Below are 56285 nucleotides of genomic sequence, written 5' to 3' on the forward strand. Positions count from 1 at the left end.
CCTCGAGACGCCGTGTGCCTGCAGCCGGCCCATCCCCAGGCTCATCCCTTCGATCAGCGGCAGTGCGGTGCCGCAGAAGGCGCATTCCGCAGTGACGCGGCCAACCATCCAGTGCGACTTGTCGCAGCCCGGGCAATGGTTCGCATGGTCCTGGCGATAGGCGATGCGATAGCCCATCAGCGGCTGCTGCCGGCCGAAGTCGTACATGCTTCGTCTCCCTTCGATACAGGGACATAACGACAGCGGCTGCTCGCATGTTCCGACGAGCCGTGGGTTTGCGGCGACGAGTTGCCCCAGGGCAACAGGTCGATGTGGGTCAGCGCCGCGCGGCGAGCAGGCTCCAGCGCGTGAGGTCATAGGGGATCGGCGTCGCCGCGGCGGCATTGCCCGCGAGGCAGGCGGCGTCGGCGCGGCCGGCGGCGCGATAGAGCCCCCACCCGTCGAACAGCGACGGATCATAGACCGACCAGCAGACGCCGTCGCAGCCGCTCGAGGATTCCAGCATCAGCCAGGCGTCGTTGGCGCCGTCGGGCCGCATCGCCGCGGCGAAGAGCATGACATGGCCGACGAGTTGCGCGCGCGGAAGCCCGACGTTGAGCCCGATCGCGTCGCCGGCGCGGAGGTATTCCGGACCGGGCAGCCGCGCCGAGCAGGCGAGCGGGCTCGACAGCGCCTGGAGCCCGGCGGTGTTGAGCCGCTGGCCGTTGGTGCCGCCCCAGGCGATTTGGACGAGCCCCGAGCAATCGACGCCGAGATCGCCTTCGAGCCCGTCGCGCAGGTTACCCGGCCAACCGCGTGCGCCGCGGCTTACCTCGGCCAGGGCATGGCTCAGCTGGCCCGATGTTGCGCCGAGCAGCCGGTCGATGTCCTGGGGAACGCGCGCCTGGGCGTAGGGCATGCCGCGCCGTTCGAAGATGCCGCGGGTGAGGCGGATGCCGCGGATCGGCACGAAGCGGTCGCCGCTCTCGCCGACGCGGCAGCCCTCGGCGCGGCGGCAGTCGGCGGGCATGCGACTGGTGTCGACGCGCAGGCGATAGTTCGCGAGCCTGGCGACATTGGCGAAGATCGTCGCGGTGCGCAGGCTCGTGGCGCGGGCAGGGACGGTACGGAGCGCGGCGTGCGGCGAGGCTGGCGGCGGCAGCGCCTCGAGCCCGCACAGCCGCGGGTCGAGCGCGCCATTGGCATAGCCGCAGGAGAGCAGGCGGAAAGGGCCCGCGCTGCCGGGTTGCTTGCCCATCACCAGCAACTCGCCCGAGGGCAGCGCGGCGAGCGGCTTGAGCCCGAACTTGCCGCGCAGTTCGCTCGCCCGGAGCGTGATCGCGCGCGAAGGGTGGTCGGCGTCGTGGTGATAGACGAGGATGCGCGAGCGGATGCGGACCACTCCGTCGTCGGAGGGGATCGCTTCGGAAGCCTGGACGATGCGCGAACTGCCCGCTGGCTCGATCTCGCGAGCCGAGAAGAGACGGTTGACCCTGCTGTACACGGTGAGCAACCGGGGCGGGGCGAGCGCGCCGCGGCCGTTGGCGAGGCGAATCGCCCGAGCGGAGAGGCGCGAGGCCCGTTCGGGCATACCGGCGCCGACCTTGCCCGCGCGGCTGACCGTGCCGCACGGAACTTCGCTCGCCGGATCCCAGTCGCGCGTGTCGATCCGGCGCGCGGCGGCGTCGAGGCGGGCGGGCTTGCCGAGCAGGCGGCGCGGAACGTTGAGGACGCGCGTGCGGAAATCTGCGGCTCGCGCACCTTGGCCGAGCGCGCCGGGATCCGGCATGGATTCGATCGCCACGCTTCCTCGGAACGCGTGGATGCGCCACGGCCGGAAATCGACCGGGATCGCGCAGACGCCAAGCGCGGTCAGCCGCCCGGCGAGCGGCTCGCCCGGCCGGACGGCGCGCGCGACGCGGTAGAAGCGGATCGCCGCGAACAGCGGATCGACCACGCCTACGACGTCGCTTTTCTGGTCGCCGGTCAACCAGAAGAGGTGGCTCGGCCCCGCGCCGTCGGCGGAGACGCGGATGTCGGCGGTGCCCTGCGGCTGCGCCGGCCCCGGCACTGCAAACAGCGCGATCCCCGCCGCCGCGCAGACGGTCAGGCGAGCGTGGCGTGCCGTTCGGCCCGGTGCCGCGGAAGCGAGGGTCATCGCCCGCGACGGTACCTCACTCGGCGCGGTGCGTCACGAACTCGATCAGATGGCCGTCGGGATCGCGGAGATAGCCGGCGTAATAGTTCGGGTGGATATGCGGTGCGAGGGCGGGGGCCCGGTCGAGCGTCAGGCCCGCTTCGCCGGCGCGGCGGTAGACGCGGTCGACGGTCGCGCGATTGGACGCGGCGAAGGCGAAGTGGATCGCGCGCGTGGGCTCGCCCTCGCCGACGAAGAAGTCGAGCGACTTGCCGTCGCCGAAGCCCTTCGAAGCGCCATCGGTCTTGAGCGCATAGCCGAGCGGCTCGAGCACGATGGCGTAGAAGGCGAGGGCGGCATCCAGCTGGCGGGTCTTGAGTTCGAGATGGTCGATCATGGACGGCTCCGACGTGGTGCCCGAAGAGCTACCGGCCAAGGGCGCGGCTTTCCGGCGAAGTTCCGCCGGATTCGCGGGAAAACCGCGCAGGGGCCTGCTATCCTGCCGGAAATGGCCGATATCGCGCTCGACTCCCACGACAGGCGGCTGCTGGCCGCGCTCCAGGCCGATGCCGATGCGACGGCAGACCAGCTCGCCGAGCGGGTCGGGCTCTCGGCCTCGGCGGTGCTGCGGCGGATCAAGCGGCTCAAGGCGGCGAAGGTGATCACCGCGACGGTCGCTGTGGTGGCGCCCGCGAAGCTCGGCAAGCCGACCTTCTTCATCGTCGCGCTGGAGGTCGAGCGCGACCGCCCCGAACTGCTCGCCCGGCTGCGCAGCTGGATGAGCGACGAGCCGCGCATCCAGGAATATTTCTACGTCACCGGCACCACCGACTTCATCCTGGTGGTCGTGGCGAAGGACGTCGAGGACTATGACGCGCTGATGTCCAGCCTCGTCACCGACAATCCCAATGTGCGCAAGTTCACCACCAATGTGGTGCTCAGCAGCGGCAAGCGTTCGCTCGCGCTGCCGCTTTAGGTTGGTTTCAGCAAAGCTGAAACGGCGCGGTACCGGCCCGCCGAATAGCCCTGGAGGCCCGAGCCGGAATCGAACCGGCGTATACGGATTTGCAGTCCGCTGCGTCACCACTCCGCCATCGGGCCCCGGAGCGAGGCGCGGGGAATGCGCGAGGGCCCTCTTCCTGTCAACATTGCAGCGCAAAAAATGCCGGGCCCAGCCGCTTGGCGATCCCGCACCGGCACGATACAAGGCGCCCATTCAAGAACTGTATTGCATGAACAATACAGTTGTGCATAAGGCGGAGACATGATGGCGCTTTCGGTCAACCCCGCGCAGGGCGGAGCCACGAACTCCGACGTGATGCGCCATGCGATGGTCGCGAGCCAGCTCAGGACCAACGCGGTGAACGACGCGCGCGTGGTCGAGGCGATGGCGCGGCTGCCGCGCGAGGCCTTCGTTCCCGTCGAGCAGCGTGGGCTCGCCTATCGAGACACGCTGTTGCCGCTGGCCGGCGGGCGCCGCCACAATTCGCCGCTCGCCACCGGGCGGCTGCTCACCCAGGCGCAGCTGCGTGCCGACGACCATGTACTGCTGATCGGCGCGGCGGGCGGCTATGCCGCGGCGGTGCTCTCCGGCCTGGTCGCCAGCGTCGTCGCGCTCGAGGAGGAGCCCACGCTCGTCGCGCTCGCCCGCAACGCGCTCGCAGGCCATTCGAATGTGACCGTGGTCGAAGGGCCGCTCGACGCCGGCTGGGCCGCATCGGGCCCCTACGACCTGCTGCTCGTCGACGGCGCGGTGGAGCAGCTCCCCGAGGCAGTCGTCGCGCAGCTCAAGCCCGGCGCGCGCGTCACGTCGGGGCTGGTCGAGAACGGCGTGACCCGGCTCGCCGCGGGGCGCCGCACCAGCGGCTTCGCGCTCGTGCCCTTCGCCGACATCGAATGTGCCATGCTTCCCGGCTTCGCCCGTCCCGCGACGTTTCAATTCTGAAGAAGATGATGAGCCCCATGCGACTCCTGCCGATGTTTCTGGGCGCGAGCCTGATCGCAATCGCGACCCAGGGAGCGGCACAGACCGCGCCCGCGACCACCGCGCAGGATGCGCCCGCGCCGGACACGACGCTGCGCCAGGCGATGGTCCAGGCGTACAACACCAATCCCGACCTCGCCGGCGAGCGCGCCAATCTGCGCGCGACCGACGAGAATGTGCCGATCGCACGCTCGCAGGGGCTCCCTTCGGCGAACTCGACCGCCGGGTTCAACCAGAACGTCTATGACACCGACCAGGGCATCGGCCCGACCCGCCAGGGCACGGTCGGTGCCAATGTCTCGGTGCCGATCTACACCGGCGGCGCGGTGCGCAATTCGGTGCGCGCGGCAGAGCGCCGGGTCGAGGGCGGCCGAGCGACGCTGCGCGCGACCGAGGCGGACGTGTTCACCCAGGTCGTCTCCGCCTATGTCGACGTGATCCGCGACGAGGCGATCGTCCGGCTCAACCAGCAGAACGTCCACGCGCTCGAGGTCAATCTCCAGGCGACGCGCGACCGGTTCGAGGTCGGCGACCTGACCCGCACCGACGTGGCGCAGTCCGAGGCACGGCTCGCGCTCGCACGCAGCCAGCTGAGCGGCGCCGAAGCGCAGCTGATCGGCAGCCGCGAGAACTACATCCGCGTGATCGGCTCCCCCCCGGGCGTGCTCGCCCAGCCGCCGGCGCTGCCCAACATGCCGGCGGACGTCGGCACCGCGACCGACATCGCGATCGAGAGCAACGCCAACCTCGAAGCCGCGACCAAGGCGCGCGAAGCCTCGCGCTACGATGTCAGCGCCGCCGAGGCGGGCCGCCTGCCGCGCGTGAGCGTCGGGGTGGGCTCGAACTATTACAACAACCTCAGCTCGGTCTCGTCGGCAGGCACGCTGGCGGGAATCGGCAACGACGGCGTCTCGACGACCGCGGGCGTGAACTTCACGATGCCGCTGTTCCAGGGCGGCCGCACCGGCGCGCAGGTGCGCCAGGCGCAGGCGCGCGAATCGGCGGCGATCGAAGGCGTGACGCTCACCGAGCGCGGCGTGATCGCGCAGACGCGTTCGGCGTTCGCGTCCTGCCAAGCCTCGCTCAAGGTGATCGAATCGACCAAGGTCGCGGTGGAAGCGAACAGGCTGAGCCTCGAGGGCGTCCGCGCCGAGAACAGCGTCGGCACGCGCACGATCCTCGACATCCTGAATGCCGAGCAGGAATTCCTGAACGCGCAGGTCCAGTATGTCAGCGCCGAGCGCGACAGCTATGTCGCCTGCTTCTCGCTGCTCGCGGCGATGGGCAAGGCCGATGCCGCGCACCTGGGTCTCGACGGCGGGCCGCTCTACGATCCGACGGTCAATTACGACCGCGTGCGCAAGAGCATGAACGATTGGGCGAAGGATCCGGAACCGACCGCGGTCGGTACGCGTACCAACCAGACGCCGCCCCAGACCCCGCTGGTGAAGGGCAGCCTGGATCCGTTGCTGAATCGAGACGAGGTTGACAGCGGGCAACCAAATCCCTGATTGAGACGCCCGGGCGGAGACACGGAAAGGTGTTTGTCGATGGGGGACGTCAGTAGCGAACCTTCGATGGAGGAGATTCTCTCGTCCATCAAACGCATCATCGCCGAAGAGGGCGATGCTGCCGCGAGCGCGCGCACGCGACGTGTGCCGCCGAAGGCTCCGCCGACGCCCGTGCCCGCCGAGGAGATCCTCGAATTGAGCGAGCCCGTTCCCGAACCGGCGCCGCAGCCGATCGCCAAGGCCGAGCCTGCACCTGTGCAGCCCGCGCCGCAGCCGCTGCCGGCGAGCCTGGAATCGATCGTCTCGGCGAGCGCCGTCGAAGCGACGCGCGGGCCGCTCGAGGCGCTGTCGCGGATGGTGGTGCGCCCCGAGGCACCGTCGCCGGTGTCCGAGACGCTTGAGGGGATGGTCCGCGAGATGCTCCGCCCGATGCTGCGCGAATGGCTCGACGCCAATCTGCCGCAGATGGTCGAGGAAATGGTCGCGCGCGAGATCGCGCGGATCGCCGGGCGGCCTTAGGCCGAACCTACTCCCAAATACTCACCGTCATCCCGGCGAAAGCCGGGACCCAGGAGTCGCGGGCGATGACCTATGTGGCCCTGGGTCCCGGCTTCGCCGGGATGACGACTGAGAAGTTCGTCGGCGAACGCGGGAGGGGACTGGAATCCCGCCCCACCTCGCCCTAAGCCATGCCCCATGAAGCATATCCTGCTCGCGGGCGTTGCGCTCGCCCTCTCCGCCGCCGCGGTGCCTGCCTCGGCTCGTGACCTCACCATCGAAGACGTGATCCGCCTCTCGCGCGTCTCCGCGCCGGCGGTGTCGCCCGACGGCCATTGGCTCGTCTGGCAGCAGCGCGAGACCGATGTCGACGCCAACCGCGGCCGCTACGACCTCTGGCGGCTCGACCTCACGGTGAAGGGCGCCAAGCCCGAGAAGCTGGTTGCCGACGCCGACGTCAATGAGACCAGCCCGCTGTTCTCGAGCGTCGACAGCGCGACGGTCTATTTCCAGTCGGACAAGGGCGGCGATGATGCCGTCTGGTCAGTGCCCGTCGCGGGCGGCGCGGCAACGAAGCTCACCGACTTCGCCGGCGGCATGGGCGGGTTCAAGATCTCGCCCGCGGGCGACAAGCTGCTCGTCTGGGCCGACCGCAAGCCCGGCGCGCCGAGCCTCGAGCCGGCGATGGTCAAGAAGGACGCGATGGCCGGATCGGGCCGCGTCTATGAGCAGCTGTTCGTCCGCCACTGGGACACCTGGGCCGACGGCACGCGCTCGCAGCTGTTCGTGATCCCGGTGAGCGGCGGCGCGGCCAAGGGCAATGGCGTCGCGATCGAGGGTGGCCTTGTCGGTGATTCGCCCTCGAAGCCCTTCGGCGGCGGCGAGGAAGTATCCTGGTCGGCCGATGGCAAGACCGTGTTCTTCGCGCTGCGCGAGGCCGGGCGGATCGAAGCCAAGTCTACCAACCTCGACATCTTCGCGGCGCCTGCCGACGGCTCGGCCAAGCCGGTCAACCTCACCGACGCCAACGACGGCATGGACAATCTCCCCACGCCCTCGCCCGATGGCAAGTGGCTCGCCTATTTCGCGATGAAGCGGCCGACCTACGAAGCCGATCGCCAAGTGATGATGCTCCGCAACCTCGCCACGGGCGAGACGCGCGCAGTGACGGAAGGCTGGGATCGCTCGGTCGGCTCGATCGCCTGGTCGCCCGATTCGAAGACGATCTACGTCACTGCCGAGGACACGCAGGACGTGCCGATCTGGTCGGTCGATCCCGGGACCGGCAAGGTGATCCGCCTGACCGAGCTCGGCGCCGCCTCGGCCGTTGTGCCGACCAAGGGCGGGCTGGTCTATTCGATGAACAGCCTCACCGCGCCCGACGATTTCTACTGGCTCGGCACGGGCAAGAAGCGCAACGACTGGCGGCAGCTGACGTCGGTCAATGCCGACAAGCTCGCCGGCATCGCGATGCCGCAGATCATCCGCTTCAGCTTCACCGGCGCGAACGGCGACACGGTGTGGGGCTATACCGCCAAGCCGGCCTCGCTCGCGGAAGGGGCGAAGGCGCCGGTAGCGTTCATCGTCCATGGCGGCCCGCAGGGCAGCATGAACGACAGCTGGTCGTACCGCTGGAATCCCGCGGTGTTCGCCGGGGCGGGCTATGCGGTGGTCGCGGTCGATTTCCATGGCTCGACCGGTTACGGCCAGGGCTTCACCGACGCGATCCGCAACAATTGGGGCGGCTGGCCGCTCGAGGATCTGCAGAAGGGCTTCGCCGCGGCGACCGAGAAATTCCCCTGGCTCGACGGCGACAACGCCTGCGCGCTCGGCGCCTCCTACGGCGGCTATATGATGAACTGGATCGAGGGCAACTGGCCCGATCGGTTCAAGTGCATCGTCCAGCACGACGGCGTGTTCGACGCGCGCGCGATGGCGTACGAAACCGAGGAGCTGTGGTTCGACGAGTGGGAGCACGGCGGCAAGGCCTATTATGAGGACCCCGCCGCGTTCGAGAAGTGGAACCCGGTCAATCACGTCGCCGCCTGGAAGACCCCGCAGCTGGTGATCACCAGCGAGCGTGACTTCCGCATCCCCTACAGCCAGGGTCTCGCGGCGTTCACGGCGCTCCAGCGCAAGGACATCCCCTCCAAGCTCCTCGTCTTCCCCGACGAGAACCACTGGGTCCTCAAGCCGAAGAACTCGCGCCAATGGTATGGCGAAGTGCTCGGCTGGCTGAACCGCTGGACCGCGAAGTAACGATCGTTCGAAAGTGGAATGAATAGGCCTGGCAAGCGGGCAGGGCGCCGATAGGATCATTCCCCGACATCTTCTGTGGGGGAGGAATTCGATGCGGCACCTGTTCGCCTTGCTGGCCTTGCTGACGGTCGCAGCCGCGCCGGTTCAGACCGCTGCGGCGCTCGACAACACGACGGTGGCGCCGGTGGTCCAGCCGGCGGCGTCCGCGACCAACCTGCCCGCCGTGATCCCGCCGCAACAGCAGCAGGGCGGGGCAGTCGCCGCGAACCAGCAGTCCGGAGCGGTCACGACTTCCGGCGACAACAACCAGCCGCAGGTGATCCTCGATTCGGGCGCGGTGCTGCTCAAGCTCTTCGTCCTCTCGGCGATCCTCGAATCGGCGCTCGCGCTGTTCTTCAACTGGCGCCCGGTCGCGCGGCTGTTCAACCGCAAGGGACTGAAGCCGGTCCTGTCCTTCGCGCTGGCGCTCGCGGTGACGACGGGATTCAAGTCGCACCTCTTCGCCACGCTGTTCGCTTCCTATGGCTATGACACCACCGGCGCGACGGCGCTGCTGATGTGCCAGCTGCTCGAGGCCGCGGTGCTCGCGGGCGGGAGCAGCGGCGTGAACCGGCTGCTGCGCAACCTCGGCATCCGTCCGATCGACCCGGTGGCCGAGCAGAACCCCCAGCCGCGCCCGCAGGAGGCCTGGCTGTCGGTCAGCCACCGCCGCGTCAACGCCGAGGGCACCGCGCAGGTCGAGTTCGCCCAGGGCGTCGATCCGCTCGCGGCGCAATGGGAGATCGCCGGCCAGGTCACCGGCACGCGGCCGATCGGCGCGTTGGCGCGCTGGCTGATCCAGGACCCGTCGCGCTTCCCGCCGAGCGGGGGGCATAGCGTCACCCCGGGCGTGAGCTACATGGTCCGGCTCACCGGCATGGATGGCGGCGGCAAGCCGATCGCTTCGCAGGTCTGGGGCCCCAACGCGCTTGCCGACCGCGCGATCGTGGACATCGAACTCTCGCTCTAGCTTGGCTTTTCGCGCGGGCGGACTAAGGCGGGCGGCATGACCGAGCTGCCCAAGACCTTCGACCCCGCCGAGATCGAATCCCGCTGGTACCAGCATTGGGAGGCGAACGGCCTGTTCGCGCCCGAACGCCCCGGCGCCGAACCCTGGACGCTGGTGAACCCGCCGCCCAACGTCACCGGCAGCCTCCATATCGGCCATGCGCTCGACAACACGCTGCAGGACATCCTCGTTCGCCACGCGCGGCTGAAGGGCAAGGATGCGCGCTGGGTGGTCGGCACCGATCATGCCGGCATCGCCACGCAGATGGTGGTCGAGCGCCAGCTCAACCAGCAGCAGCGGAAGCGCACCGACTTCACCCGCGACGGGTTCGTCGCCAAGGTCTGGGAATGGAAGGCCGAGAGCGGCGGGCAGATCACCCGCCAGCTGCGCCGGCTCGGCTGCTCGATGGACTGGGCGAACGAGCGCTTCACCATGGACCCCGGCTTTTCCAAGGCCGTGCTCAAGGTGTTCGTCGACCTCTACCGCCAGGGGCTGCTCTACCGCGACAAGCGGCTGGTGAACTGGGACCCGGGCCTGGGCACCGCGATCTCGGACCTCGAGGTCGAGACGACCGATGTGAAGGGCAGCTTCTGGCAGCTCCGCTATCCGCTCGAGGACGGCAGCGGCTTCATCCACGTTGCGACGACCCGGCCCGAGACGATGCTCGCCGATATGGCGGTGGCGGTTCACCCGGGCGACGAGCGCTATGCCGCGCTGGTGGGCAAGAAGGTGCGGCTGCCGATCACCGGGCGATTGATCCCGATCGTGACCGACGAGCATGCCGACCCGGCGCTCGGCTCGGGCGCGGTGAAGATCACGCCGGGGCATGACTTCAACGACTTCGAGGTGGGCAAGCGCGCCGGCTTCAAGCCCGGCGAGATGCTCAACATGCTCGACGCCAAGGCGGCCGTCGCGCAGACCGCCGACGGGCTGATCCCCGCCGAGCTGATCGGGCTCGACCGGTTCGAGGCGCGCAAGGCCGTGGTCGCGCTGCTCAGGGAACAGGACTTCCTGGTGCCCTTCGTCGACAAGGAGGGCAATGAGCACGAGGCCGAGCCGCGCACGATCGCGACGCCCTTCGGCGATCGCTCGGGCGTGGTGATCGAGCCCTGGCTGACCGACCAATGGTATGTCGACGCCGCGACGCTGGCCAAGCCGGCGATAGAAGCGGTGCGCTCGGGCGCGACCAAGGTCGTGCCGAAGAGCTGGGAGAAGACCTATTTCAACTGGATGGAGAACATCCAGCCCTGGTGCGTGAGCCGCCAGCTCTGGTGGGGGCACCGGATCCCGGCTTGGTTCGCCGAGGACGGCAGCGTCTTCGTTGCCGAGAGCGAGGCCGAGGCGCAGGCGCAGGCGGGCGAGGGCGTTGCGCTCACGCAGGACCCCGACGTCCTCGACACCTGGTTCTCCTCCGCGCTCTGGCCGTTCGCGACGATGGGCTGGCCCGAGGAGACGAGCCCGACGCTCCACGGCCGCTATCCCAACGACGTGCTGATCTCGGGGTTCGACATCCTGTTCTTCTGGGATGCGCGGATGATGATGCAGGGCCTGCACTTCATGAAGCAAGTGCCGTTCAAGACGCTGTATCTCCACGGCCTCGTGCGCGCCGCGGACGGGCAGAAGATGTCCAAGTCCAAGGGCAACACCGTCGATCCGCTCGGGCTGATCGACCAGTATGGCGCCGACGCGCTGCGCTTCTTCATGGCGGCGATGGAGAGCCAGGGCCGCGACATCAAGATGGATGGGCAGCGGATCGTCGGCTACCGCAACTTCGCGACCAAGCTGTGGAACGCCGCGCGCTTCTGCCAGTCGAACGGGATCGGCGCCTCGGCGACGCTCGAGCCGCCCGGAGCGGCGCTGGCGGTCAACCGCTGGATCGTCGCCGAGACGGTCGCGACGGTGCAGGCGGTCGACCTGGCGCTCGCCGAGCTGCGCTTCGACGAAGCCGCGAACGCGATCTACCAGTTCACCTGGAGCCGCTTCTGCGACTGGTATCTCGAGCTGATCAAGCCTGTCATCCAGGGCGAGGGCGGCGAAGGCGCCGACGAGACGCGCGCGGTGGCGGGCTGGGTGCTCGACCAGATCCTGGTGATCCTCCATCCGTTCATGCCCTTCATCACCGAGGAGCTCTGGTCGAAGATGGGCGCGCGCGAGCACGAGTTGATCGTCGCGAAGTGGCCGATGGCCGACGCCCGCGCGCTCGATCCCGAGGCGGCGAAGGAGATCGACTGGCTGATCCGGCTGGTGAGCGAGATCCGGGCGGCGCGGACCGAACTCAACGTGCCGCCGGGCGCGCGCCTGCCGATCCATGTCCGCGAGGCTTCGGCCGCGACGGGCGAGCGGCTGGCTCGTCAGGACGCGGCGCTGGCCCGTCTCGCACGAGTTGACCGCGCCGAAGGCGATGCGCCGGCGGGCGGTGCGCTCCAGATCGTCGTCGATGAAGCGACCTTCGTGGTGCCGCTGGGTGACGTCATCGACCTCGAGTCCGAACGCGCCCGCCTCGCCAAGGCGATCGCCGCGGCCGAGAAGGAGCGCGACGGGCTCGCCGGTCGCCTCGCCAACCCGAGCTTCGTCGAGCGCGCCAAGCCCGAGGCGGTCGATAAGGCCCGCGCCGACCATGAAGAAAAGGCCGCGGAGGCCGAGCGGCTGTCGGCGGCGCTCGCCCGGCTGGGGTGAGCTCGACACCGCCCGAGCGCGTCCGTGTCCGCGGACTGCTCAAGCGCGGCGGAACCGGGCTGGTGCAGTCGCGGCGCGACGACGGGCGCTGGGACGTGCCCGAGATCGTCCAGCACCTCCGTCCATGGCGGCGTTCGGGCGGGCCGATCGAGGCCACTGAGCTCTATGTCTTCAAGCCGACGCGGCTGCCGCACGGCTTCTGGTCCTGGCTGTTCGGTCTCGCGCCCGCGGTCGAGCTGATCGTCGAGATCGATCCCGCGCGGCCCGATCGCGGCCGGATCGTCCGCTACCTCGGGCCACGGCGCGACCCGGCGCTGGCGGAGGCGCGAGGCGAGTGGCTCGCGGGCCGCAAGCTCGAGGACGCGCGCTTCGGCCGCTTCGCCTTCGACGAGCGAGTCAACCAGTTCGAGGCCGGGACCGAATGGCTCGGCAAGCCGGTCACGCTGTCGCTCGAGGCCGTCGACGGGCAGGCGCCGGCGCTCGCCGAGGCGCGTGCGCTGTTCGACGCGGCGGAAGCCTGGGACAAGCGCATCCGTCAGGCGATGCTCGACTCGCTCCTCGCGCTCCGGAACGAGACCTGGCGCGACGAGGACGAGCCGGAGCTCGACGCCCAGGCGTTCCTCGATCGCGTCACGCTCGAGGCGATCACGATCGGCAGCGAGCGCTTCGTCGAATTCCACCACGACGACGGCGATCTGTTCGCAGGGCATACGATCATCGTCACCTACGACGGCGAGACCGACACGATCGACGCGCAGATCGCCGGCTGAGCGCATCGCTTGCGCCGCCCGCGCGTTCCAGCCAATAGCACCAGCCATCGAGGGGGATCGACATGGCATCACAGGCAATCAAGCGCGACCTCACCACCGGGCCGATCGGCCCGGCGCTGTTCCAGTTCGCGATCCCGACGCTGATCTCGTCGATCGTCCAGTCGCTCCAGGGGTCGGTCAACTCGATCTGGGTCGGCCGCTTCCTCGGCGAGAACGCGCTTGCAGCGACTTCGAGCGCGAACCTGGTCCTGTTTCTCACCATGTCGTTCGTCTTCGGCTTCGGCATGGCGGCGACGATCCTGATCGGCCAGGCCTCGGGCCGGAAGGACCTCGACCAGGTGCGCCGCGTGTTCGGCACGATCGTCGGCAGCTTCTTCGTGATCGTGGCGATCGTCTCGGCGCTGGGCTGGATCTTCACCCCGCAGCTGCTCGGCCTGCTCCACATGCCGCCCGAGGCGGTAGCGCCGGCGCTCGCCTATCTGCGCGTGATCTTCCTCGTTCTCCCGCCGGCACTGACGCTCGCGATCATCACCATGACCCTGCGCGGCACGGGCGACGCCATGACGCCGCTGTGGTTCATGCTCGGGGTGGTGGTGATCGACTGCGGGCTCAACCCGCTGCTGATCCTCGGCGTCGGGCCCTTCCCGCGGATGGGCATCGCCGGCTCGGCGACCGCGACGCTGGTCGCGAACCTGCTCGCGTTGGTGGTCATGGTCGTCGCCATCTACTGGCGCGACATGCCGATCCGGCTGCGCGGCGCGGAGCTCGGCTATCTCCGGCCCGATCCCGCGCTGCTGAAGCGCATCGTCGCGATGGGCTTTCCGATGGGGCTTCAGATGATCGTGCTGAGCCTCGCCGGCATCGCAATGGTCAGGCTGGTCAACCGTGAGGGTGTCGACACCGCCGCGGCTTACGGCGTGGCGCTCCAGCTGTGGACCTATGTCCAGATGCCCGCGGTGGCGGTGAGCGCGGCGGTGAGCGCGATGGCGGCGCAGAACATCGGCGCGGGCAAATGGGACCGGATCGGCGCGATTACCCGCTCGGGCATCCTGTTCAACCTCGCGATGACCGGCGGGCTCGTCGTGTTGCTCGCGATCGCCGATCGGCCCGCGCTCGCGCTGTTCCTCGGCGGGGACAGCCCCGCCCTGCCGATCGCGCAGCACATCCAGCTGATCGTCACCTGGAGTTTCCTCCTCGCCGGCGGCACGATGGTGCTGTTCGGCACGATGCGCGCGAACGGGGTGGTGTGGGTGCCGCTGTGCGTCTTCGCGTTCACCATGCTGCCGCTGCGGCTCGGCATCGCGACCTTCGGCCGCGGCGTACTGGGGCACGACGCGCTGTGGATCTCCTTCCCGATCAGCTCGGTGACCAGCCTCGCGCTCGCCATAGCCTTCTATCGCTGGGGCAATTGGCGCAAGCCGCGCGCGCCGATGATGCAGCGGCCGAGCCCCGAGGCAGCGGCGGAGGAAGCACTTGCCGCGGCCGAACCCGAAGGGCGGATGACGCCGGGCGGCTGAGCGCTTGCGCGGACGGGGGGAAGGGACCAATAGCGCCGCATGAGCCATTACCCCGCCCTCCGCCTCCGCCGCACGCGCACTTCGGGCTGGAGCCGCCGGCTGCATGCCGAGACGGTGCTCACCCCCGCCGACCTGATCTGGCCGCTGTTCGTGACCGAGGGTGGCGAGGAGGAGCCGATCGGATCGCTCCCGGGCGTATCGCGCTGGCCGGTCGCGGCGATCGCGGCGAAGGCCAGGGAAGCAGCGGCGCTGGGCATCCCCTGCATCGCGCTGTTCCCGAATACGCCGCGCGAGCTGCGCACCCAGGACGGGCGCGAGGCGCTCAACCCCGACAACCTCATGTGTCGCGCGATCAAGGCGATCCGAGATTCGGGCGCGGACGTGGGCATCCTCACCGACGTCGCGCTCGATCCCTATACCGCGCACGGCCATGACGGGTTGGTCGACGGCGAAGGCTATGTCCTCAACGACGAGACCGCCGAGGTGCTGGTCAACCAGGCGCTGGTCCAGGCCGAGGCGGGGGCGGATATCGTCGCGCCCTCGGACATGATGGATGGCCGCGTCGGGCTGATCCGCGCCGCGCTGGAGGTGGCGGGGCATGTCAACGTCCAGATCATGGCCTATGCCGCCAAGTACGCGAGCGGCTTCTACGGGCCGTTCCGCGATGCGGTCGGCTCGCGCGGGCTATTGAAGGGCGACAAGAAGACCTATCAGATGGACCCGGCCAATGCCGAGGAAGCGCTGCGCGAAGTCGCGCTCGACCTCGACGAGGGCGCCGACAGCGTCATGGTCAAGCCGGGGCTGCCCTATCTCGACATCATCGTCCGCGTGAAGGATCGCTTCGAGGTCCCTGTCTTCGCCTATCAGGTCTCGGGCGAGTATGCGATGATCGAGGCCGCGGCGGCGGCAGGCGCGGGCGAGCGCGACGTGCTGGTGCTCGAGACGCTGCTGGCGTTCAAGCGCGCGGGCTGCTCGGGCGTGCTGACCTATCATGCTCCGCATGCGGCGAAGCTGCTGGGAGCATGATCCGCACGCCCCGATTGATCCTGCGGCTGCCCGAGGCCGCCGACCGGCCCGCGCTGTACGCGATGTGGGCCGATCCCGAGGTGATGGCCGACCTCGGCCCGGTGAAGGACGCCGCGGCCAGCGACGCGGTGCTCGCCAAGCACGACAGCTATCGCCGCGAGGGGCTGGGTTTCTGGACGGTCGAACGCGCCGGGGACGGAGCGGTGGTCGGCTTCTGCGGCCTGAAGCGCGGCGACATGCACAACCCGATCGCCGGCGAAGTCGAGGCGGGGTGGATCATCGCGCGGCCCTATTGGCGGCAGGGCTATGCCCATGAGGCGATGGCCGCGGCGCTCGACTGGGGCTGGGCGAACACCTCGGAGCGGCGGATCGTCGCGATCACCGCGGCGGCGAACCTCAAGAGCCAGGCGCTGATGGAGAAGCTTGGCATGTCCCGCGTGCCCGGCGGCGATTACGAGCACCCGCTCTTTCCCGTGGGCGACCGGCTGAAATCCACTGTCACCTATGCGATCGCGAGGCCGGCATGATCGAGAGTGAACGCTTGATCCTCCGCGGCTGGCGCGAGGACGATCTCGAGCCCTTCGCGGTGATGTGCGCCGATCCGCAGGTGATGGCGACGCTCGGCCCGCTGATGAGCCGCGAGGAGACGCGGGCGCTGATCGCGCGGGTCGAGACGCTGCGCGCCGAGCACGGCTTCACCTTCTGGGCGATGGAGCGCAGGGCCGACGGCGCGTTCCTCGGCTGGTGCGGCGTGAAGCCGGGGGCGGCGAACACGCCGATCGAGGGGCAGATCGAGATCGGCTGGCGGATCGCCGCGGACCATTGGGGGCAAGGCTATGCCCGCGAAGCGGCGGCGGCGACGCTGGCCTGGGTCTGGGCCAATCTCGATGCGCCGCTGGTTGCCGCGATCACCACGCCCGGGAATGTCCGCAGCTGGGGACTGATGGAGCGGCTGGGGATGGTGCGTGCGCCCGAGGATGATTTCGATCACCCCAACCTGCCCGACGACAGCCCGCTCAAGGCGCACGTCACGTATCGGATCAGGCGACCCGGTTAATCGAAGCGCAAGCGGCCGGCGTTATGGCGTCGGATTCCGGGGAGAGAGAGCGCCGATGGAGGCTGTGACGGCAGAGGGCGGAACCGCAGCGGCGGCGGAAAGCGGCGCGCGGGCGCATTGGCTGTTCGTCGCGGCGATCCTCACCGGATCCTTCCTGCTGTTCCTCGTCCAGCCGATGGTCGCGCGGATGGCGCTGCCGCGGCTCGGCGGCGCGCCTGCCGTCTGGAACTCGGCGATGCTCGTCTACCAGGCGCTGCTGCTCGGCGGTTACGCCTATGCGCATTGGCTGGGGCGGGTAAGGCCGCGGACGCAGGCGTGGATCCACCTCGGCGTGCTCGCCGTGGCAGCGCTGTGGCTGCCGATCGGGCTGAGCGCGATGCAGCTTCCCGCCGATGCCCAGCCGGCGATCTGGGTGCCCTGGCTGCTCGGCGCATCGATCGGCCCCCTGTTCTTCGCGATCGCCGCGCAGGCGCCGCTGCTCCAGCGCTGGTACAGCCTGGTGACCCACGGCCGCGACCCCTACGCGCTCTACGCCGCCTCGAACATCGGCAGCTTCGGCGGGCTGCTGGCCTATCCGCTGCTCGTCGAGCCGGGCCTCGCGCTCAAGGCGCAGAGCTGGCTGTGGACCAGCGGTTACATCCTTGTCGTCGCGCTGGTCGCCGGTTGCGGGCTGCTGCTCCCGCGCAAGGCCGAGGGGGTGCCGCACGTCGCGCACCACAGCGTCGCGCCCGAGTGGCGACGCGTGCTCCACTGGGTGGTGCTCGCCTTCGTCCCTTCGGGGCTGATGCTCGCGACGACGACCTTCCTCACCACCGACATCGTCGCAGTGCCGATGCTCTGGGTGCTGCCGCTGGGCCTCTACCTGCTGAGTTTCAGCGTCGCGTTCAGCGGCAACCGGCTGCTCGTCGAGCTGCTCCCGCGCGTCGTCCCGCTGTTCGTGCTGATCTTCGGCGCGACCCTCATCGCCGGCGACCAGCGCTACGCCTATCTCAACGCCTTCATCGGGCTGCTGCTGCTGTTCCTCGTCGCGGTCGCGCTCCATGCCCGCATGTATGCGCTGCGGCCCGCGCCCGACCGGCTGACAGGCTTCTACCTCGCCATGTCGGTGGGCGGGGCGCTGGGCGGCGTCTTCTCGGGGCTGGTCGCGCCGATCGTGTTCGACTGGACCTATGAATATCCCCTGCTGATCCTCGCCGCCGGCGCGCTGCTGCCCGAAGCCTTCCTCTTCGGCTTCACCGCCGATTACTGGAGCGCGAGCGACCCGCAGTGGCGCCGCATCCGCCTGCTCGCGGTGATCCTGGGGATCGTGCTCTTCACCTACCTCGGCCTCGCCAACCCCGGCGGGCTGCTGGGGTGGAAGCCCGAGAACGTCGCCTTCATCGTCGTCGCGCTGCTCGGCGTGCTCGCTGTCGGCAAGCGGCTGCCGTTCGTGCTCGCGCTTGCCGGCGGGATCATCCTGTTCGGCGGCTACCGCTCGATCCAGGCCTCGGTCGACGGCTCGCGGACGCGCAGCTATTTCGGCGTCTACACGATCACCGACCTGCCGCACGAGCGTCGCCTCGCCCATGGCACCACGCTCCACGGCATCCAGCTCAAGGGGCTGCACGCGCTCCAGCCGACCACCTATTACGTCCCGCGCTCGGGGGTCGGCCGGGCGATGAACGCGCTCGAAGCGCTGTACGGCAAGCAGGCGCGGGTCGGCGTGGTCGGGCTCGGGACGGGGACGCTCGCCTGCTATGCGGTACCCGGCCAGCATTGGCGCTTCTTCGAGATCGACCCCGCCATCGTCCGGATCGCGCGCGATCCGGGCAAGTTCAGCTTCCTCTCCGAATGCCAGCCGCACCCAGACATCGTGATCGGCGACGCGCGCGTGCGGCTCGGCGAACAGCCGTCGGCGAGCTTCGACCTGCTCGCGCTCGATGCCTTCTCCTCGGACGCGGTACCGATGCACCTGATGACCGCCGAGGCCTTCGCCACCTATGCGCGCGTGCTGGCGCCCAACGGCCTGCTCATGGTCCACATCTCGAACCGCTTCCTCGACCTGGCGCCCGTGGTGGCGGCAGCGGCGCAGCGCGGCGGCTGGAGCGCGGCGATGCTCGACTACAAGCCGAGCACGATCGAGCTCGCGCAGGACGCGGGTGCGTCCGAATGGATCGCGCTCTCGAAGGACCCGGCGATGCTCAGGCTGCTCGAGTTGCGCGGCGGCGAGTGGCGCCCGCTCGAGCCGCGCCCGGGCTTCTCGGGCTGGACCGACGATTATGCGTCGATCGTGCCGGTGCTCCGCCCGCCGAGTTGGACGCGCTGACGCTCTGATCGGAAAAATCGATATCGGTTGACACGGTTGACACCAGTCATGGGTGCACCCGTCGATCCATCGTTGATCGATTCAGTCGATCAATCGGGTTGTTGCAGGGACCACGACGAGAAAGAGCGCCGCCGACGCTCGCAGCCCAAATCCTACATTGCAACCGGGCCTAGTGGCTGAGCGCCGCGTTGAGGCTGGTGATCCGCGCCGACTGCTGCCTGGCGAGCGCATCGACGCGCGCGATCAGCGCTTCGAGCGCGGGATAGGGCGGCTGGCCGGCGAGACCGCGCTCGGTCGAGCGTTCCTGCAATCCGGTGAGCAGCGCATTGGCTGCCTCGCGCCGCTGGTCGAGCTCGCCGAGCGCGACCTGGGCGTCGAGCCAGGCGTCGCTCCCCGCCGGCACGCCGCGCGCGACCGCGACGAGCGCTTCGGCGCGCTGGGCGGCGGCGGTGAAGTCCTTGGTCGCCGAATCGAGCTGGGCGTCGGCGTCCGCCATCGCCTTGTCGAGCGCGGCATCGGGCGCGACCGGCTGGGGCGGCGGCGGCGTGGGTTCGTCGAACCCCTGCGATTCGATCGGCCGCGGCAGCAGCGACGGATAGCGATCGGAGTTGCCGTCCATGCAGCCGGCGAGGCCGGAGGCGAGAAGGACGGGCAGGGCGAGGCTCAGGGTACGGCGCATCGACAAATCCTCTATGCGCGCAATAAACCCTTCGCAACGGGGTTGCGCTCCACGAATCCCGCTTCTATAGGCGCCTCTCCCAAGCGCCCGTAGCTCAGCTGGATAGAGCATCAGACTACGAATCTGAGGGTCGGACGTTCGAATCGTTCCGGGCGCGCCATTTTCCAAATCGCTGATTCCCTTGCCAGGGGCGCCGTCCGCCGGGCTGTTTCGTGGCGCCGGCGATCGGACTTGCGGCGCCTCCGGGCCGGCAATAGCATCGCCTTCGCCGAGCAGGAGCCGAGACTTGAGCCGATCCAGGAGCCATCCCCCGCGCCCTGCGCTCAACCTCTCGATCGGCATTACCGGCCATCGTCCGCCCGTCCTCGACACCGAGGCGGCGGCCGCGGCGGCACCGCGGCTGCTCGAGCTGTTCAAGGCACTGGCGCGCGAGGCGGAGGGGGTGAAGTCGCGATACCCGGAGTTGTTCGACCCCGCGCCCTTCCGGCCGCGCCTCGTCTCGCCGCTCGCGGAGGGTGCCGACCAGATCGCGGCCGAAGCGGCGATCGAGACGGGTTATGCGCTGCAGGTGATCCTGCCGCTGCCGCGCGACGATTACCGCACCGACTTCCCCGCCGCCGCCTTCGCCCGGTTCGAATCGCTGATCGAGCGCGCCACCGGCGTGCTCGAACTGCCCGTGCAGCCGTTGGGGCGGGACGAAGGCTATGCGCTCGCCGGCCGCGCGACGGTGGCGCATTGCGACATCCTCGTCGCGCTTTGGGACGGCGAGCCGTCGCGCGGACTGGGGGGCACCGCCGACATCGTCGCGCTCGCGCTCCGGCGCGGCATTCCGGTGATCCATGTGCCGATCGACGCGGCGCATCCCGTCCGCGTGCTGTGGACGAGCTTCGGCGAGTTCATCGACGCCTCGATGATCAGCGCCGTGCCCGCGCGCGAGGTGAGTGCCGCGCTGATCGCCGAAGTGGTGAACGACGTGCTCGGCCCGCCCGAGGACCCCACCGAAGCCGCGCACCTCGCCGACTATCTCCGCGAGCGCGAACGGCTGTTGCGCCCGCGGCTCGAATATCCGCTCCTGCTTGCGACCATGGGCGTGAAGCGGATGCGCGCCTCGGCCTTCGCCAGCGCGCGCTATGCCGAAGCGACGCGGCGCGAATGGGCACCGTTCCACGCCAGCGTCGGCGGCGGCCGGCATGGGGTCGAGGCGCCGCTGGACGCCGTCGAGCAAGCATTCGGCTGGGCCGACCGGCTCGCCCAGCACTTCGCCCAGATCTACCGCTCGGGCCATGTGCTCAACTTCACGCTGGGCGCGCTCGCGGTGTTGATCGCGCTGACCGGGCTGCTCTTCCCCCAGATCAAATTCTGGGGAGCGGTGCTCGAGGCGTTCGCGATCGGCGGCTTCGTGCTCAACACCTGGGTGGGCACCAAGCGCGGCTGGCACCGGCGCTGGCTCGAATATCGCCAGCTCGCCGAGCGCATCCGGCCGATGCGCAGCCTCAAGCTTCTCGGCACCGCGGCGCCGCCGCCGGGCCATGGCGGCGTCGGCCAGCCGCAGCGCTGGATCGACTGGTACGCCCGAGCGCAATGGCGTGCGACCGGCTGCCCGGCGGGGCGCATCCTCGACAGCCATGCGCTGGTCGCGGCGATCGTCGCTGAGGAGATCAAGCCGCAGATGGACTATCACCACAGCAGCGCGCACCAGATGCACCAGCTGGACCACCGGCTCCACACCATCGGCATGGTGCTGTTCTTCCTGTCGATCATCGGCTGTTTCTCGTCGATCTTCATCAAGCTGCTCGACCATCATTTCGCCGAGCTGCACGGGGTGTGGTTCGTGGCGTTCGCGGCGGGACTGCCGGCGCTGGGCGCGGCCATCTTCGGCATCCGCATGCAGGGCGACTTCGGGGCGAGCGCCGAACGGTCCGAGATCACCGCGCACAATCTCGCACGGATCGAAGCGGCGATCGAAGATTCCGCGATCGGCCTCAGGCGCCAGACCGATCTCGCCGAGGCCGCGGCGGCGACGATGCTCTCGGAACTCGGCGACTGGCACCAGGCCTATGCCCAGCGGCGGCTGGAGCTGCCTTAGCGCGTCCCCGCCACGGCGAGCAGCGCGAAGGTGGCGAGCCAGTGGCTGCCCATATAGTCGGTCTCGAGGTGCGGCAGGCTGGCGGCGAGGTGACGCTTGGCGGCGTCGAGCGCAAGCGAGGGATCGGGGAGCGCGTCGGCGAGGCTGCGCCAGCACCAGGCGCGGCTGAGGTTCAGTCCGTCGAGGTGGGCGATCTTGCCGTCGGTGCGGTCCGAGACGGCCGCGGGCGCGAAGAGCGTCGCGGGCTCGCCCTGCGCGAGGCGGGGCAGGAAGCCCGTGAACCAGAGCTCGAAGGCGGGGCCCGGCAATAGCCGGCGCATCAGCAGCGCCTCGCACAGCACGGGGGAGAGGAACTCGTCGCCGCCTGGCTCCCAGGCCTGGCAATCCTCGTCCGCCGCGAACCAGTCGAGCGCGCGCCGAGTGATCAGCGCGGCGAGCGGCGGGTCGTGGTCGAGCGCCCATTCGCGCGCGAGCAGCAGCGCGAAGGCGGTGTTGAAGTGCGTGCCGGTGCGGATCGGATAGGTCTGCCTGGGCAGGAAGCCATGGAACCGGTCGGCGAAGGCGCGGGCGAGCGGCTCGAGCGTGGCGCCCCAGCCGGCGTCATGGCGGCAGAGCTCGGCGTGGAGCATCAGCAGCCACGCCCAGCCATAGGGGCGCTCGAACCCGCCCGACGAGGGCCGCGCGAGATAGGCGAGCTCGCCGGCCGCCTTCTCGGGCGTGAGCAGGCGATCGGCGCGGGCGCGGATCTCGGGCGCCTCGGGCAGGTCGGGGAAGGCGCGGAGCAGCCGCATCAGCTGCCACCAGCCGTGGACGCAGCTGTGCCAGTCGAAGCTGCCGTGGAAGATCGGATGCAGCTCGATCGGTGTGCGGACATCCTCGGGGCCGGTCATCACATGGTCGAGCTTATATGGCCATTGCTGCTCGAGATGGCCGAGGGTGAGCCGGGCGAAGCGGCTGGCGAGGTCAGGGGTGAGGCCGGTCATCGGAAACCCAGGAAATAGAGGAGCGCGATGTTGACCGCGAGCAGCGGCAGCGCGGTGCCGACCTGCGCCTTGACCACGGCGTTGCGGTCCCTGAGCTCGAGAAGTGCTGCGGGGACGAGATTGAAGTTGGCGGCCATCGGCGTCATCAGCGTGCCGCAGAAACCGGCGAGCATGCCCACCGCGGCAATCACCGCGGGGTCGCCGCCGTACTGGCGGATCAGCAGCGGCACGCCGATCGCGGCGGCCATCACCGGGAAGGCAGCGAAGGCGTTGCCCATCGCCATGGTGAACAGCGCCATGCCGATCCCATAGGCGAGCACCGCGCCGAGCACGCTGCCGTGCGGGATCGCCAGGCCGATGAGCCTGCCGACCTCGTCGCCGACGCCGGCGAGCGCGAAGACGGCGCCGAGGCTCGCGAGCATCTGGGGGAGGAGCAGCGCCCAGCCGACGCCGTCCATCAGCCGCCGCCCCTCGTGGAAGGGCGTCGCCGGGCGCGGGCGGAGCCAGAGATAGGCGGTGACGAGCGCGAGAATCACGCCGAAGGCGAGCGAGACGAGCGTCGCCTGCCTGGGGTCGACCAGCCCGGGGAAGCGCTTGAACAGGAAGGTGCCGGCGAGCGCGGTCACCGGGATGATCAGAGCGACGAGGAAGAGCCTGTCCTTGCGCCGCAGGGCCTCCGCCTGGCGCTCCTCGCGCGAGGTGGTGGCGGGGTGGCCGCGGCCGATCAGCCCGGTGCCCGCAAGCGCGACCAAGCCGAGCACGAGGATGCCGTTGCCGAGGTCGCCGAGCCGGTCGCCGGCGAGGAAGCTCAGCGCGATCAGCGCGTAGAAGGCGCCGTTGCCGAAGCGCCTGCGGTGCGCCGTGTCGAGCAGCGTCAGGATCGCGAACGCCGCGAAGGTGACGCCGGCGACGGCGTAGAGGAAGGGCTGGCCGATCATCGGCGGCGCCCCAGCCGCCGGTCGAGCAGGAGCAGGCGGGCCGAGTGGATCGCGAAGGCAGCGATCGCGGTCGGGATCGCCCAGACCGAGAGCTGGAGCGGCTCGAGGCTGATGCCGTAGGTCTCCAGCGCGCCCTTCATCAGCAGGATCGATCCGATCGCGATGAAGATGTCCTCGCCGAAGAACAGCCCGACATTGTCGGTCGCCGCCGCCATCGCGGGGACGCGCTCGTCGTCCTTGTCGCGCTCGGGCGCCTGGGCGTCGGCCGCGGCTTCGGCCATCGGTGCGACAAGCGGGCGGACGCTCTGCGCGGGGCCGGCGATCGAAGTGAGGCCGAGCGCGGCGGTGATCTGGCGGAAGAGGAGGTAGCCGATCAGCAGTCGCCCGACGGTGGCGCCTTTGAGCCGCAGGATCAGGTCGCGCGCGCGCTCCTGCAGGCCGTGGCGCTCGAGCAGCCCGATGACGGGCAAAACGATATAGATGATCGTGACGAAGCGGTTGTTGTTGAAAGCCTTTCCGAAGGCCGAGAGCAGCGCGATCGGGTCCATCCTCGCGGCGAATCCAGTCGCGAGCGCGGAGGCGACGACGACGAGCAGCGGATTGAAGCGGAGCACGAAGCCGAGGATCAGCACGCCGATCCCGACGAGTACCCAGGCGGTCATTGGCCGGGGCCTTTTTCATAGCCGTCATCCCGGCGAAAGCCGGGACCCAGGGCAGTAAAGGTCATCGCTCGTGGCCCTGGGTCCCGGCTTTCGCCGGGATGACGGTGGAAGGGTCCGGTCATGCGCCATAGCCTCCGCCGCCCGGCGTCTCGATCGCGAAGACGTCGCCCGGGGCCATCTCGGCCGAGGCCGTGGCGGGGAGCGTCTCGATCGTGCCGTCGGCGCGTTCGATCCGGTTGATGCCGGGGGCGCCGTCTCCACCGCCGGCGAGACCGAAGGGCGGCACGCGGCGGCGGTTCGAGAGGATGCCGGCCTGCATCGCCTCGCGGAAGCGGATACGGCGGACCGCGCCGTCCCCGCCGTGCCAATGCCCCGCGCCGCCGGAGCCGCGGCGGATGGCGAATTGCTCGACGATCACCGGGAAGCGTGCCTCGAGCACTTCGGGATCGGTGAGGCGGCTGTTGGTCATGTGGGTCTGCACCGCGCTGGTGCCGTCGAAGCCGGGGCCGGCGCCGGAACCGCCGGCGATCGTCTCGTAATATTGGTGGCGGGCGTTGCCGAAGGTGAAGTTGTTCATCGTCCCCTGCGATCCCGCGAGCGCCCCCAGCGCGCCGAACAGCGCGTCGGTCACCGCCTGGCTGGTCTCGACGTTACCGGCGACCACCGCGGCGGGGTAGCGCGGGTTGAGCATCGAGCCTTCGGGCACGCGGATGGTGACGGCACGGAGGAAACCGTCGTTGAGCGGCACCGCAACGTCGATCAGCGTGCGCAGGACGTAGAGGACCGCGGCGCGGACCACCGAGACGGGGGCGTTGAAATTGTCGGGCTGCTGGGGGCTGGTGCCGGCGAAATCGAAGACCAGCCCCTCGGGTGTGCGCTCGGCGGCAATGCGGATCACGGCGCCGCTGTCCATCTCGCAGGCGAAGCTGCCCGGCTCGAGATCGGGGATCAGCCGGCGGACCGCCGCTTCGGCATGGTCCTGGACATGGGCCATATAGGCCTGGACCACTTCGACGCCGTAATCGGCCGAGACGCCGCGCAGCCCTTCGGCACCGCGCGCGCACGCGGCGATCTGGGCGGCGAGGTCGGCGACATTCTGGTCGATGTTGCGCGCCGGCCAGGGGCCGGAGGCGAGCAGCGCGCGGAGATCGGTCTCGCGCAGGCGGCCGCCTTCGACGAGGAGGAAATCGTCGAGGATGACGCCTTCTTCCTCGATGCTCCGGCTGTTCGGCGGCATCGAGCCGGGGCTGATCCCGCCGATATCGGCATGGTGCCCGCGCGCGGCGACGAAGAAGGCGGGGGTATTCCCGCCGGCGAAGACCGGTTGGATCACGGTGATGTCGGGCAAATGCGTGCCGCCGCGATAGGGGGCGTTGAGCGCATAGACGTCGCCCGGGCGGATGCCGCGGCCGTCGGCGGTGCGGTTGGCGAGGACGGTGCGAATGCTCTCGCCCATCGAGCCGAGGTGGACCGGGATGTGCGGCGCGTTGGCGATGAGGTTGCCCGCGGCGTCGAACAGCGCGCAGGAGAAGTCGAGCCGCTCGCGGATGTTCACCGACGAGGCGGAGTGGCGCAGCGCTGCGCCCATCTCCTCGGCGATGCTCATGAACAGGCCGGCGAAGATCTCGAGGCGGACGGGGTCGAGCCCGGTGCCGAGCCGCGCGGCGGTACGGGCAGTGGCGCGGGTTAGGCGGAGGCTGCCCTCGGCATCGAGCGTCGCCCGCCAGCCGGGTTCGATCACGGTGGTGGAGACGGGATCGCTGATCAGCGCCGGGCCGGTGATCTCGGCGCGTTCGGCCAGGCCGGCGCGGACGTGGACCGGCGTCTCGTGCCAGGCGCCGGCCATATAGGCGCGGACGGTGGCGAGCGGGGGCCGGGTCTCCGCAGGCGGCGCGGGCAGCGCGGCGGCGGGTGCGGCTGGGCCGATCGCTTCGGCGCGAAGCATCTCGATCACCGGCTCCGTCGAGGGGGCATAGCCGAAGCGGTGCTGCCAGGCGGCGGCGAAAGCTTCGCGCATCGTGCCGGGGTCGGCAAAGGGGACTTCGATCGCGCTGTCGCTGCCGGGGAGGCGGAGGTGAGCGGTCGCCTCTATCGCAGCGGCTTCGCCGAGCGCCGCTTGCGCCTCCGATTCCAGCGACTTGGCGGCGGCTTCTACGCCCGGATCGCCGATCGGGAGCGCCACGGTGCGTTCGCGGACCTCGCGGCGGCGGGCGATGCCGATGCCATAGGCCGAGAGTACGCCGGCGAGCGGGTGGATGAGCACGGTCTCGATCCCCAGCGCATCGGCGACGAGACAGGCGTGCTGCCCGCCCGCGCCGCCGAAACAGGCGAGCGCAAAGCGCGTGACGTCATGGCCCCGCGCGATCGAGACCGACTTGATCGCATTGGCCATGCTCGCCACGGCGATGGCGATCAGTCCCTCGGCTGCGGCTTCGGGCTTGATTCCCGCCTGCGCCGCGAGCTCCGCCAATCGGCCGAGCGACGCGTCGCGATCGAGCGGCTGGTCGCCCTCGGGCCCGAAGACGGCCGGGAAGAACTCCGGCTGGATCTTGCCCAGCGCGACGTTGCAGTCGGTGACGGTCAGCGGGCCGCCGCGGCGGTAGCAGGCGGGTCCGGGGACCGCGCCCGCGGACTCGGGCCCCGCGACGAACCGCCCGTCCTCGAACCGGCAGATCGAGCCGCCCCCGGCCGCGACGGTGTGGATCCTGAGCATCGGCGCGCGGATGCGTGCGCCGGCGACGATCGTCTCATTGTCGCGCTCATAGGCGCCGGCGTAGAGCGAGACGTCGGTCGAGGTGCCGCCCATGTCGAAGCCGATCACCCGGTCGAACCCCGCCCGCTTCGCGGTCTCGGCCATGCCGACGATCCCACCGGCCGGCCCCGAGAGGATCGCGTCCTTGCCGCGGAAGCTCCGGCCGGCGGCGAGCCCGCCGTTGGACTGCATGAACAGCGGCGCATTCGCCGCGCCCAGCGCCGCCTCGAGCCCCTCGACATAGCGGCGCAGCACCGGCGAGAGATAGGCGTCGACGACGCTGGTGTCGCCGCGCCCGACGAGCTTGACCAGCGCGCCGACGTCATGGCTCGCCGAGACCTGCGAGAAGCCGACCTCGCGGGCGAGCGCTGCCAGCGCGAGTTCGTGCGCCGGGTGGCGATAGCCGTGCATCAGCACGATCGCGATCGCCCTCAGCCCGCGGGCATGGGCCGCCTCGAACGCCGCGCGCGCCGCCTCGAGGTCGAGCGGGCGGAGGGTTTCGCCCTCATGGCTCACCCGCTCGTCGATCTCGACGACTTCGGCATGGAGCGGCGCCGGGCGGACGATGTGGCGCGCGAAGATGTCGGGCCGGTCCTGCGTGCCGATCACCAGCGCATCGCCGAAGCCGCGGGTGATCGCGAGCAGCACCGGCTCGCCCTTGCGCTCGAGCAGCGCATTGGTGGCGATGGTGGTGCCGATGCGGATATCGGCGGGGGGCAGGGGACCTTGTGGCACGCCGGTCAGCTGACGGATCGCCGCCACGGCGGCATCGTCGTAGCGGCCGGGATCCTCGGAGAGCAGCTTGGCGGTGACGAGCGTCCCCGCGGGATCGATCGCCACGACATCGGTGAAGGTCCCGCCCCGATCGACCCAGAATTGCCAGCGCCCCATGGCGCCAGCGTTGGGGGATGGGCTGGAGGCGGTCAAGCGTCCAACCCATACTTCAGCATCATCGACGGGTTCAGGCCCGGGGCGGCTCGGCCGGCAGGATCACGGTGACGCGCAGGCCGCCGATCGGCGAATGCCCGGCTTCGATCCGCCCGTGGTGGGCCTCGACGATCGCGCGCGCGGTGGCGAGGCCGAGGCCCGAGGCACCGGTCTCCTCCGGGCGCTCGGGGCTGCGGTAGAAGGGCTCGAACAGCCGCTGCGCGAGCATCACGTCGACGCCCGGCGCGCTGTCGTCGATGATCAGCCGCCACGCGTCGCGCGAGCTTTCGAGCCCGAGGACGATCCGCCCGCCCTTGGGCGTGTACCGGAGGCTGTTGTCGATCAGCGCGCCGAACAGCTGCTCGATGCGGTTGCCGTCCCACTTCACCAGGATGGTGAAGCTGGGGAGCGTGCTGGTCTCGAGGTTCACGCCCGCGGCCTTGGCGTGCTTGGAATTGGCCCAGATCGCATTGTGGATCAGCGCGCGCGGATCGACCTGCTGGAAATTGACCGGCAGGCGGCCAAGGTCGGCGAGCGCGACCGCGCTCAGGTCCTCGGCCATCTGGCCGAAGCGACGGCGATCCTCGTCGAGGCCGGCGAGCAGCTCGGCGTCGACCGGCGGATCGACCCGATTGAGCAGGTCGAGATGCTCGCCCAGCTCGGCCGCAGGGCGCTTGAGGTCGTCGGCGATCGAGACGAGCCAGGTGCGGCGCGCGGTCTCGAGCCGGCTGAACTGGCTGGCGATGCGGCGCAGGTTGCGCATCGTCGCGACGATCTCGCTGGGGCCGCGCTCCTCGAAGTCGATCTCGTGCTCGCCCTGCACGACATCGCGAGTCATGCGGTAGAGCTCGACCTGCGGCTTGCTCCAGCGCCGCGCAAACTCATAGGCTGCGATGAGCAGGAGCACGAACAGGCCCAGCACCACGGCGCCGATCCCGAGATATTGCGTCGCGAGGAAGCGGCGGTCGTCGTCGGTGAGCACGGGGTCGCGGACGATCCGCGCGGTGGCGATTGGCTGGCCGGCGACGGTGATCGCTTCCTCGGCGCGGGGGGCGCTGCTGGTGGCGGGGCCGGCGAGCGGCGTCCCGTCGGGCCGGACGATCTGGATACGGCCCGCGAGACGGCCGGAATCGCGCTGGTCGAGCTCGGCGACGATCTGATCGAACGGGCGGCCATGGCTCGCGGCCTCGCCCGCCAGCGTCGCGAAATCGTGCAGCCGCTCGCGGTCACGCTGGGCGAGCTGGAGCTCCTGGCCCATGTGCATGTTCCACACGAGCAATCCGCCCGGCACGACGGCAGCGAGCAGCGCCTGGCCGGCCAGCGGCAGAAACATTCCCGGAAATAGCCGCACGTCCTAGATTCTCCCGCCCCGGGGGCCGTTTCCCAGCCGGTTACCGCTCACCGCGGTGAGACACAAATCATTCCGCGACATCGAAGCTGTCGAGGATTTTCGCGCCCGCCATGAACACTGCGACCGGGCAGACCGCGAACAGCAGCCAGCCGCCGTACCCGGGGTATTGCTGCAGATAATGGAGCCCGCGCTCGACCGCCCCGTTGCCGAGCCCGTAGATCACGAGAAATGCCTCGAATTTCGACTTGATGACGAAGAGGCGCGAGATCCGGCGAAGCATGCGCGAATTAAAGCAAGCGCTGGGCCAACCGCAGAAATGCGTGGGTTCGCCTTAACGGATATGCCTAACTGTCAATGAATTCGACAATGCCGAGCAGGTCGAGCAGCGCGTGGCGCGCGGCTTCGATCCGGACGACCAGCGCGGGATCGCCGATCCCGTCGAACGGGATCGCTTCGGGCCAGGTCGATTCGATCACTGCGGCGATGCGATCGAGCTTGGCGTCGTCGACGAGGAAGCGCCGGTCGATCGTCGCCGGATCGGCGACGACTCGCAGGCGAAGGCACGCCGGTCCGCCGCCGTTGGACATCGACTGGCGGACGTCGACCACTTCGATCCGGCGGATCGGGCCGTTGCCCTGGACCTGCGTTTCGAGCCAGCGCCAGACGCTGGGCGTCGCGCGCGTCTCGGTGGGGACGACCAGCGCCATCTCGCCCGAGGGCAGGGTGACCAGCTGGGCGTTGAACAGATAGGAAGCGATCGCGTCCGCGAGGCTCACCTCGGCGGCGGGGACTTCGAGGATCTCGACCTCGGGCATCACGGCGCGGAGATCGGCGTAGAAACGGTGCCTGTCGGCGAAGGCCTGTTCGTGCGCGAGCAGCACGCGGCCGTTGGCGACCGCGACGACGTCGTTGTGGAAGGCGCCCGCCGCGATCGCTTCTTCGGACTGCTGGACGAAGAGCGTGTGCCGCGGATCGAGCCGGTGCGACCGTGCGACGGCACGGCTCGCCTCGGGATGCTGGCGCGCGGGGAAGGGACCGCCCGCGACGCCGTAGACGAAGATCTCGACTCCCGGCGCGCCATGGTCGGCGGCGAGGCGCATGTGGTTGGCTGCGCCTTCGTCGCCGAAGGTCGGCGGGACGGGCGGATGCACCACGAAGGCGGGGTGCGCGAAGGCGAGGCTCAGCTGGGCGAAGGTCTCGGGCCATTCGTGGCTGCGGTGCGGCATCGTCACGAGGTTGGCGGGCGTGAGGTGGCAGCGGCCGTCGCTGGTATCGGGCGCGGGCGAGACGGTCGCGGCATTGGCGGCCCACATCGCCGAGGCGCTCAGCGCCTGCGCCTGGAGGTGCGCATCGGCTTCGGCATAGTGCGTCGAGAGCGCGGCGAGCCAGCGATGGTCGGGGCGGGCGTGGGGCAGGAGGATGCCCTGGGCGAGCCCGAGCGCGAGGTTCGCGCGCATCTTGGCGATCCCCTGGAGCGCCGCCTCGCGCGGATGCGAGGTCGCGCCGCGGTTGCGCGTCGCGGCGAGGTTGCCGGGGCTCAGGCCGGCATAATTGTGGCTCGGGCCGATGATCCCGTCGAAGTTGATCTCGGTCAGCATCGCTCAGCGCCCCACATGCATGACGTCGTCGCCGGGCGCGACGCCCAGCAGGTCGGCGCAGGCCGGATCGATCGCAACCCCGCCGGGAACGTCGCGAACATGGCCCATCGCGCAGCGGAAGTTCGACAATTCCCCGGCGGCGACCAGCGCCGGCTCGCCGCCGCCGTCGAGCGCGCAGAGCGGCGAGACGCGCGCCTCGCGGATCGACTTCACCTGGTCGGTCCGTGCGGTCATCGTCGGGCCGCCATCGAAGATGTCGAGGTAATTCTCGAACGCAAAGCCTTCGTTTTCCAGCATTCTCATCGCCGCACGGCCGCTGGGATGCGGCACGCCGATCACCTGGCGCGAGCCTTCGGGGATCAGCGCGACATAGATGGGATGCTTGGGCATCAGGTCGGCGATGAACTGATAGCCGTGGACGGCATTGAAGGCGTCGGCATCCTGGAAGTTCATCCCGAAGAAGCGCCCCGCGACGCCGTCCCAGAAGGGCGAGCCGCCGCCTTCGTCGATCACCCCGCGCAGCTCGGCGAGGATCCGGTCGGAGAAGCGCTCGCGATGGCGCGCGATGAACAGGTAGCGGCTGCGCGCGAGCAGCAGCCCGAGCCCGCCGGCGCGCTCGCCAGGGTGGAGGAACAGCCCGCCGACTTCGCTCGATCCCTTGAGGTCGTTGACCAGCGTCAGCACCTCGGTGTGGAAGGTGCGGTCGAGCAGCTCGCTGCGCTTGGTCTCGGTCGAGCGGTAATAGCTGTAGAAGGGCACGCGCTGGCCGACCGAGGTGAAGACCTGGCAGGTGCCGCGGACCTCGCCGGTGTCGGCATTCTCGAGCATCAGGACGAACAGCTCCTCGGGGATCGCTTCCCCCGGGAGCGGCGGCTTGACGTCGCGCGTGAAGGCGGTGCGGCTGCGCTCGAGCTTGGCCTTGAGCGTCTTCTTCTCGGGCGGCAGGTTGGTGAAGCCGCCGCCGGTGAGCTTGGCCATCTCGTAGAGGTGTTGGAGGTCGCCTTCGTTCGCGGCGCGGATGCGGAAGCTGCTCATGCCAGGCCCCCCTCGGCGAGGCGGAGGATGGCGAGCGCCGAAAGCGCCGCGCGCTCGCCGAGGCTTTCGGGGATGAGGAACTCTTGCGGAGAGTGGATCGCGCCGCCGCGCACGCCCATCGTGTCGACGACGGGAACGCCGCAGGCGGCGATATTGTTGCCGTCGCAGACGCCGCCGGTGGCTTTCCAGGCGATCGGCTGGCCGAGGTCGGCGCCGGCCCGCTTGACCAGCGCGAAGAGCTTCTCGGCGCCGGGGTCGAGCGGCTTGGGCGGGCGGTTGAAGCTGCCGTGGGTCTCGATGGCGACGTCGTGCGCGGCCGAGACCGTGGCGACGGCCTGCTCGATCGCGGCGGCAGCGCGGGCGATTGCCTCCGCGTCCTTCGGGCGGAAGTTGACGCGCAGGATCGCGAGGTCGGGGACGACATTGTTGGGCCCGCCGCCTTCGATCCGCGCGGGGTTCACCGCGAGGCCAGGCTCCTTCGCCGCGGCGAGGCGCAGCGCCAGGTCGGCGGCGGCTACCACGGCGTTGCGGCCTTCCTCAGGGTTACGCCCGGCATGCGCGCTGCGGCCATGGACGACGAGCGAGAAATTGCCCGTGCCGCCGCGCGCGCCGGCGAGCGTGCCGTCGGGAAGCGCGGGCTCGTAGGTGAGCGCGGCGAGCTTGCCGCGCGCGGCCTCGGCGATCAGCGCGGCGGAGGAGAAGGAGCCGGTCTCCTCGTCCGAGTTGACCAGCACCTCATAGCCGATGCGACGCGCCGCCGGGCTCGCCTCGACCGCCTCGAGCGCGGCGAGCATCAGCGACAGGCCGCCCTTCATGTCCGCGGCACCGGGAGCGTTCCAGCGGCCGTCGTCGAGCCAGCGGCCCTGCTGGAAGGGGTGATCGGCGGGATAGACGGTGTCCATATGGCCGGTGAGCAGGATCTGCACCGGCGCCTCCGGGCGGACGGTGAGGTGGAGGTGCCGGCCGTGCTCGATCGATTCGACCCGGCCGTCGGCGGTCACCGTCTCGACCGGGGCGGGTTCGGCGAGGACCAGATCGCCGGGCAGGGCTGCGAAGGCATCGGCGAGCGCGCCGGCGACGGTCGAGAGGCCGGCGAGGTTGCGCGTGCCGCTGTTGATCGCCACCCAGGCCTCGGTCCGTGCCAGCATCGGCGCGGCCGCGGCGCGTTCGACGGCGGCGGATTCGATTGCGTTGAGCGTCATTTCAGGCTGGTAGCGCGGATGACCGGGCGATTGCCACCCCTGCGGCGCGTTCGACGCCTCCTCGATCGTCATCCCGGCGAAAGCCGGGACCCAGGATCACGAGCGACGTCGTCCGCAACCCTGGGTCCCGGCTTTCGCCGGGATGACGGCTGAGAGTGGCGATAAGTCCTGGACGATATGTCCTAAAAGTCGACCACCAGCGCCGCGCGGCTGGTGGTGTCGGTGGTCTTGCGGCCGACGGGCGGCATGCTCTCGTACTGGAGCGTGTAGCTCAGCTGCGCCGAGAGCGGTCCGATCACCCGCGCGAGCACGGCCGACTTGCTCGACACGGTCGAGTTCGCGCTCTGCAGATAGGCCGAGGCGTTCTGGGTGAGCGAAATGCCCTTGGTGAGCTTCCAGCCGAAGTCGATGCTGCCGCGCGCGGCGACATTGGCTTCGGTATGCTGGTCGGTGAAGCTCGTCTCGCGATAGGCGGGTCCGAGCTCGAGGTCGAGCTTGGTACGCGGCGTCCGAAGCGCGCTGTAGCCCGCACCGGCCGAGACCGAATAGCGCTGGTTGAAGCCGAGGAACCGGTCGCTCTCGAACTGCGCGGCGCCGTAGATGTAGCCGCGGTCGTCGAACTTCCAATTGGGCTCATAGGCAGCGAGATAGCGTTCGCGCGTCGTCACCCCCAGGCTGCGCTGGTAATCGGCCTGGAGCCGCAGCTTGTGGCGCCATTCGAGCGCCTCGCGCTTGAGCTCGATCGAGGCGGTGAGGCCGATGTTGTTGCTGTTGCCGGTGGTGATGTAGCCGCCGAACTCGGCGCGGCCCTTGATCAGCGCGACGAAGCTCGCCTCGCGCAGGCGCTTCTCGGCCTGCCTGCGGCGAGTCTCCCGCCAGTCGCCGGCGATCCTGGCGATGTCGTTGGCGCTGTCGGGCGCGGCGGACTTGGCATATTTGACGATGGTGGCGACGTCGCCCTCGTTGCCCGAGGCCATGGCCGCGTCGAGCATCGCCTTGATCTGCGGGGGAATCGTGCCCGGATCGCCCGTGTTGGCGAGCAGCAGCGGCACGGCGAGCAGGAGGGCGAGGGCGCGCATGGGCCGGGCTGATAGCGTTACGATCGGGCAGGAAAAAGGCGTCAGTCGGCAGAGGGCCCCAGATATGGGGCGAAAATCTCCAGCAGCTCGGCGTAGAGCGCGCGCTTGAAGGGGACGATCAGCACCGGCAGGTCGGCGGGATCGGACCAGCGCCAGGCGCGGAACTCGGGATGTTCGGTCTCGATCTTAACGTCGCCGTCCTCGCCGTTGAAGCGGAACAGGAACCAGCGCTGGCGCTGGCCGCGGTATTTGCCCTTCCAGACCTTGCCGACCAGATCCTCGGGCAAGTCGTAGAACAGGTCGCGCGGCGCTTCGGCGACCAGCTCGACCAGGTCCGCGCCGACGCCGGTCTCTTCCCAGAGCTCGCGGACGGCCGCGGCATGAGGCTCCTCGCCTTCGTCGATCCCGCCCTGGGGCATCTGCCAGGCCTCGAGCGTCGAATCGATCCGCTGGCCGACGAAGACGCGGCCCTCGCGGTTCATCAGCATCACGCCCGCGCAGGGGCGGTATCCAAGCGTGGTGGAATCGGCCATGGCGCCGCTCTAGACCGTGGCGCGCCCGGCGGAAAGTCGAGTCGGGCCGAGCGAGAGCGGAAGATCGATGGCCAAGGCCAACAAGCGGAAACAGGCGCAGCTCCAGCGCGCGACGGCGAGCGTCGACGATGCGCTGCGCCAGCGGATCGCCGAGGCGCTGATCGACGGCGCCGAGCCCGATGCGATCGTCGAGGCGCTCGTCGTCCCCGGCCTGCCCGAGGCGGTGGTGCGCGCCGAGATCGCCCGTGCGGCGAAGAGCCCCTATTTCCTCGCGACCGAGCGGCTGCGCAACCGCATCGGCAAGTGGGAATGGGTGATGCAGAACGGCGCGCGGCTCGCCGCCAATGATCCGCACGGGCTGCAGATCCCGGTGCTCGACAAGCCCGACGCGGCGACTTTCTACCGCGACTATTACCGCGCGCACCGCCCGGTGGTGCTGCGCGGGATCGTCGACCATTGGCCGGCGCGCGAGCGCTGGTCGCTCGAGCATTTCGCGCAGCTGCTCGGCGACAGGCCGGTGCGCGTCCAATGGGACCGCGAGGCCGACGCCGATTACGAAGGCAATGCCGACGCGCATGGCGCGCACCAGCGCTTCTCAGAGATCGCGCGGCGCCTGGCCGACCCGCAGCCGAGCAACGACTTCTACGTCACGGCGAACAACGCCGACTGGAACCGCCAGGTCTTCGCGCCGCTCTATGGCGAGATCGACGGCATCCCCGGCATCCTGCGCGACGGCGGGGCGCAGAACGGCTTCATCTGGATCGGGCCCAAGGGCACGATCACGCCGTGGCACCACGACCTCACCAACAATTTGCTGCTCCAGATCGTCGGCCGCAAGCGCGTGCGGATGGTCGCGAGCCACGACACGCCGCTGATGCGCAACCACCGCCACTGCTTCAGCAGCTGGAAGACCGAGGAACTGCTCCCCGGCCCGGCGGGCGAGGGCCGGCCGGCGGTGCTCGAGACGGTGATCGGGCCGGGCGACGCGCTGTTCCTGCCGATCGGCTGGTGGCACCATGTCGAGGGGCTCGACCAGCATATCGGCATGTCGTTCACCGAGTTCGCCTGGGACAACGACTTCTATTCGAGCTACCGCAGCTTCGGGGCGTTTTGAGGGATTTCGATCAAGTCGTCATCCCGGCGAAAGCCGGGACCCAGGGCCAAGCAGGACGTTGCTCGCGACTCCTGGGTCCCGGCTTTCGCCGGGATGACGGTTATATATTTTGACGCTGGCACGGCCTGTCCCAGTGGGGAAATCGCCGACGGGAAAGCCGTTATTGCAACTTGGGCAGGTTTTTCTACTTTGGGATCAGCGCGCCGAGGGCATAGAGCGCGACCAGCAAAGCACAATTTGAACGCAGGAACGCTACAAGAATGGCAACAGCCGCCCATCAGCTGACGCCCGAGGAGGCGTCGGCAAACCCGCCGCCTGAGGCCATCGTGGTTCGCTTCGCCGGAGACAGCGGCGACGGCATGCAGCTCACCGGGGGGCAGTTCACGCTCTCCACCGCGCTCGCCGGCAACGATCTCGCGACCTTCCCGGACTTCCCCGCCGAGATCCGCGCGCCACAGGGCACGCTGTTCGGCGTCTCGGCGTTCCAGATCAACTTCGGCTCGACCCAGATCGACACCGCGGGCGACCAGCCCGACGTGCTGGTGGCGATGAACCCGGCCGCGCTCAAGACCAATGCGCCGTCGCTCAAGCCGGGCGGGCTGATCATTGCCGACGAAGGCGAGTTCAACCAGCGCAACCTCGACAAGGCGAAGTACGAGAGCAATCCGCTCGAGGACGGGTCGCTGGGCAAGTGGCAGCTGCTCAAGCTCAACATCTCGCAGCTCACCCTCGATGCCGTGAAGCCCTTCGGGCTCGGCAACAAGGAAGCGCTGCGCTGCAAGAACATGTGGACGCTGGGGCTGGCGCTCTGGATGTTCGACCGCGACCGCGAGCCGCTGGTCGACTGGCTCAAGGCCAAGTTCGCCAAGGCGCCGACGCTCGCCGAGGCGAATATCGCCGCGCTCAACGCCGGCCATGCCTATGGCGAGACCGCCGAGCTCGGCGCGATGGGGATTTCGCAGCGCCATGTCGCCGCGGCGCCTTCGGAGCCCGGCCTCTACCGCACCGTAACCGGCGCCGACTCGATCGCGCTGGGGCTCGTCGCGGGGGCGCAGCTGGCGAACCTCGAGATGTTCTACGGCGGCTATCCGATCACGCCGGCGAGCGCGATCCTCCACGCGCTGTCGCGGCTGAAGGAGTTCGGCGTCACCACCTTCCAGGCCGAGGACGAGATCGCCGCGGTCGCCTCGGCGCTGGGTGCGTCGTACGCGGGTTCGCTGGGCGTGACCTGCTCGTCGGGCCCCGGCATCGCGCTCAAGACCGAAGCGATCGGGCTTGCGATCATGACCGAGCTGCCGCTGGTGATCGTCAACGCCCAGCGCGGCGGCCCCTCGACGGGCTTGCCGACCAAGACCGAGCAGTCGGACCTCTACCAGGCAGTCTACGGCCGTAACGGCGACGCGCCGGTGCCGGTGATCGCGACGCGCTCGGCGGCGGATTGCTTCGACTGCGCGATCGAAGCGGTGCGGATCGCGACGCAGTATATGACGCCGGTGATGCTGCTGACCGACGGCTATCTCCAGAATGCCGCCGAGCCGTGGAAGGTGCCGGACATTTCGGCGTACGAGCCCTTCCCGGTCGCCTTCCGCACCGAGCTGCCGGCCGAGGGCGAGAAGTTCCTGCCCTATGGCCGTGACGAGACGCTCAAGCGCCCCTGGGTGAAGCCCGGCACGCCGGGACTGATCCACCGCATCGGCGGCATCGAAAAGGCCCAGGGGACCGGCAACATCGATTACTCGCCCGCCAACCACCAGGCGATGACCGACATCCGCCGTGACAAGGTGGCGGGGATCGCGGTGCCCGACCAGGTCGTCGAGCAGGGGCAGGCGGGCGGCAAGCTCGTCGTCGTCGGCTGGGGCTCGACCTATGGCCCGATCGCGCAGGCGGTGCGCCGCGCGCGGGCCAAGGGGCTCGACGTTGCCCACGTCCACATCCGCCACGTCTGGCCGCTGCCGAAGAATCTGGGCGACCTTCTCAGGAGTTACGAGCACATCCTCGTACCCGAGATGAACACCGGCCAGCTCAAGACGGTGTTGCGCGACCAGTTCCTCGTCAACGCAGTGCCGCTCAACAAGGTCTCGGGCCAGCCCTTCACCATCGCCGAGATCGAGGCCGCGATCGCGCGCCACCTCGGTGGCGACAGGGCGGAGGAGCTGGGTGCGGACGACAGCCAGCTGCCGAGCCCGGAAGCGGTGAATCCGTAAGGCGGAAGGAAAGAGATGAACGAGATCACCACCATCCGCCCCTCGACTCCCAAGGACTGGGAGACCGACCAGGAGGTCCGCTGGTGCCCGGGCTGCGGCGACTATGCGATCCTCAAGGCGGTGCAGCGCACCATGCCCGAGATCGGCGCGACGCCCGAGAACACCGTGTTCGTCAGCGGCATCGGCTGCTCGAGCCGGTTTCCCTATTACATGGAGACCTACGGCTTCCACACCATCCACGGCCGCGCGCCGGCGGTGGCGACGGGGGTGAAGCTCGCCAATCCCGAGCTCGACGTGTGGATCATCACCGGCGACGGCGACGCGCTGTCGATCGGCGGCAACCACACGATGCACCTGCTGCGGCGCAATTTGAACTGCCAGTTCCTGCTGTTCAACAACGAGATCTACGGCCTCACCAAGGGGCAATATTCGCCGACCAGCCGCGAAGGCACGCGCTCGCCCTCGACGCCGTTCGGCTCGGTCGACCATCCTGCCAAGCCCTGCGCCTTCGCGCTCGGCAGCGGTGCGCGCTTCGTGGCGCGCGCGATCGACGTGCACAAGAATCTGCCGAGCGTGCTCAAGGCGGCGCATGCGCACCAGGGCACCGCGTTCGTCGAGATCTTCCAGAACTGCATCGTCTACAACGACGAGGTGTTCGAGCCCTTCACTGCCAAGCCCAATGCGGTGGCGAACCAGCTTTGGGCCGAGGACGGCAAGCCGCTGCTGTTCGCGGGCGGCGCCAAGGGCCTGTCGCTCGACCGCGAGACGCTGACGCTCAAGGTGGTCGAGGTGGTCGACGGCGACTGGGAAGCGGCGGGGGTGATCGTCCACAACGTCCGCAACCGGGCGGTGGCGCACATGCTGGTCGAGATGCCGTTCGGCGCGTTCCCGATGGCGCTGGGCGTGCTGTACGACGATCCGGCGCCGACCTTCGAGAGCGCGGTGGTCGCGCAGAACCGGGCGGCGAGCGAGGGGAAGAAGCCCGACCTGCAGAAGCTGCTCTCGAAGGGGCAGACGTGGATGGTGGATAAGGAACCTCGGGCGGAATAGGGTTTCGCGCAGAGGGTCATTTGATCGCTATCCCCCGTCATCCCGGCGAAAGCCGGGACCCAGGGTTGCAGAGGGAAACGCTCGCGGCCCTGGGTCCCGGCTTTCGCCGGGATGACGGTTGAAGGCGTGTGAAATCCACAGGTGCGATGAAGCCACCCACGCTCCTCTGGTTCCGCCAGGACCTCCGCCTCTCGGACCAGGCCGCGCTCCTCGCAGCGGCGGGGGAGGGGCCGGTGGTGCCGGTCTATGTCCTCGACGACGAGACGGCGAAGCACCGCGCGATGGGCGGCGCGTCGCGGTGGTGGCTGCACCATAGCCTCGCGAGCCTCGACGTGGCGCTGCGGGCGAAGGGCTCGCGGCTGATCCTGCGGCGGGGCAGATGCGACGAGGAACTCGCGAAGCTCGCCGAGGAAGTCGGCACGCGGCGCGTCCATGCGCTCCATCATTACGAGCCCTGGTGGCGGAATGCCGAGCGCGCGGTGGGGCGCGGGCTCGAGCTTGGCCTTCATGACGGCAATTTCCTCGCCCCGCCGGGCAGCGTGCTGAACGGCTCGGGCAATCCCTATCGCATCTTCACGCCCTTCTGGCGCTCGCTGCAGGAGCGGATGCCGCCGCCCCAGCCGCATCCGGCGCTGCACGAAATTCCCGCGCCGCCGTATTGGCCCGGGAGCGACGACCTTGCCGACTGGCGCCTGCTGCCGAGCAAGCCAGACTGGGCCACGGGCTTCGCGGAGGAATGGACGCCGGGCGAGGCGGGCGCAGTCGAGCGGCTCGACGACTTCGCCGAGATCGCCGCGCGCTATGGCGACCGCCGCGACTTGCCTTCCGAGGAAGCGACCTCGCGCCTGTCGCCGCATCTCCACTTCGGCGAGATTTCGCCCGCGCGCGTCTGGCATCGCATCGCCGGCAAGGGCGGATCGGCGGGCAAGTTCCTCGCCGAGCTGGGGTGGCGCGACTATGCGCAGGGCGTCATCCTGCAATTCCCCGACTATGGCGCGCGAAACGGCGTCGAGCGGTTCGACGCGATCGAGTGGCGTTCGGGCCGCGAGGCCAAGGCGGACCTCGGCGCCTGGCAGCAGGGCCGCACCGGCTATCCGATCGTCGACGCGGGCATGCGCCAGCTCTGGGCCAGCGGCTGGATGCACAATCGCGTGCGGATGATCGTGGCGAGCTTCCTGGTGAAGCACCTCCTGATCGACTGGCGCGAAGGCGAGCGCTGGTTCTGGGACACGCTGGTCGACGCCGATTATGCCAGCAACAGCGTCAACTGGCAGTGGAGCGCGGGCACCGGCGTCGACGCCAACCAGTGGGGCCGGGTGATGGCGCCGCTCGTCCAGTCGGAGAAGTTCGACGCCGCGGGCTATATCCGCCGCTGGGTGCCCGAACTCGCCGCGCTGCCCGACTCGGCGATCCACGATCCCGAGGCGGCGGGCCGGCGGCCGGCGGACTATCCGCCGAAGATCATTGGCCATCGCGAGGGCCGCGAGCGTGCGCTGGCGGCAATTCGCGCGCGTTAACGATTGCGCTTGCTCCTGCTGCGGAGAGGTGCATGAAGGCGCCGATGCACGCGCCAGCCGGGAACCAGGGTCGCGACGGCATGGGGGAACACGCCGCCGCGACCGGCGGGGCGCGGATGGGGTTGCTCGCCCCCCTGTTGGGACCGTTGCTCAAGCGAATCGATGCGGGGATCGCCGAGGGCAGCCTGATGCTGTGGCTGCCCGGCGGCGGGAAACGGCTGCTCGGCGGCCGCGCGGCCGGGCCCGCGGCGGAAGTCGACCTCCGGAGCTGGCGCGCGCTGGTCCGGCTGATGACTTCGGGGTCGGGCGGCTGGTACGAGGCCTGGGCGCACGGCGAATGGGCGAGCCCGGCCCCCGAGGTGCTGTTCGAGCTGTTCGGGCGCAATCGCGCGGGGCTCGCGGCGGGCGCGCGGGCGGGCGGGCTGCCACTCCTCGCCAAGCGCCTGGTCCACTGGCTTCACCGCAACAGCCGCGGCGGGGCGCGGCGGAACATCCATTTCCACTACGACCTGGGCAACGACTTCTACGCCCAGTGGCTCGACCCGGGCATGACCTATTCGAGCGCCTTGTTCGAGCGGCCGGAGATGAGCCTGGAGGAAGGCCAGGCGGCCAAGCTCGCCGCGATCCTCGATCGGACCGGAACGAAACCTGGCGACACGATCCTCGAGATCGGCTGCGGCTGGGGCTCCTTCGCCGAGGCCGCGGGGCGGGCAGGGCGACGCGTCCATGCGATCACGCTGTCGGGCGAGCAGAAGGCCTGGGCCGAGGCGCGCGTCGAGGCGGCCGGGCTCGAGGGCGTGACCTTCGGGCTCACCGATTATCGCGACGTCACCGGCAGTTATGATGCGGTGGCGAGCATCGAGATGGTCGAGGCAGTGGGGCGCGACTATTGGCCGCATTACCTCTCGACGATCGCGCGCGTGCTCAAGCCCGGCGGGCGCGCGGCGATCCAGCTGATCAGCTTCGACGATGCGATGTTCGAAGGCTACGCAAGCAACGTCGACTTCATCCAGGCCTATGTCTTCCCCGGCGGGCTCCTCGTTCGCGAGAGCGAGTTCCGCGCGATCGCCGAAGCGAACGGGCTGGGCTGGCAGGACCGGAAGGGCTTCGGCCTCGACTATGCCGAGACGCTGCTCGAATGGCGGCTGCGCTTCGAGGCGGCCGCGGCGACGGGGCGGCTGCCCGCGCAATTCGATCGCAAGTTCATCGACTTGTGGCGCTATTATCTGATGTACTGCGAAGGCGGGTTCCGCGGCGGCGGGATCGACGTGGCGCAGGTCACGCTGGTGAAGGAGGGGGCATGAGATTCTGGCTGATGGCGGGCGCGCTGGCGCTGGCGCTGGTGGCGGGTTCGGCGACGGCGCAGCAGGCGCCGGTCGCGGCGGGACCCAGGCTCGATCCCAAGGATACCGGGGCGCTGCGCCGCGTGAGCGCGGAAGTGCTCTTCTGGAGCCAGGCGCAGCGCGACAAGAACTTCCCGGCGATGGAGACGATCTTCCCGTCGCACGTCGTCAAGGCGGGGAGGAAGGTCCGCGCGCTGCCGCAGGGCAAGCCGCTCGGGGTGCCCGATGCGGATGTCGATGCCTTCATCGCGGCGCAGAACGTCGCGGGGATCCTCGTGCTCCAGGACGGCAGGGTCCGCCTCGAACGCTATGCGCGCGGCTATGGGCCCGAGGGGCGCTATACCAGCTTCTCGGTAGCCAAATCGTTCACCTCGACGCTGGTCGGCGCCGCGATCGAGGACGGCTACATCAAGTCCACCGAGGAGCCGGTGACCAAGTATATCCCCGAGCTCAAGGGGAGCGGCTATGACGGCGTGACGATCGCCCAGCTGCTCACCATGACCTCGGGCGTGAAGTGGAACGAGGACTACACCGATCCCAAGTCCGACGTGGCGCGGATGTTCCTCGAGCCGACTCCGGCGGGCGAGGACCCGACCGTCGCCTATATGCGCAAGCTGCCGAGCGAGGCGAAGCCGGGCACCAGATGGGTCTACAAGACCGGCGAGACCAATCTGATCGGCATCCTGGTGATCCGCGCGACGGGCAAGCCGCTCGCCAATTATCTGAGCGAGAAGGTGTGGAAGCGCTTCGGGATGGAGCGCGACGCCTTCTGGTCGATCAATCCCGCGGGCAACGAGGTCAGCGGTTGCTGCCTCTCGATCAGCCTGCGCGACTATGCGCGGATGGGACAGTTCGTGCTCGAGGGCGGCAAGGGCGTCGTCCCGCCCGGCTGGTTCGGACTCGCGACTGCAAGCCACGCCGACATCGGCCTGCCGGGCTCGGGCTATGGCTATCAATGGTGGACCTATCCCGAAGGGCGCTTCGGTGCGCGCGGGATCTTCGGCCAGTCGGTGACGATCGATCCCAAGCGCCACATGGTCGTCGCGATCTCCGGCGCATGGCCCAAGGCCACCGATCCCGAGCTGAGCAAGGCGCGGATGGCCTTCCTGGAGAAGCTGTTCGCGGCGGGGGAATAGCCAATTCCAGCCGTCATCCCGGCGAAAGCCGGGATGACGATTTATGGTTGGGCGAAGGCGCGGCCTTCAGCCGATCCGCTCGAAATGGCCATGCTCGAACCCGCCCTGGGCGAGCACGGCGATGCGCTCGGCCACGACTTCGGGGGCCTTCAGCGTCGCGGGATCCTCGCCCGGATAGGCGCGGGCGCGCATCGCGGTGCGGGTGGGGCCGGGGTTGACCAAGGCGACGCGGATGCCGCTGATCTGGCGGACTTCCTCGCCATAGCTCAGCAGGAGGTTCTCGAACGCGGCCTTGGAGGCGGCGTACATGCCCCAATAGGCGCGCGGGTTGCGAGCGGTGCCCGAGGTCAGTCCGATCACGCGCGCGGAGGGTGCCTTGCGCAGCGCCCCGTCGAACGCCGCGAGCAGCGCCGCCTGGGCGCTGACGTTGAGCGTCAGCACGCGCGCAAAGTCCTTGGGGTCGATCGCGGGGACGGCGCTCAGCGTGCCCAGCGTCGCGGCGCCCAGCACCAGCACGTCGAGCGCCGGCCAGCGGTCCTCGATCGCGGCGGCGAGGCGCGCGATGCTCTCGTTCTCGGCCAGGTCGACCGGCGCGATCGTCGAGGTGCCGCCGGCAGCGTGGATCGCTTCCTCGGTCTCCTCGAGTCCGCCGACGGTCCGCGCGGTGAGCACGACATGCGCGCCGAGGCCGGCGAGCGCCTTGGCGGTGGCGGCACCGATGCCGCGGCTGGCGCCGGTGACGAGCGCGGTCTGGCCTTCGAGGGGCTTGCTGCTTGGCATGGGTCCGTGGGTCCGCTCAGCCGCCGACGCGTTCGCGGAGCAGCGCGAACTGCTCGACGGTGCTCTGCTCGTCATGGTCGGTCAGCGGCGTCGGATAGTCGCCGGTGAAGCAGGCGTCGCAGTGGCTGGGGCTGTTGTCGGCGCGGCGGGGCTGGCCGAGCGCCTTGTAGAGCCCGTCGATCGAGACGAAGGCGAGGCTGTCGGCATGGATGAAGCCGGTCATGCCGGTCACGTCGTGCTTGGCGGCGAGCAGCTTCTCGCGCTCGGGCGTGTCGACGCCGTAGAAGCAGCTGTGCCGCGTCGGCGGCGAAGCGATGCGCATGTGCACTTCGGAAGCACCCGCCTCGCGCATCATCTCGACGATCTTGAGGCTGGTGGTGCCGCGCACGATCGAATCGTCGATGAGGACGATGCGCTTGCCGGCGATCAGCTCGCGATTGGCATTGTGCTTGAGCTTGACGCCAAGGCGGCGGACCTCGGCGGTCGGCTGGATGAAGGTGCGGCCGACATAGTGCGAGCGGATGATGCCGAGCTCGAACGGAATGCCCGACTGTTGCGCATAGCCGATCGCGGCGGGGACGCCCGAATCGGGAACGGGGACGACGAGGTCGGCCTCGACGGGCGCTTCGATCGCGAGCTGCGCGCCGATCGCCTTGCGTACCGAATAGACCGAGCGGCCGTCGGCGATCGAATCGGGGCGCGAGAAATAGACATGCTCGAAGATGCACGGCCGCGCGCCGAGCGGCGGAAAGGGGCGGTGCGACTGGATCTCGCTGCCCTTGACGATCACCAGCTCGCCGGGCTCGACGTCGCGGACGTACTCGGCGTCGACCACGTCGAGCGCCACCGTCTCCGAGGCGAAGATCACCGTGTCGCCGAGCTTGCCCATCACCAGCGGGCGGATGCCGAGCGGATCGCGGCAGGCGATCATGCCCTCGGCGGTCATGCAGATCAGCGAATAGGCGCCCTCGACCTGCTTGAGCGCGTCGATGAACTTGTCGATCAGCGAGCGGTAGCTCGACGTGGCGACGAGGTGGATGATCACCTCGGTGTCCGACGTCGACTGGAAGATCGAGCCGCGGCGGATCAGGTCGCGCCGCAGCCGCATCGCGTTCGAGATGTTGCCGTTGTGCGCCACCGCGAAGCCGCCGCTGACCAGCTCGGCATAGAGCGGCTGGACGTTGCGCAGCGCGGTCTCGCCCGTGGTCGAGTAGCGGACGTGGCCGCAGGCGGTGGTGCCGCTCAGCGCGCGAATCACTTCGTCCTTGTCGAAGTTGCCCGCGACATGGCCCATCGCGCGATGCGTGTGGAAGCTGTGGCCGTCGAAGCTGGTGATGCCCGCGGCCTCCTGGCCCCGGTGCTGGAGCGCGTGAAGGCCCAGCGCGACGAGCGCGGCCGCACCCTGGGCATTGGAGACTCCGAAGATGCCGCACTCCTCGCGCAGCTTGTCGTCGTCATAGGGATGTGTGGTGAGCATCGTACCTTTGCGGCCCGGTTGCGTTTGGCGCCATATAGGGGGTTCGGTTCGCTTTGTCGCGGGTTTGTCACACGCTCCGGCGCTTTGGCGAACTTTTGCCGCGGCTACAGGTTGTTGAGGGGGAAAGGAACCCCCGCCATGCCCAAGGGAAAGCACGGACCGCAGATCAAGGACGGCGCGCTCTACGACAAGCTGCGCGAGGAAGGCGCTTCGGAGGAGAAGGCCGCGCGGATCGCCAACGCCAGGGCGGCCGGCACGCTCGACCATCGCAGCACGCATCTCGAGGACCGGACGAAGGACGATCTCGAGGATGAGGCGAAGACGATCGGCATCGATGGCCGGTCGGAGATGGACAAGGACGAGCTGATCGACGCGATTCGGGATCATTAGGTGCCCCCAACCCGTCATCCCGGCGAAAGCCGGGACCCAGGGCCACGAGCGATGTCCTCCGCTGCCCTGGGTCCCGGCTTTCGCCGGGATGACGACTGGTAGGAGTTGTTCTAGACCGTCCGCGTGGAAAACGATCGCGAGACCGGGCCGACGCTCGACCCCAAATACGACGCCGCCGGCCTGGTGACCGCAGTGGCGACCGACGCCGCCGGCACGCTGCTGATGGTGGCGCACATGAATGCCGAGGCGCTCGCCCGGACGATCGAGACCGGCGAAGGCTGGTTCTGGTCGCGCAGCCGCGGGCGGCTCTGGAAGAAGGGCGAGAGTTCGGGGCACGTCCTCAAGGTCCGCGAGATCCGCGTCGACTGCGACCAGGACGCGGTGTGGCTGGTCGTCGATCCGCAGGGGCCCGCCTGCCACACCGGCGAAGCGAGCTGCTTCTACCGGCGCGTCGAGGGCGATCGGCTGGTGCGAGTCGCATGAGGCTCTGGCTGTTGCCGCTGCTGGCGCTCGCGGCCTGCTCCGGCAAGGCGCCGCAGCCGCAGGGCAATGCCGAGCAGCCGCAGGATCTCGAGAGCGCCGCGATCGAGCGCGGCATGATCCGCGACCCCGCCGATACCGAGATCGCCGGCCTCTATGCACGCGACACCGACCGGATCTGCGTGGTGCACGACGACCAGGGCTACCGGATCGGCGCCTTCGTCGACTATGGCGACCGGATCACCTGCAGCGGCACCGGCACGATGACGCGGGTGGGCGGCAAGCTCCACGTCCAGCTCGGCAAGGATGCCGACGGATGCAGCTTCGACGCGCGGTTCGACGGCGACAAGATCTACTTCCCCGGCAACATGCCCGACGGCTGCGCGAAGCTCTGCGCGCGGCGGGCGTCGTACGCGGGGCTGGAGGTGTCGCAGCTCAGCGCGTCGGAGTCCGAGGCGCGGGCGATGCGCGATCCGCAGGGGCGGGCGCTCTGCGGGGGGTGAATCCTGCACTTCAGGCCGTCATCCCGGCGAAAGCCGGGACCCAGAGCCAAGCAGGACGTCGCTCGTGACCCTGGGTCCCCGGCTTTCGCCGGGATGACGAAGGATGGCTGTTAGACCAAAGTCTATCTTGACGTTAACGTAAAGGTAAACTACGGCGGCCCCCATGTCTGCAGCCGTCTTTCCCATCGAAGCGCTGGCGCGGATCGAACCGCGTACGGATCGCGACTTCTACACCATCTCCGACCTCGGCAGCGAGTTCGGCGTCACTGCAAGGGCGCTGCGCTTCTACGAGGACGAGGGGCTGATCTCGCCGCAGCGGCGGGGCACCTCGCGCGTCTATTCGCACCGCGACCGTGCCCGGCTCGCCTGGATCCTTCGCGGCAAGCGCGTGGGGTTCAGCCTCGCCGAGATCCGCGAGATGATCGACCTGTACGACGTCGGCGACGGCCGCCGGGTCCAGCGCCAGGTGACGCTCGACCGCTGCCGCGCGCGGATCGACCTGCTCGAGCAACAAAAGCACGATATCGACGCGCACATCGCCGAGCTCCAGCAGTTCGTCGAGCTGCTCCAGCATGTGACCGACGACCAGAACCCCTGAAAAGCCCCCGAGAGGATTGCCCCGATGCCCAAGTACACGCCGCCGGTGCGCGACACGCGCTTCATCCTCGATCGCGTGATCGGGCTCGATCGCTACGCCAACCTGCCGGGCTTCGCCAACGCGACGCCCGACGTGGTGACCGCGGTGCTCGAGGAGGGGGGCAGGTTCGTCTCGGAAGTGCTGTTCCCGCTCAACCAGAGCGGCGACCAGGAAGGCTGCACGCGCCACGAGGACGGCAGCGTGACCACCCCGGCGGGCTATAAGGAAGCGTACAGGCAGTTCGTCGAGAGCGGCTGGGGCACGCTGTCGGCGCCCGAGCAGTTCGGCGGGCAGGACATGCCGCACGTCGTGGCGACGGCGTTCGAGGAGTATATGATCTCCTCGAACATGGCCTTCGCCATGTATCCCGGCCTCACCCACGGCGCGATCGCGGCGCTGCTGGTCAAGGGATCGGACGAGCAGAAGGCAAAGTACGTGCCGAAGATGGTGTCGGGCGAGTGGGGCGGCACGATGAACCTCACCGAGCCGCAGTGCGGCACCGACCTCGGCCTCATCCGGACCCGCGCCGAGCCGCAGGCGGACGGATCGTACAGCATCACCGGCACCAAGATCTTCATCTCGTCGGGCGAGCACGACCTCACCGACAACATCATCCACCTCGTGCTCGCCAAGACGCCGGGCGCGCCCGAGAGCACCAAGGGCATCTCGCTGTTCGTGGTGCCCAAGGTGATGGTGAACGACGACGGGTCGCTGGGCGAGCGCAACGCGGTGAGCTGCGGCTCGATCGAGCACAAGATGGGCATCCACGCCAACTCGACCTGCGTGATGAACTATGACGGTGCCAAGGGCTGGCTGGTCGGCGAGGAGATGAAGGGCCTCGCCGCGATGTTCATCATGATGAACGCGGCGCGGCTCGGCGTCGGGCTCCAGGGGCTCGCGGTGGGCGAGACCGCGTTGCAGAATGCGGTGCAGTACGCCGAGGACCGCCGCCAGGGCCGCGCGCTCACCGGCCCGGCCGAGCCCAATGAGAAGGCGGACACGCTGTTCGTCCACCCCGACGTGCGCCGCATGCTGATGGAAGCCAAGGCGCAGACCGAGGGCCTGCGCGCGCTGTGCCTGTGGGGGGCGCTGCTCGTCGACCTCGAGCATGACGCGGCGACCGAGGAGGAGCGCCAGATGGCCGCCGACCTCGTCGGGCTGCTCACCCCGGTGATCAAGGGCCATGGCACCGACATCGGCTACAAGACCGCGACCGACAGCCAGCAGGTCTATGGCGGGCACGGCTATATCGCCGAATGGGGGATGGAGCAGTACGTCCGCGATGCGCGCATCTCGATGATCTACGAGGGCACCAACGGCATCCAGGCGATGGACCTGGTCGGCCGCAAGCTGCCCGCGAACGGCGGCCGCGCGATCCAGGCCTTCTTCAAGCTGGTGGCCGAGGAAGCGACGACGGCGAAGAGCGAGGAGAAGCTCGCCGGCATCGCCGAGGCACTCAAGAAGGCGCTGGGCCAGCTCCAGGCGGCGACGATGTGGTTCGTCCAGAACGGCTTCACCAACCCGAACCATGTCGGGGCGGGAGCCTATCCGTACATGCAGCTCACCGGCACGGTGGCGCTGGGGCTGATGTGGCTGCGCATGGCCAGGGCGGCGCTGGCGGCGCTCGGCGAGGGCGCGGAGGACGCGAAATTCTATGAAGCCAAGCTGGTCACCGCGCGCTTCTACGCCGAGCGCATCCTGCCCGACGCCGGCGCGCTGCGGCGCAAGATCGAGGCGGGGTCGGACGCGGTGATGGCGCTCGAGCCGGAGATGTTCCGCGCGGCTTGAGGACTGCGGCCCCCTCAGACCTGAAGCGTCAACCCGGCGAAAGCCCGGGCACGGGGTGGCGAGCGAGGTCTTCCAAGGCCCCGGGTCCCGGCTTTCGCCGGGATGACGGTTGAAGGTTTGCGAGGCGACTGCGGCCGTCGTTCGCGACGCATCCTTCTCTCCGTCCGTCAACCCGTGGCGATCCCTGGTTGACCCGACCCGGCCAACTCCCCAACAGGGCGCCATGGCCACGCTCCATGCGATTCCCGAGCCTCGCCGCAGCCCGCTGCTGCCTCTCGCCGCGGCGGCGCTCGCCGGGTTCGCCGCCGCGGCGGTGGTGCTGCTGACGCTCGACAATCGCGTGGTCGCGATCGGCTTCGTCGCCGCCGGCATCCTCGCCGCGGGCGCCATCTACGCCGCGCGCCGGCTGTTCGCGCCTGCCGCCGCCGAAGTCGTCGAGACCGACTGGAGCGTGGCCTACGCCCTCGCCGCCGCCAGCGACGATGCGCTCGCGGTCACCGATCGCGCCGGGCGACTCGTCTGCGCCAACAGCCGCTATGAGGCGCTGTTCGCCGGCTTCCCGACGCCGCCCAGCCTGCCGGTGAGCGACGTCGCCAATACCCGCCTCGCCGATGCCGCACGCGCCGCCTGGCGCGACGGCGAGGGGCGGGTCGACGACCTCCATGTCTTCGGCGCTCCGGTCTCGGCGCGCGTCGCGCGGGTTGGCGAGGACAGCCTGGTATGGCGCTTCATCGGCGTCCAGGCGCTCGACCTCGCCGCACAGGTCCAGGCGCTGCTCGCGGGCTCGACCGGCGAGCGGATGGGCGCGGCAGGGATCATGACGGTGATGGTCGGCCCCGACGGGCGCGTCCGCTCGGCCAACCGCGTCTTCACCGTGCGCGCGCTCGGCAACCTCGACCTCTCGGCCGAGGGGCGCGACTTCGCCCGGCTGCTCGTCACCGATTCGGCCGGGCGCGTCCGCTTCGAGCGCGAGGGCGGCGACGGCACGCCGCTCCGCGTCCTCCAGATTCCCTTCCTCGAGGGCGAGGACGCGCCGATGCTCGTCGCGCTGCTCGACGAGGAGCCGGCGAACGTCGCCGTCCCGGCGATCGGCGGCAGCGCCACGGCGCATGTCCGCTCGCTGATCTCGCTGCTGCCGCTCGGCATGGCGCTGGTCGACCGCGACGGGCGGTTCGTCCACATGAACGACGCCTTCGTCCGCACCGCGCGGGTGAACGCCGCGCATCCGCCGCTCTATCCCGGCGACCTGGTGGTTCGCGAGGACAAGGGGGCGCTCGCCGATGCCGTCCGCCGTTTCGCGAGCGGCGCCCCGCAATCGGCCGAGATGACCGTGCGCATGGCCGACGCGCCCGAGGAACCGGTCGCGATCTCGATCGCCGGCGCGCGCGGGCTGGGCGACGCCGCGGTGCTGATCAGCCTCAAGGATTCGGGCGAGGAGGGCAAGCTCAAGCGCCAGGTCGCGCAGGCGACCAAGATGCAGGCGGTGGGCCAGCTCGCCGGCGGCGTCGCGCACGACTTCAACAACATCCTGACCGCGATCATCGGGCACTGCGACCTGATGCTGATGCGCCATTCGCCCGGCGACAGCGACTATGACGACATCCAGCAGATCCGCGCCAACTCGAACCGCGCCGCGTCGCTAACCCGACAGCTGCTCGCCTTCTCGCGCCAGCAGACGCTGCGCCCGCAGGTGCTCCAGCTGCCCGACGTCATCTCCGAAGTCTCCAACCTGCTGAAGCGCCTGCTCGGCGAGACGGTGACGCTCGAGGTCCGCCACGGCCGCAACCTGGCGCCCGTCCGCGCCGATCCGGGGCAGCTCGAGCAGGTGGTGGTCAACCTCGCGGTCAATGCGCGCGACGCGATGCTCTCGCAGAACCCCAATGGCGGCGGTGTGCTGACGATCGAGACGATGGCGGTCACCGCCTCCGAGGTCCGCGAGATGGAAGACGACGTCCTGCCCGTCGGCGATTACACCGCGCTGCGCATCCGCGACACCGGCACCGGCATCCCGCCCGAGATCCTCGGCAAGATCTGGGAGCCTTTCTTCACCACCAAGGAAGTCGGCAAGGGCACCGGGCTGGGGCTCTCGACCGTCTACGGCATCATCAAGCAATCGGGCGGCTATATCTTCGCCGAGAGCGAGCTGGGGCATGGCGCGACCTTCATGATCTACTTCCCGGTCCACGCCCAGGCCGAGGCGACGGTCGCGGCCAAGGCGCCGTCGGCGGTCAAGGAGAAGCCCGCCGACCTGTGGGGCAGCGGCAACATCCTGATCGTCGAGGACGAGGACATGGTCCGCGCGATCGCCGAGCGCGCGCTTACTCGCCAGGGCTATGCGGTGGCGACCGCGGAGAACGGCGAGGCCGCGCTCGAGCTGCTCTCGACCGGACAATGCCCCGACCTGCTGATCTCCGACGTGGTGATGCCGGTGATGGACGGCCCGACGATGGCGCGCGAGGCGCGGCGGCGCTTCCCGGACCTGCCGATCCTGTTCATGTCGGGCTATGCCGAGGAGCAGCTGCGCAAGTCGATCGACCTCGACCACGTCGCCTTCCTCCCCAAGCCCTTCTCGGTCCAGCAACTCGCCGAGGCCGTGCGGGACGTGCTGGCCGCGAAATAATTCCTTGGCGGCTGGCGGTTTTCCTGCGAAGCCCGCGCCATGTCCGAGCTCCGTCGCATCCTCATCGTCGAGGACGAACCCCTGATCGCGATGATGCTCGAGGACTTCCTCGACGCGCTGGATCGCGAGCCTGCGGGCTCGGCGGATTCGGTTGCGAGCGCGATGGAGCTGGTCGAGGCGGGCGGGTTCGACGCGGCGATCCTCGACGTCAATTTGCGCGGCGGCGAACAGAGCTGGCCGATCGCCGATGCGCTGGCGAGCGCGGGCATTCCCTTCATCCTCGCCACCGGGGGCGCGGGCGAGGCGATCGCCGAGCATCACCGCAGCCGTCCGGTGCTCGCCAAGCCGTTCACCATCGACGCCGTCGAGCGGGCGCTCGACGGACTTGCCGCCGAGGCGTGAATTCCGCGGCGCGGGCTGCAAAACGATCTTCCCAAACCCTCCGGTCTGCTTTTATCGACCGCGCGGATTCGGACCGTTCCGCAAACGTTGCGGAGACGCGTGGCGAGTCCTACGATGTTCCGCACGAGGATAAGGCCGATGGACGAACCGGGAGCATCGACGGGCGAGGCGCGCATCGGCGCACCCTATGTCGCGCCCGTTCCGCCCGCCCCGCCGGTGCCGGCCGAAAACCCCGGCGACGGCCAGCGCCGTGACCGGCTGATGGCGGCGATCACGCTGATGGGCGGGGTGGGGCTGCTGCTCGCGCTGCCGTTCGCGCTCAAGGCCGGGTCGGAGTTCTTCCTGCCGCTCACCGCGGCCCTGGTGATCGCGATCGCGCTGGTGCCGCTGCTCGAATGGCTCGAGCGCCACCGCATGCCCGCGCCGCTCGCGGCGTTCCTGTGCGTGCTGCTGTTCCTCACCGCCGCCAACGTCGCGCTCGCCTCGATCGTGGTGCCGGCGTGGCAATGGGTGCGGCTGCTCCCCGAGCGCGTCGGGCAGATCCAGACCAACCTCGCCCCGCTGATCGATTTCTATTCGAACCTGCAGCAATGGGTGAACAAGACGCTGATGAACTTCGCCACCGGCCCGATCCACCAGCCGGTGCAGCAGGCCGCGCAGCCGCCCTCGACGCTGCTCGACCTGTTCACCACCACCGCGCCCTCGGCGCTGATCCAGATGTTCTTCGCGATCCTGGTGATCTATTTCTTCCTCTCGGGCTGGACGCGCCTAAGGCGCAACGCGATCACCAGCCGGTCGAGCTTCGGCGGCGCGATGGCGACAGCGCGCGTGATCCAGGACGTCGTCGACGACACCTCGGCCTATCTGGGCACGATCACGCTGATCAACCTCACCCTCGGCCTGATCGTCGCGGGCGCGCTCTGGGCGATCGGCATGCCGACGCCGCTGATGTGGGGCGGCATCGTCGCGCTGCTCAACTACATCCCCTATTTCGGGCCGGTGCTCTGCGCGCTGCTGCTCGCGCTCGGCGGGCTGATGACCTTCCCCGAGCTCGGCTGGGCGATCATGCCCGCGATCATCATGATCGGCGCGCATTTGATCGAAGCGAATCTGGTGACGCCGCTGGTCGTCGGCCACCGGCTGACGATCAGCCCGATCATGATCCTCGTCTCGCTGAGCTTCTGGGGATGGGTGTGGGGCACGACGGGCGCGCTGCTCGCGGTGCCGCTGCTCATCATCATCCAGACCGTGCTCAACGCCGCCGGAAAGCCCGATATCGCGGGATTCCTCTTCGAGCACGGCACGCTGGTGGCCGATCCGTCGCAGCGCCCGGCGCGCGGATTTTCGAGCCGCGACCAATCCGGGTGATCCGCGGGTTGACAGGGGTATGGGGCACGGCTAGTGGCCGCCTCCTCGCTGGTTCAAGCGGGTGTAGCTCAGTCGGTTAGAGCGCCGGCCTGTCACGCCGGAGGTCGCGGGTTCGAGCCCCGTCACTCGCGCCATCGTCGCATCCTTTCATGGACGCACGATGGCGCAATCCCTCCCGAAAATAAGACGAAACGAGACTGGGCGGCCGAACGCATTCGCGCGTTCCGCGTTGATCCTCTGCAGCCCGCTCGCGGCGGGCATTCACGACAAGGAGGATCCCAGATGGAACTCGGCACCCGCACGTCGCACGATCTCGTCCAGTCCGACAAGGTGGAGGGCACCGCCGTGTTCGGCCCCGACGGCGAGCGCCTCGGCTCGGTCGACCACTTCATGGTCGACAAGGTCTCGGGCCAGGTCGAATATGCCGTGCTCGCCTTCGGCGGGCTCTTCGGGCTCGGCCACAAACATTATCCGCTGCCGTGGAAGACGCTGAGCTACGACACCGAAAAGGGCGGCTACACGGTCAACGTCACCAAGGAGCAGCTCGAAGGCGCCCCCAGCTATGAGTCGGGCGACGCGCCCGACTACGACAAGGCCTATGGCGACCGCGTCTACAGCTATTACGGGCTGAGCTACGTGTACTGAGGCGAGCAGGATCGGGAAGCGGCGCCGGCATCGGCCGGGCCCGCCGCTTTCCCGTCCGCGCGATTGGATCGATTCCGGAACAGAGTTCGAGTGATGCCGGCGCGCGGACGTGGCATGATGACCGCCTGATCCTATCGGGAGCGGGCGATAATGCGCGCGTTGTCTGGCCTGGCCATGATGTTCCTGCTGGCGAGTTGCGCGGAGCGCGAGACGACGACCAATGCCGTCGATGTCGACAATGTCGTGATCGAGAACACCGAGGCCGACACCAACACCCTCGCGGTGGACAACGCCGCGGCGCCCGCCGACGATTATTGCGAGGCGATCGACGCCTATGTCGGCAAGGTGCAATGCGCGCGGCTGACCGACCAGAAGCACCGGCTGTCCGAGGGGATCGCCGCGTTCAATCCGCCGACGAAGATGACCGTCGGCAAGCCGATGGACCTGACCCTGGCGCTCGGCAAGAAAGCCGATGCCGAGCGGGTCGACGCCGCGCTGAATACGCCGGCGCCGACCACGGTGCGCGTGCACGTCGCCGCCAAGCTGGGCCGCTACATGCGCGCGACGCTCACGGGCGGCGCGTTCGACATCAAGCCGCTGACCCCCGAGCAGCAGGATCTGGGTGCCGATCGCTTCGGCATCTGGACCTGGCACGTCACGCCGAAGGAGGCCGGCGACCAGCCGCTTCAGCTGAGCGTCGAGGCCGAGGCGGTCGGGCTCGATGGCCAGCCCACCCGGATCGCGCTCGCGAGCCAGCAGATCACCATTCATGTCGGCGTAACCGGTGTGCAGCGCGCCGAGGAGGGAATCGCCAACGGCACGTCGGTGCTGACCGGGCTCGAGGGGCTGCTGCTCAAGCTCGCTGCCGTGGTCGCGGCGGCGGGCGGCGTCTGGCTGGCGCTCCGCCGCTTCGGCAAGGGAAAGCCGGGGCCCGAAGCCGGGAAGAAGGATGTGGGGGAGAAGGGCGGGGACGAAGCGGGCTGAGCGCCCGCCTCAGCGCCAGCGCCCGGTCTCCATCCAGCGGAGCAGGGGCTTCAAGGGCGCGATCCAGATGATCCCCAGGAAGACATAGACCAAAAGCTGCACCAGGACCGGCAGGCTGCCGATCTCGGCGGAGAAGCTTGCCACCAGGACGATCCAAACCAGGATCAGCCCGACGATCCCCAGCGCTCCCGCAGGCTTGCGCCAGCTCGGGCTCATGCTTCCGCGTGGCACATCATGCCTTCCTCGGTGATCACGGCGTGGAGCGGCTCGTCCCAGATGTCGGTCGGGACCGCGGGGACCTGCTGCACCGCCCAGGCGACGCCGACGCGCCACGCCTCGGGATAGCGCGCGAAGGCGCGGTCGTAATGCGCGGCGCCCTGGCCGAGCCGGTTGAGCCGCGCATCGAAGCCGATGAGCGGGGCCAGGATCACGTCGGGCGCGACTTCCTCGCCCATCGCGGGCTGGCGCAGCCCGAACGGGCCCTCCTCGAGGGGCTCGTGCGCATTCCACAGCAGGAAGCGGATCGGGCTCGCGCGATCGACGACATGGGGTAGCGCGAGCCTGCACCCCGCCTCGCGCGCCGCGGCGGCGAGGATCGCGGGATCGGCCTCGGACCCTACCGGCGAATAGCTGGCGACGACCTGTCCAGCCTTGAGACGGTCGACGAAGGCTTCGGGTGCGACGACCGCGCCGCCGGTCTCGGCAGCGAATCGATCGCGTTCGGCGCGCAGCCGCGCTCGCAGGGTCAGCTTGTCAGGAACCACGGGCAGCCATGAATGTGAGCGGGTGGCGGGACCGCCATGGCCGTTTGCCAGAATATCCTCTGACGCCGTAAACGTCAGGTGGGAACCATGTGTGACAGACCAGGATCTGCACAGGGACAGCTCCCATGGAAGATGAATCGCCTCAGGGATAATGCCGAGGCTCGTACCGGGCAGTGCCCGCCGCCCCCTATCTAGGCGGTCTGGAGGTCTTCCTCAAGGGCCGCCGCAACCGCTTCGAGCCGATCCGCGACACGGTCGAGCAGCGTCGGCGACACGCCGGTCGACGGATTGCGCTGCGCCTCGTCGAGCAGGTCGGCGAGGATCAGCGCGAGATAGAGCAGGGTGCGGTCGCTGCTGATCCCGCCCGAGGCGCGCGCGGCGGTCTCCGCATGCGGGCGCATCAGCGCCTCGAGCTGCTGGAGGTGCCGCTCCTCGCCGTCGGCGCAGGCGACGACATAGTCGCGGCCGGCGAGCGTGATCGTGACTTCGGC

Annotated in this window: 50 protein-coding genes and 3 tRNA genes (2 of these 53 running past the window's edge); 32 read left to right on the plus strand and 21 right to left on the minus strand. The window is 69.4% G+C overall.

Annotation, left to right across the window (positions count from 1 at the left end; all coding sequences use genetic code 11):
* The 3 genes from J7495_RS12675 to J7495_RS12685 form a co-directional block, all read right to left on the minus strand.
* Positions 1–207: the 5' portion of a hypothetical protein gene (locus J7495_RS12675; RefSeq protein WP_294056891.1), read on the minus strand. It extends 18 nt beyond the left edge of the window; only the first 207 of its 225 coding nucleotides appear in the window; its start codon is at positions 205–207; the stop codon falls past the left edge of the window.
* 109 nt (positions 208–316) lie between these two features.
* Positions 317–2137, minus strand: coding sequence for a hypothetical protein (locus J7495_RS12680; protein WP_294056893.1), 1821 nt, complete (start codon positions 2135–2137; stop codon positions 317–319).
* Between the two features lie 16 nt (positions 2138–2153).
* Positions 2154–2513 carry a VOC family protein gene (locus J7495_RS12685; RefSeq protein WP_294056895.1) on the minus strand — a complete coding sequence of 120 codons (360 nt, stop codon included), beginning with the start codon at positions 2511–2513 and terminating at the stop codon, positions 2154–2156.
* A 111-nt stretch (positions 2514–2624) separates the two neighbouring features.
* Between J7495_RS12685 and J7495_RS12690 the strand changes: the two genes are divergently transcribed.
* Complete coding sequence (locus tag J7495_RS12690; protein ID WP_294056897.1) at positions 2625–3092, plus strand: Lrp/AsnC family transcriptional regulator; 468 nt, start codon at positions 2625–2627, stop codon at positions 3090–3092.
* 51 nt (positions 3093–3143) lie between these two features.
* Here the strand turns inward: J7495_RS12690 and J7495_RS12695 are convergent.
* Positions 3144–3217, minus strand: a tRNA-Cys gene (locus J7495_RS12695).
* Between the two features lie 166 nt (positions 3218–3383).
* Here J7495_RS12695 and J7495_RS12700 point away from each other — a divergent pair.
* From J7495_RS12700 to J7495_RS12755, 12 genes are all read left to right on the plus strand, one after another.
* A complete protein-coding gene (locus J7495_RS12700) occupies positions 3384–4061 on the plus strand; it encodes a protein-L-isoaspartate O-methyltransferase (RefSeq protein WP_294056984.1) in 678 nt (225 codons plus the stop codon).
* A 17-nt stretch (positions 4062–4078) separates the two neighbouring features.
* The gene (locus J7495_RS12705) at positions 4079–5611 is read left to right on the plus strand and encodes a TolC family outer membrane protein (RefSeq protein ID WP_294056898.1); all 1533 of its coding nucleotides are present in this window, start codon (positions 4079–4081) and stop codon (positions 5609–5611) included.
* Between the two features lie 39 nt (positions 5612–5650).
* The gene (locus J7495_RS12710; RefSeq protein ID WP_294056899.1) at positions 5651–6130 is read left to right on the plus strand and encodes a DUF2497 domain-containing protein; all 480 of its coding nucleotides are present in this window, start codon (positions 5651–5653) and stop codon (positions 6128–6130) included.
* 177 nt (positions 6131–6307) lie between these two features.
* Positions 6308–8368, plus strand: coding sequence for a S9 family peptidase (locus J7495_RS12715; RefSeq protein WP_294056901.1), 2061 nt, complete (start codon positions 6308–6310; stop codon positions 8366–8368).
* 91 nt (positions 8369–8459) lie between these two features.
* On the plus strand, positions 8460–9377 hold the full coding sequence (locus J7495_RS12720; RefSeq protein WP_294056902.1) for a hypothetical protein: 918 nt from the start codon (positions 8460–8462) through the stop codon (positions 9375–9377).
* Between the two features lie 36 nt (positions 9378–9413).
* On the plus strand, positions 9414–12092 hold the full coding sequence (locus J7495_RS12725; protein ID WP_294056903.1) for a valine--tRNA ligase: 2679 nt from the start codon (positions 9414–9416) through the stop codon (positions 12090–12092).
* Positions 12089–12862, plus strand: a complete 774-nt coding sequence (locus tag J7495_RS12730) for a DUF2262 domain-containing protein (RefSeq protein WP_294056905.1) — start codon at positions 12089–12091, stop codon at positions 12860–12862. Before J7495_RS12725 ends, J7495_RS12730 begins: the two co-directional genes overlap by 4 nt.
* 62 nt (positions 12863–12924) lie before the next feature.
* Positions 12925–14379 (plus strand): MATE family efflux transporter, encoded by a 1455-nt coding sequence (locus tag J7495_RS12735; RefSeq protein ID WP_294056906.1) that lies wholly within the window; start codon positions 12925–12927, stop codon positions 14377–14379.
* Positions 14380–14418: 39 nt separating this feature from the next.
* Positions 14419–15405, plus strand: coding sequence for a porphobilinogen synthase (gene hemB / locus J7495_RS12740; RefSeq protein ID WP_294056907.1), 987 nt, complete (start codon positions 14419–14421; stop codon positions 15403–15405).
* The gene (locus tag J7495_RS12745) at positions 15402–15932 is read left to right on the plus strand and encodes a GNAT family N-acetyltransferase (RefSeq protein ID WP_294056908.1); all 531 of its coding nucleotides are present in this window, start codon (positions 15402–15404) and stop codon (positions 15930–15932) included. The genes hemB and J7495_RS12745 overlap by 4 nt, the downstream gene beginning before the upstream one ends.
* Positions 15929–16462, plus strand: a complete 534-nt coding sequence (locus J7495_RS12750; RefSeq protein ID WP_294056910.1) for a GNAT family N-acetyltransferase — start codon at positions 15929–15931, stop codon at positions 16460–16462. Before J7495_RS12745 ends, J7495_RS12750 begins: the two co-directional genes overlap by 4 nt.
* 55 nt (positions 16463–16517) lie before the next feature.
* Positions 16518–18767, plus strand: coding sequence for a fused MFS/spermidine synthase (locus J7495_RS12755; RefSeq protein WP_294056911.1), 2250 nt, complete (start codon positions 16518–16520; stop codon positions 18765–18767).
* 169 nt (positions 18768–18936) lie between these two features.
* Here J7495_RS12755 and J7495_RS12760 read toward each other — a convergent pair whose 3' ends face one another.
* Positions 18937–19446, minus strand: a complete 510-nt coding sequence (locus J7495_RS12760; protein WP_294056912.1) for a hypothetical protein — start codon at positions 19444–19446, stop codon at positions 18937–18939.
* Positions 19447–19529: 83 nt separating this feature from the next.
* On the opposite strand from J7495_RS12760, the gene J7495_RS12765 reads away from it, so the two are divergent.
* Positions 19530–19606: transfer RNA gene (locus J7495_RS12765), tRNA-Arg, on the plus strand.
* A gap of 126 nt (positions 19607–19732) precedes the next feature.
* Positions 19733–21532, plus strand: a complete 1800-nt coding sequence (locus J7495_RS12770) for a hypothetical protein (RefSeq protein WP_294056913.1) — start codon at positions 19733–19735, stop codon at positions 21530–21532.
* On the opposite strand, the gene J7495_RS12775 is transcribed toward J7495_RS12770, so the two are convergent.
* The 11 genes from J7495_RS12775 to J7495_RS12825 all read right to left on the minus strand — a co-directional run bounded on the left by J7495_RS12775 (position 21529) and on the right by J7495_RS12825 (position 34592).
* A complete protein-coding gene (locus tag J7495_RS12775) occupies positions 21529–22515 on the minus strand; it encodes a DUF2891 domain-containing protein (protein WP_294056914.1) in 987 nt (328 codons plus the stop codon). The two genes, J7495_RS12770 and J7495_RS12775, sit on opposite strands and share 4 nt — an antisense overlap.
* Entirely contained in the window at positions 22512–23453 is a 942-nt protein-coding gene (locus tag J7495_RS12780) for a DUF979 domain-containing protein (protein WP_294056915.1), read from the minus strand. Before J7495_RS12780 ends, J7495_RS12775 begins: the two co-directional genes overlap by 4 nt.
* Positions 23450–24115, minus strand: a complete 666-nt coding sequence (locus tag J7495_RS12785; protein ID WP_294056917.1) for a DUF969 domain-containing protein — start codon at positions 24113–24115, stop codon at positions 23450–23452. Before J7495_RS12785 ends, J7495_RS12780 begins: the two co-directional genes overlap by 4 nt.
* A gap of 118 nt (positions 24116–24233) precedes the next feature.
* The gene (locus J7495_RS12790) at positions 24234–27758 is read right to left on the minus strand and encodes a hydantoinase B/oxoprolinase family protein (RefSeq protein WP_294056918.1); all 3525 of its coding nucleotides are present in this window, start codon (positions 27756–27758) and stop codon (positions 24234–24236) included.
* A 70-nt stretch (positions 27759–27828) separates the two neighbouring features.
* Positions 27829–29127 (minus strand): ATP-binding protein, encoded by a 1299-nt coding sequence (locus J7495_RS12795; protein WP_294056920.1) that lies wholly within the window; start codon positions 29125–29127, stop codon positions 27829–27831.
* A gap of 85 nt (positions 29128–29212) precedes the next feature.
* Positions 29213–29425 (minus strand): hypothetical protein, encoded by a 213-nt coding sequence (locus tag J7495_RS12800; RefSeq protein ID WP_294056921.1) that lies wholly within the window; start codon positions 29423–29425, stop codon positions 29213–29215.
* A 64-nt stretch (positions 29426–29489) separates the two neighbouring features.
* Positions 29490–30743, minus strand: coding sequence for an N-succinylarginine dihydrolase (locus tag J7495_RS12805; RefSeq protein WP_294056922.1), 1254 nt, complete (start codon positions 30741–30743; stop codon positions 29490–29492).
* Positions 30744–30746: 3 nt separating this feature from the next.
* Positions 30747–31778, minus strand: coding sequence for an arginine N-succinyltransferase (locus J7495_RS12810; protein ID WP_294056923.1), 1032 nt, complete (start codon positions 31776–31778; stop codon positions 30747–30749).
* Positions 31775–32980, minus strand: a complete 1206-nt coding sequence (locus J7495_RS12815; protein ID WP_294056925.1) for a hydrolase — start codon at positions 32978–32980, stop codon at positions 31775–31777. The genes J7495_RS12810 and J7495_RS12815 overlap by 4 nt, the downstream gene beginning before the upstream one ends.
* Positions 32981–33162: 182 nt before the next feature.
* A complete protein-coding gene (locus J7495_RS12820; RefSeq protein WP_294056926.1) occupies positions 33163–34059 on the minus strand; it encodes a YdiY family protein in 897 nt (298 codons plus the stop codon).
* Between the two features lie 41 nt (positions 34060–34100).
* Positions 34101–34592 (minus strand): RNA pyrophosphohydrolase, encoded by a 492-nt coding sequence (locus tag J7495_RS12825; RefSeq protein WP_294056927.1) that lies wholly within the window; start codon positions 34590–34592, stop codon positions 34101–34103.
* A 67-nt stretch (positions 34593–34659) separates the two neighbouring features.
* On the opposite strand from J7495_RS12825, the gene J7495_RS12830 reads away from it, so the two are divergent.
* From J7495_RS12830 to J7495_RS12855, 6 genes are all read left to right on the plus strand, one after another.
* Complete coding sequence (locus J7495_RS12830) at positions 34660–35706, plus strand: cupin-like domain-containing protein (protein WP_294056929.1); 1047 nt, start codon at positions 34660–34662, stop codon at positions 35704–35706.
* A gap of 260 nt (positions 35707–35966) precedes the next feature.
* Positions 35967–37910: a 2-oxoacid:acceptor oxidoreductase subunit alpha gene (locus J7495_RS12835; RefSeq protein ID WP_294056931.1), complete on the plus strand. Its 1944-nt coding sequence runs from the start codon at positions 35967–35969 to the stop codon at positions 37908–37910.
* A gap of 15 nt (positions 37911–37925) precedes the next feature.
* A complete protein-coding gene (locus J7495_RS12840) occupies positions 37926–38960 on the plus strand; it encodes a 2-oxoacid:ferredoxin oxidoreductase subunit beta (RefSeq protein WP_294056933.1) in 1035 nt (344 codons plus the stop codon).
* Between the two features lie 146 nt (positions 38961–39106).
* Positions 39107–40477 carry a deoxyribodipyrimidine photo-lyase gene (locus tag J7495_RS12845; RefSeq protein ID WP_294056934.1) on the plus strand — a complete coding sequence of 457 codons (1371 nt, stop codon included), beginning with the start codon at positions 39107–39109 and terminating at the stop codon, positions 40475–40477.
* Between the two features lie 116 nt (positions 40478–40593).
* Positions 40594–41781 carry a cyclopropane-fatty-acyl-phospholipid synthase family protein gene (locus J7495_RS12850; RefSeq protein ID WP_294056985.1) on the plus strand — a complete coding sequence of 396 codons (1188 nt, stop codon included), beginning with the start codon at positions 40594–40596 and terminating at the stop codon, positions 41779–41781.
* A complete protein-coding gene (locus tag J7495_RS12855; protein WP_294056935.1) occupies positions 41778–42956 on the plus strand; it encodes a serine hydrolase domain-containing protein in 1179 nt (392 codons plus the stop codon). The genes J7495_RS12850 and J7495_RS12855 overlap by 4 nt, the downstream gene beginning before the upstream one ends.
* Positions 42957–43022: 66 nt before the next feature.
* Here J7495_RS12855 and J7495_RS12860 read toward each other — a convergent pair whose 3' ends face one another.
* Complete coding sequence (locus J7495_RS12860; protein ID WP_294056936.1) at positions 43023–43736, minus strand: SDR family NAD(P)-dependent oxidoreductase; 714 nt, start codon at positions 43734–43736, stop codon at positions 43023–43025.
* A 16-nt stretch (positions 43737–43752) separates the two neighbouring features.
* Positions 43753–45213 (minus strand): amidophosphoribosyltransferase, encoded by a 1461-nt coding sequence (gene purF / locus J7495_RS12865; protein ID WP_294056937.1) that lies wholly within the window; start codon positions 45211–45213, stop codon positions 43753–43755.
* A gap of 138 nt (positions 45214–45351) precedes the next feature.
* Here purF and J7495_RS12870 point away from each other — a divergent pair, with 138 nt between their 5' ends.
* From J7495_RS12870 to J7495_RS12920, 11 genes are all read left to right on the plus strand, one after another.
* The gene (locus J7495_RS12870; protein WP_294056938.1) at positions 45352–45603 is read left to right on the plus strand and encodes a Rho termination factor; all 252 of its coding nucleotides are present in this window, start codon (positions 45352–45354) and stop codon (positions 45601–45603) included.
* Between the two features lie 123 nt (positions 45604–45726).
* Positions 45727–46086, plus strand: coding sequence for a phosphoribosyl-AMP cyclohydrolase (gene hisI / locus J7495_RS12875; RefSeq protein WP_294056939.1), 360 nt, complete (start codon positions 45727–45729; stop codon positions 46084–46086).
* Entirely contained in the window at positions 46083–46586 is a 504-nt protein-coding gene (locus tag J7495_RS12880; protein WP_294056940.1) for a hypothetical protein, read from the plus strand. The genes hisI and J7495_RS12880 overlap by 4 nt, the downstream gene beginning before the upstream one ends.
* 163 nt (positions 46587–46749) lie before the next feature.
* Positions 46750–47184: a MerR family DNA-binding transcriptional regulator gene (locus J7495_RS12885; protein WP_294056941.1), complete on the plus strand. Its 435-nt coding sequence runs from the start codon at positions 46750–46752 to the stop codon at positions 47182–47184.
* A gap of 24 nt (positions 47185–47208) precedes the next feature.
* Complete coding sequence (locus J7495_RS12890; protein ID WP_294056943.1) at positions 47209–49011, plus strand: acyl-CoA dehydrogenase C-terminal domain-containing protein; 1803 nt, start codon at positions 47209–47211, stop codon at positions 49009–49011.
* A 223-nt stretch (positions 49012–49234) separates the two neighbouring features.
* Entirely contained in the window at positions 49235–51631 is a 2397-nt protein-coding gene (locus tag J7495_RS12895) for a response regulator (protein ID WP_294056944.1), read from the plus strand.
* A 39-nt stretch (positions 51632–51670) separates the two neighbouring features.
* A complete protein-coding gene (locus tag J7495_RS12900) occupies positions 51671–52033 on the plus strand; it encodes a response regulator (RefSeq protein WP_294056945.1) in 363 nt (120 codons plus the stop codon).
* A 261-nt stretch (positions 52034–52294) separates the two neighbouring features.
* Positions 52295–53401 carry an AI-2E family transporter gene (locus J7495_RS12905; RefSeq protein WP_294056987.1) on the plus strand — a complete coding sequence of 369 codons (1107 nt, stop codon included), beginning with the start codon at positions 52295–52297 and terminating at the stop codon, positions 53399–53401.
* A 57-nt stretch (positions 53402–53458) separates the two neighbouring features.
* A tRNA-Asp gene (locus tag J7495_RS12910) sits at positions 53459–53535 on the plus strand.
* Positions 53536–53683: 148 nt separating this feature from the next.
* Positions 53684–54046 (plus strand): PRC-barrel domain-containing protein, encoded by a 363-nt coding sequence (locus J7495_RS12915; RefSeq protein WP_294056946.1) that lies wholly within the window; start codon positions 53684–53686, stop codon positions 54044–54046.
* 150 nt (positions 54047–54196) lie between these two features.
* Positions 54197–55030, plus strand: a complete 834-nt coding sequence (locus tag J7495_RS12920) for a hypothetical protein (RefSeq protein ID WP_294056948.1) — start codon at positions 54197–54199, stop codon at positions 55028–55030.
* A 9-nt stretch (positions 55031–55039) separates the two neighbouring features.
* Here the strand turns inward: J7495_RS12920 and J7495_RS12925 are convergent, their stop codons facing one another.
* The 3 genes from J7495_RS12925 to J7495_RS12935 all read right to left on the minus strand — a co-directional run.
* A complete protein-coding gene (locus J7495_RS12925) occupies positions 55040–55246 on the minus strand; it encodes a DUF2842 domain-containing protein (protein WP_294056950.1) in 207 nt (68 codons plus the stop codon).
* The gene (locus J7495_RS12930; RefSeq protein ID WP_294056951.1) at positions 55243–55794 is read right to left on the minus strand and encodes a 5-formyltetrahydrofolate cyclo-ligase; all 552 of its coding nucleotides are present in this window, start codon (positions 55792–55794) and stop codon (positions 55243–55245) included. The genes J7495_RS12925 and J7495_RS12930 overlap by 4 nt, the downstream gene beginning before the upstream one ends.
* A 191-nt stretch (positions 55795–55985) precedes the next feature.
* Positions 55986–56285: the 3' portion of a cell division protein ZapA gene (locus tag J7495_RS12935; RefSeq protein ID WP_294056952.1), read on the minus strand. It continues 3 nt past the right edge of the window; the window shows 300 of its 303 coding nt (coding positions 4–303); its start codon lies off the right edge, out of view; its stop codon occupies positions 55986–55988.

Source organism: Sphingomonas sp., assembly GCF_017745215.1.
In the GTDB taxonomy this organism is placed as follows: domain Bacteria; phylum Pseudomonadota; class Alphaproteobacteria; order Sphingomonadales; family Sphingomonadaceae; genus Sphingomonas.

Bases quoted from the DNA above. Each gene is read 5' to 3' on its own strand.
- J7495_RS12725 (WP_294056903.1), top strand. From the start codon at position 9,414: ATGACCGAGCTGCCCAAGACCTTCGACCCCGCCGAGATCGAATCCCGC.
- J7495_RS12870 (WP_294056938.1), top strand. From the start codon at position 45,352: ATGCCCAAGGGAAAGCACGGACCGCAGATCAAGGACGGCGCGCTCTAC.
- J7495_RS12825 (WP_294056927.1), bottom strand. From the start codon at position 34,592: ATGGCCGATTCCACCACGCTTGGATACCGCCCCTGCGCGGGCGTGATG.
- J7495_RS12920 (WP_294056948.1), top strand. From the start codon at position 54,197: ATGCGCGCGTTGTCTGGCCTGGCCATGATGTTCCTGCTGGCGAGTTGC.
- J7495_RS12700 (WP_294056984.1), top strand. From the start codon at position 3,384: ATGGCGCTTTCGGTCAACCCCGCGCAGGGCGGAGCCACGAACTCCGAC.
- J7495_RS12780 (WP_294056915.1), bottom strand. From the start codon at position 23,453: ATGATCGGCCAGCCCTTCCTCTACGCCGTCGCCGGCGTCACCTTCGCG.
- J7495_RS12750 (WP_294056910.1), top strand. From the start codon at position 15,929: ATGATCGAGAGTGAACGCTTGATCCTCCGCGGCTGGCGCGAGGACGAT.
- J7495_RS12915 (WP_294056946.1), top strand. From the start codon at position 53,684: ATGGAACTCGGCACCCGCACGTCGCACGATCTCGTCCAGTCCGACAAG.
- J7495_RS12890 (WP_294056943.1), top strand. From the start codon at position 47,209: ATGCCCAAGTACACGCCGCCGGTGCGCGACACGCGCTTCATCCTCGAT.
- J7495_RS12840 (WP_294056933.1), top strand. From the start codon at position 37,926: ATGAACGAGATCACCACCATCCGCCCCTCGACTCCCAAGGACTGGGAG.
- J7495_RS12815 (WP_294056925.1), bottom strand. From the start codon at position 32,980: ATGACGCTCAACGCAATCGAATCCGCCGCCGTCGAACGCGCCGCGGCC.
- J7495_RS12850 (WP_294056985.1), top strand. From the start codon at position 40,594: ATGGGGTTGCTCGCCCCCCTGTTGGGACCGTTGCTCAAGCGAATCGAT.
- J7495_RS12790 (WP_294056918.1), bottom strand. From the start codon at position 27,758: ATGGGGCGCTGGCAATTCTGGGTCGATCGGGGCGGGACCTTCACCGAT.
- J7495_RS12895 (WP_294056944.1), top strand. From the start codon at position 49,235: ATGGCCACGCTCCATGCGATTCCCGAGCCTCGCCGCAGCCCGCTGCTG.
- J7495_RS12885 (WP_294056941.1), top strand. From the start codon at position 46,750: ATGTCTGCAGCCGTCTTTCCCATCGAAGCGCTGGCGCGGATCGAACCG.
- J7495_RS12880 (WP_294056940.1), top strand. From the start codon at position 46,083: ATGAGGCTCTGGCTGTTGCCGCTGCTGGCGCTCGCGGCCTGCTCCGGC.
- J7495_RS12795 (WP_294056920.1), bottom strand. From the start codon at position 29,127: ATGTTTCTGCCGCTGGCCGGCCAGGCGCTGCTCGCTGCCGTCGTGCCG.
- hemB (WP_294056907.1), top strand. From the start codon at position 14,419: ATGAGCCATTACCCCGCCCTCCGCCTCCGCCGCACGCGCACTTCGGGC.
- J7495_RS12755 (WP_294056911.1), top strand. From the start codon at position 16,518: ATGGAGGCTGTGACGGCAGAGGGCGGAACCGCAGCGGCGGCGGAAAGC.
- J7495_RS12835 (WP_294056931.1), top strand. From the start codon at position 35,967: ATGGCAACAGCCGCCCATCAGCTGACGCCCGAGGAGGCGTCGGCAAAC.
- J7495_RS12905 (WP_294056987.1), top strand. From the start codon at position 52,295: ATGGCGGCGATCACGCTGATGGGCGGGGTGGGGCTGCTGCTCGCGCTG.
- J7495_RS12810 (WP_294056923.1), bottom strand. From the start codon at position 31,778: ATGAGCAGCTTCCGCATCCGCGCCGCGAACGAAGGCGACCTCCAACAC.
- J7495_RS12830 (WP_294056929.1), top strand. From the start codon at position 34,660: ATGGCCAAGGCCAACAAGCGGAAACAGGCGCAGCTCCAGCGCGCGACG.
- J7495_RS12735 (WP_294056906.1), top strand. From the start codon at position 12,925: ATGGCATCACAGGCAATCAAGCGCGACCTCACCACCGGGCCGATCGGC.
- J7495_RS12680 (WP_294056893.1), bottom strand. From the start codon at position 2,137: ATGACCCTCGCTTCCGCGGCACCGGGCCGAACGGCACGCCACGCTCGC.
- J7495_RS12720 (WP_294056902.1), top strand. From the start codon at position 8,460: ATGCGGCACCTGTTCGCCTTGCTGGCCTTGCTGACGGTCGCAGCCGCG.
- J7495_RS12900 (WP_294056945.1), top strand. From the start codon at position 51,671: ATGTCCGAGCTCCGTCGCATCCTCATCGTCGAGGACGAACCCCTGATC.
- J7495_RS12800 (WP_294056921.1), bottom strand. From the start codon at position 29,425: ATGCTTCGCCGGATCTCGCGCCTCTTCGTCATCAAGTCGAAATTCGAG.
- J7495_RS12925 (WP_294056950.1), bottom strand. From the start codon at position 55,246: ATGAGCCCGAGCTGGCGCAAGCCTGCGGGAGCGCTGGGGATCGTCGGG.
- J7495_RS12745 (WP_294056908.1), top strand. From the start codon at position 15,402: ATGATCCGCACGCCCCGATTGATCCTGCGGCTGCCCGAGGCCGCCGAC.
- J7495_RS12845 (WP_294056934.1), top strand. From the start codon at position 39,107: ATGAAGCCACCCACGCTCCTCTGGTTCCGCCAGGACCTCCGCCTCTCG.
- J7495_RS12710 (WP_294056899.1), top strand. From the start codon at position 5,651: ATGGGGGACGTCAGTAGCGAACCTTCGATGGAGGAGATTCTCTCGTCC.
- J7495_RS12690 (WP_294056897.1), top strand. From the start codon at position 2,625: ATGGCCGATATCGCGCTCGACTCCCACGACAGGCGGCTGCTGGCCGCG.
- J7495_RS12705 (WP_294056898.1), top strand. From the start codon at position 4,079: ATGCGACTCCTGCCGATGTTTCTGGGCGCGAGCCTGATCGCAATCGCG.
- J7495_RS12855 (WP_294056935.1), top strand. From the start codon at position 41,778: ATGAGATTCTGGCTGATGGCGGGCGCGCTGGCGCTGGCGCTGGTGGCG.
- J7495_RS12805 (WP_294056922.1), bottom strand. From the start codon at position 30,743: ATGCTGACCGAGATCAACTTCGACGGGATCATCGGCCCGAGCCACAAT.
- J7495_RS12685 (WP_294056895.1), bottom strand. From the start codon at position 2,513: ATGATCGACCATCTCGAACTCAAGACCCGCCAGCTGGATGCCGCCCTC.
- J7495_RS12820 (WP_294056926.1), bottom strand. From the start codon at position 34,059: ATGCGCGCCCTCGCCCTCCTGCTCGCCGTGCCGCTGCTGCTCGCCAAC.
- J7495_RS12785 (WP_294056917.1), bottom strand. From the start codon at position 24,115: ATGACCGCCTGGGTACTCGTCGGGATCGGCGTGCTGATCCTCGGCTTC.
- purF (WP_294056937.1), bottom strand. From the start codon at position 45,213: ATGCTCACCACACATCCCTATGACGACGACAAGCTGCGCGAGGAGTGC.
- J7495_RS12860 (WP_294056936.1), bottom strand. From the start codon at position 43,736: ATGCCAAGCAGCAAGCCCCTCGAAGGCCAGACCGCGCTCGTCACCGGC.
- J7495_RS12775 (WP_294056914.1), bottom strand. From the start codon at position 22,515: ATGACCGGCCTCACCCCTGACCTCGCCAGCCGCTTCGCCCGGCTCACC.
- J7495_RS12760 (WP_294056912.1), bottom strand. From the start codon at position 19,446: ATGCGCCGTACCCTGAGCCTCGCCCTGCCCGTCCTTCTCGCCTCCGGC.
- J7495_RS12715 (WP_294056901.1), top strand. From the start codon at position 6,308: ATGAAGCATATCCTGCTCGCGGGCGTTGCGCTCGCCCTCTCCGCCGCC.